The organism is Streptomyces sp. NPDC101237, from assembly GCF_044767465.1.
Lineage (GTDB): Bacteria > Actinomycetota > Actinomycetes > Streptomycetales > Streptomycetaceae > Streptomyces > Streptomyces gramineus.
Genome location: NZ_JBIWNY010000013.1, coordinates 114,859 through 169,373, shown reverse-complemented (window position 1 = coordinate 169,373; position 54,515 = coordinate 114,859). Strand labels below are relative to the sequence as shown.

55 protein-coding genes and 1 pseudogene are annotated in these 54,515 nt (G+C 73.0%); 35 read left to right on the top strand and 21 right to left on the bottom strand.

Going from position 1 to position 54,515, the window contains the following annotated elements:
- The first annotated feature begins 92 nt into the window (after window positions 1-92).
- From ACIRQ9_RS21595 to ACIRQ9_RS21575, 5 genes are all read left to right on the top strand, one after another.
- Window positions 93-2,387 carry a peptidoglycan binding domain-containing protein gene (locus tag ACIRQ9_RS21595; protein WP_404175565.1) on the top strand — a complete coding sequence of 765 codons (2,295 nt, stop codon included), beginning with the start codon at window positions 93-95 and terminating at the stop codon, window positions 2,385-2,387.
- 142 nt (window positions 2,388-2,529) lie between these two features.
- Complete coding sequence (locus ACIRQ9_RS21590; RefSeq protein ID WP_404175562.1) at window positions 2,530-3,465, top strand: ABC transporter ATP-binding protein; 936 nt, start codon at window positions 2,530-2,532, stop codon at window positions 3,463-3,465.
- Window positions 3,462-4,202: an ABC transporter permease gene (locus ACIRQ9_RS21585; RefSeq protein ID WP_404175559.1), complete on the top strand. Its 741-nt coding sequence runs from the start codon at window positions 3,462-3,464 to the stop codon at window positions 4,200-4,202. The genes ACIRQ9_RS21590 and ACIRQ9_RS21585 overlap by 4 nt, the downstream gene beginning before the upstream one ends.
- Window positions 4,199-5,407 carry a sensor histidine kinase gene (locus ACIRQ9_RS21580; RefSeq protein ID WP_404175556.1) on the top strand — a complete coding sequence of 403 codons (1,209 nt, stop codon included), beginning with the start codon at window positions 4,199-4,201 and terminating at the stop codon, window positions 5,405-5,407. Before ACIRQ9_RS21585 ends, ACIRQ9_RS21580 begins: the two co-directional genes overlap by 4 nt.
- Window positions 5,404-6,018, top strand: coding sequence for a DNA-binding response regulator (locus tag ACIRQ9_RS21575; protein ID WP_404175553.1), 615 nt, complete (start codon window positions 5,404-5,406; stop codon window positions 6,016-6,018). The genes ACIRQ9_RS21580 and ACIRQ9_RS21575 overlap by 4 nt, the downstream gene beginning before the upstream one ends.
- Before the next feature lie 40 nt (window positions 6,019-6,058).
- Here the strand turns inward: ACIRQ9_RS21575 and ACIRQ9_RS21570 are convergent, their stop codons facing one another.
- Entirely contained in the window at window positions 6,059-6,946 is an 888-nt protein-coding gene (locus tag ACIRQ9_RS21570) for a tetratricopeptide repeat protein (RefSeq protein ID WP_404175550.1), read from the bottom strand.
- 43 nt (window positions 6,947-6,989) lie between these two features.
- Window positions 6,990-7,994, bottom strand: coding sequence for a GNAT family N-acetyltransferase (locus ACIRQ9_RS21565; protein ID WP_404175794.1), 1,005 nt, complete (start codon window positions 7,992-7,994; stop codon window positions 6,990-6,992).
- Window positions 7,995-8,134: 140 nt separating this feature from the next.
- Between ACIRQ9_RS21565 and fdxA the strand changes: the two genes are divergently transcribed.
- Window positions 8,135-8,455 carry a ferredoxin gene (gene fdxA / locus ACIRQ9_RS21560; protein ID WP_007495984.1) on the top strand — a complete coding sequence of 107 codons (321 nt, stop codon included), beginning with the start codon at window positions 8,135-8,137 and terminating at the stop codon, window positions 8,453-8,455.
- A 138-nt stretch (window positions 8,456-8,593) separates the two neighbouring features.
- Window positions 8,594-9,733, top strand: coding sequence for a bifunctional succinyldiaminopimelate transaminase/glutamate-prephenate aminotransferase (locus tag ACIRQ9_RS21555; RefSeq protein WP_404175791.1), 1,140 nt, complete (start codon window positions 8,594-8,596; stop codon window positions 9,731-9,733).
- 73 nt (window positions 9,734-9,806) lie between these two features.
- Here ACIRQ9_RS21555 and ACIRQ9_RS21550 read toward each other — a convergent pair whose 3' ends face one another.
- Both ACIRQ9_RS21550 and ACIRQ9_RS21545 read right to left on the bottom strand, forming a co-directional pair.
- Window positions 9,807-10,304 (bottom strand): ATP-binding protein, encoded by a 498-nt coding sequence (locus ACIRQ9_RS21550; protein ID WP_404175546.1) that lies wholly within the window; start codon window positions 10,302-10,304, stop codon window positions 9,807-9,809.
- Window positions 10,305-10,586: 282 nt separating this feature from the next.
- Window positions 10,587-11,534, bottom strand: coding sequence for a heavy metal transporter (locus ACIRQ9_RS21545; protein WP_404175543.1), 948 nt, complete (start codon window positions 11,532-11,534; stop codon window positions 10,587-10,589).
- Between the two features lie 148 nt (window positions 11,535-11,682).
- On the opposite strand from ACIRQ9_RS21545, the gene dapE reads away from it, so the two are divergent.
- Window positions 11,683-12,762, top strand: a complete 1,080-nt coding sequence (gene dapE / locus ACIRQ9_RS21540) for a succinyl-diaminopimelate desuccinylase (protein ID WP_404175540.1) — start codon at window positions 11,683-11,685, stop codon at window positions 12,760-12,762.
- A gap of 104 nt (window positions 12,763-12,866) precedes the next feature.
- Complete coding sequence (locus ACIRQ9_RS21535; RefSeq protein WP_404175537.1) at window positions 12,867-13,625, top strand: TIGR00730 family Rossman fold protein; 759 nt, start codon at window positions 12,867-12,869, stop codon at window positions 13,623-13,625.
- A gap of 57 nt (window positions 13,626-13,682) precedes the next feature.
- Here ACIRQ9_RS21535 and folP read toward each other — a convergent pair whose 3' ends face one another.
- Window positions 13,683-14,543 (bottom strand): dihydropteroate synthase, encoded by an 861-nt coding sequence (gene folP / locus ACIRQ9_RS21530; protein WP_404175534.1) that lies wholly within the window; start codon window positions 14,541-14,543, stop codon window positions 13,683-13,685.
- A 165-nt stretch (window positions 14,544-14,708) separates the two neighbouring features.
- Between folP and ACIRQ9_RS21525 the strand changes: the two genes are divergently transcribed.
- The gene (locus ACIRQ9_RS21525; RefSeq protein WP_404175531.1) at window positions 14,709-15,068 is read left to right on the top strand and encodes a DivIVA domain-containing protein; all 360 of its coding nucleotides are present in this window, start codon (window positions 14,709-14,711) and stop codon (window positions 15,066-15,068) included.
- A 77-nt stretch (window positions 15,069-15,145) separates the two neighbouring features.
- Window positions 15,146-15,715 carry a DNA-3-methyladenine glycosylase I gene (locus tag ACIRQ9_RS21520; RefSeq protein WP_404175788.1) on the top strand — a complete coding sequence of 190 codons (570 nt, stop codon included), beginning with the start codon at window positions 15,146-15,148 and terminating at the stop codon, window positions 15,713-15,715.
- 52 nt (window positions 15,716-15,767) lie between these two features.
- Here ACIRQ9_RS21520 and ACIRQ9_RS21515 read toward each other — a convergent pair whose 3' ends face one another.
- Complete coding sequence (locus tag ACIRQ9_RS21515; protein ID WP_404175528.1) at window positions 15,768-16,571, bottom strand: enoyl-CoA hydratase/isomerase family protein; 804 nt, start codon at window positions 16,569-16,571, stop codon at window positions 15,768-15,770.
- 379 nt (window positions 16,572-16,950) lie between these two features.
- Between ACIRQ9_RS21515 and ACIRQ9_RS21510 the strand changes: the two genes are divergently transcribed.
- Window positions 16,951-17,118 (top strand): DUF3117 domain-containing protein, encoded by a 168-nt coding sequence (locus tag ACIRQ9_RS21510; RefSeq protein WP_004950282.1) that lies wholly within the window; start codon window positions 16,951-16,953, stop codon window positions 17,116-17,118.
- A gap of 87 nt (window positions 17,119-17,205) precedes the next feature.
- Here the strand turns inward: ACIRQ9_RS21510 and ACIRQ9_RS21505 are convergent, their stop codons facing one another.
- The gene (locus ACIRQ9_RS21505) at window positions 17,206-17,904 is read right to left on the bottom strand and encodes an O-methyltransferase (RefSeq protein WP_404175785.1); all 699 of its coding nucleotides are present in this window, start codon (window positions 17,902-17,904) and stop codon (window positions 17,206-17,208) included.
- Between the two features lie 235 nt (window positions 17,905-18,139).
- Between ACIRQ9_RS21505 and sigE the strand changes: the two genes are divergently transcribed.
- The 4 genes from sigE to ACIRQ9_RS21485 all read left to right on the top strand — a co-directional run bounded on the left by sigE (window position 18,140) and on the right by ACIRQ9_RS21485 (window position 21,367).
- Entirely contained in the window at window positions 18,140-18,856 is a 717-nt protein-coding gene (sigE, locus tag ACIRQ9_RS21500; protein ID WP_404175525.1) for an RNA polymerase sigma factor SigE, read from the top strand.
- Window positions 18,853-19,803 carry an anti-sigma factor gene (locus tag ACIRQ9_RS21495; protein WP_404175522.1) on the top strand — a complete coding sequence of 317 codons (951 nt, stop codon included), beginning with the start codon at window positions 18,853-18,855 and terminating at the stop codon, window positions 19,801-19,803. Before sigE ends, ACIRQ9_RS21495 begins: the two co-directional genes overlap by 4 nt.
- Window positions 19,804-20,024: 221 nt before the next feature.
- Complete coding sequence (locus tag ACIRQ9_RS21490) at window positions 20,025-20,471, top strand: sec-independent translocase (protein WP_404175519.1); 447 nt, start codon at window positions 20,025-20,027, stop codon at window positions 20,469-20,471.
- 224 nt (window positions 20,472-20,695) lie between these two features.
- Window positions 20,696-21,367, top strand: a complete 672-nt coding sequence (locus tag ACIRQ9_RS21485; RefSeq protein ID WP_404175516.1) for a hypothetical protein — start codon at window positions 20,696-20,698, stop codon at window positions 21,365-21,367.
- Between the two features lie 117 nt (window positions 21,368-21,484).
- Here ACIRQ9_RS21485 and ACIRQ9_RS21480 read toward each other — a convergent pair whose 3' ends face one another.
- Genes ACIRQ9_RS21480 through ACIRQ9_RS21470 form a run of 3 tightly spaced genes read right to left on the bottom strand, consistent with a single transcriptional unit; the run spans window position 21,485 to window position 24,549 of the window.
- Complete coding sequence (locus ACIRQ9_RS21480; RefSeq protein ID WP_404175513.1) at window positions 21,485-22,618, bottom strand: Mrp/NBP35 family ATP-binding protein; 1,134 nt, start codon at window positions 22,616-22,618, stop codon at window positions 21,485-21,487.
- A 43-nt stretch (window positions 22,619-22,661) separates the two neighbouring features.
- Complete coding sequence (locus ACIRQ9_RS21475; RefSeq protein WP_404175510.1) at window positions 22,662-23,258, bottom strand: DUF1003 domain-containing protein; 597 nt, start codon at window positions 23,256-23,258, stop codon at window positions 22,662-22,664.
- On the bottom strand, window positions 23,248-24,549 hold the full coding sequence (locus ACIRQ9_RS21470; RefSeq protein WP_404175507.1) for a magnesium transporter MgtE N-terminal domain-containing protein: 1,302 nt from the start codon (window positions 24,547-24,549) through the stop codon (window positions 23,248-23,250). The genes ACIRQ9_RS21475 and ACIRQ9_RS21470 overlap by 11 nt, the downstream gene beginning before the upstream one ends.
- 199 nt (window positions 24,550-24,748) lie before the next feature.
- On the opposite strand from ACIRQ9_RS21470, the gene ACIRQ9_RS21465 reads away from it, so the two are divergent.
- A complete protein-coding gene (locus ACIRQ9_RS21465; protein ID WP_404175504.1) occupies window positions 24,749-25,480 on the top strand; it encodes a hypothetical protein in 732 nt (243 codons plus the stop codon).
- A gap of 19 nt (window positions 25,481-25,499) precedes the next feature.
- Here ACIRQ9_RS21465 and ACIRQ9_RS21460 read toward each other — a convergent pair whose 3' ends face one another.
- The gene (locus tag ACIRQ9_RS21460; protein WP_404175501.1) at window positions 25,500-26,012 is read right to left on the bottom strand and encodes a hypothetical protein; all 513 of its coding nucleotides are present in this window, start codon (window positions 26,010-26,012) and stop codon (window positions 25,500-25,502) included.
- A 9-nt stretch (window positions 26,013-26,021) separates the two neighbouring features.
- Window positions 26,022-27,152 carry a magnesium and cobalt transport protein CorA gene (locus ACIRQ9_RS21455; protein WP_404175498.1) on the bottom strand — a complete coding sequence of 377 codons (1,131 nt, stop codon included), beginning with the start codon at window positions 27,150-27,152 and terminating at the stop codon, window positions 26,022-26,024.
- Window positions 27,153-27,637: 485 nt separating this feature from the next.
- On the opposite strand from ACIRQ9_RS21455, the gene ACIRQ9_RS21450 reads away from it, so the two are divergent.
- On the top strand, window positions 27,638-28,234 hold the full coding sequence (locus ACIRQ9_RS21450) for a suppressor of fused domain protein (RefSeq protein WP_404175495.1): 597 nt from the start codon (window positions 27,638-27,640) through the stop codon (window positions 28,232-28,234).
- A gap of 43 nt (window positions 28,235-28,277) precedes the next feature.
- On the opposite strand, the pseudogene ACIRQ9_RS21445 reads toward ACIRQ9_RS21450, so the two are convergent.
- Window positions 28,278-28,667, bottom strand: a pseudogene (locus ACIRQ9_RS21445) (MFS transporter); the annotation flags it as partial.
- Complete coding sequence (locus ACIRQ9_RS21440) at window positions 28,637-28,810, bottom strand: hypothetical protein (protein ID WP_404175806.1); 174 nt, start codon at window positions 28,808-28,810, stop codon at window positions 28,637-28,639. The gene ACIRQ9_RS21440 and the pseudogene ACIRQ9_RS21445, both read right to left, overlap by 31 nt.
- A gap of 182 nt (window positions 28,811-28,992) precedes the next feature.
- Here ACIRQ9_RS21440 and ACIRQ9_RS21435 point away from each other — a divergent pair, with 182 nt between their 5' ends.
- The 3 genes from ACIRQ9_RS21435 (at window position 28,993) to ACIRQ9_RS21425 (ending at window position 31,464) form a co-directional block, all read left to right on the top strand.
- The gene (locus ACIRQ9_RS21435) at window positions 28,993-29,634 is read left to right on the top strand and encodes a DUF6758 family protein (protein ID WP_404175492.1); all 642 of its coding nucleotides are present in this window, start codon (window positions 28,993-28,995) and stop codon (window positions 29,632-29,634) included.
- Between the two features lie 228 nt (window positions 29,635-29,862).
- Window positions 29,863-30,720: a PHP domain-containing protein gene (locus tag ACIRQ9_RS21430; RefSeq protein WP_404175490.1), complete on the top strand. Its 858-nt coding sequence runs from the start codon at window positions 29,863-29,865 to the stop codon at window positions 30,718-30,720.
- 138 nt (window positions 30,721-30,858) lie between these two features.
- Complete coding sequence (locus tag ACIRQ9_RS21425) at window positions 30,859-31,464, top strand: MarC family protein (protein WP_404175487.1); 606 nt, start codon at window positions 30,859-30,861, stop codon at window positions 31,462-31,464.
- Between the two features lie 124 nt (window positions 31,465-31,588).
- On the opposite strand, the gene ACIRQ9_RS21420 is transcribed toward ACIRQ9_RS21425, so the two are convergent.
- Entirely contained in the window at window positions 31,589-31,741 is a 153-nt protein-coding gene (locus ACIRQ9_RS21420) for a hypothetical protein (RefSeq protein ID WP_351321575.1), read from the bottom strand.
- Between the two features lie 170 nt (window positions 31,742-31,911).
- Between ACIRQ9_RS21420 and ACIRQ9_RS21415 the strand changes: the two genes are divergently transcribed.
- Window positions 31,912-32,805 carry an NYN domain-containing protein gene (locus ACIRQ9_RS21415; protein ID WP_404175484.1) on the top strand — a complete coding sequence of 298 codons (894 nt, stop codon included), beginning with the start codon at window positions 31,912-31,914 and terminating at the stop codon, window positions 32,803-32,805.
- A gap of 183 nt (window positions 32,806-32,988) precedes the next feature.
- Here the strand turns inward: ACIRQ9_RS21415 and ACIRQ9_RS21410 are convergent, their stop codons facing one another.
- Both ACIRQ9_RS21410 and ACIRQ9_RS21405 read right to left on the bottom strand, forming a co-directional pair.
- Window positions 32,989-33,885 (bottom strand): alpha/beta fold hydrolase, encoded by an 897-nt coding sequence (locus ACIRQ9_RS21410; RefSeq protein ID WP_404175481.1) that lies wholly within the window; start codon window positions 33,883-33,885, stop codon window positions 32,989-32,991.
- Window positions 33,886-33,982: 97 nt separating this feature from the next.
- Window positions 33,983-36,397 carry a DEAD/DEAH box helicase gene (locus tag ACIRQ9_RS21405; protein WP_404175478.1) on the bottom strand — a complete coding sequence of 805 codons (2,415 nt, stop codon included), beginning with the start codon at window positions 36,395-36,397 and terminating at the stop codon, window positions 33,983-33,985.
- A 550-nt stretch (window positions 36,398-36,947) separates the two neighbouring features.
- On the opposite strand from ACIRQ9_RS21405, the gene ACIRQ9_RS21400 reads away from it, so the two are divergent.
- Window positions 36,948-37,694, top strand: a complete 747-nt coding sequence (locus tag ACIRQ9_RS21400; protein ID WP_404175475.1) for a ferritin-like fold-containing protein — start codon at window positions 36,948-36,950, stop codon at window positions 37,692-37,694.
- Window positions 37,695-37,776: 82 nt separating this feature from the next.
- On the opposite strand, the gene ACIRQ9_RS21395 is transcribed toward ACIRQ9_RS21400, so the two are convergent.
- From ACIRQ9_RS21395 to ACIRQ9_RS21380, 4 genes are all read right to left on the bottom strand, one after another.
- Window positions 37,777-38,052: a hypothetical protein gene (locus ACIRQ9_RS21395; RefSeq protein ID WP_404175472.1), complete on the bottom strand. Its 276-nt coding sequence runs from the start codon at window positions 38,050-38,052 to the stop codon at window positions 37,777-37,779.
- A gap of 174 nt (window positions 38,053-38,226) precedes the next feature.
- Window positions 38,227-38,454: a DUF3107 domain-containing protein gene (locus tag ACIRQ9_RS21390; protein WP_046730492.1), complete on the bottom strand. Its 228-nt coding sequence runs from the start codon at window positions 38,452-38,454 to the stop codon at window positions 38,227-38,229.
- Window positions 38,455-38,606: 152 nt separating this feature from the next.
- Window positions 38,607-39,248 carry a TetR/AcrR family transcriptional regulator gene (locus tag ACIRQ9_RS21385; protein ID WP_351321585.1) on the bottom strand — a complete coding sequence of 214 codons (642 nt, stop codon included), beginning with the start codon at window positions 39,246-39,248 and terminating at the stop codon, window positions 38,607-38,609.
- A 167-nt stretch (window positions 39,249-39,415) separates the two neighbouring features.
- Window positions 39,416-39,646, bottom strand: coding sequence for a hypothetical protein (locus ACIRQ9_RS21380; protein ID WP_404175467.1), 231 nt, complete (start codon window positions 39,644-39,646; stop codon window positions 39,416-39,418).
- A gap of 253 nt (window positions 39,647-39,899) precedes the next feature.
- On the opposite strand from ACIRQ9_RS21380, the gene ACIRQ9_RS21375 reads away from it, so the two are divergent.
- The 12 genes from ACIRQ9_RS21375 to moeZ all read left to right on the top strand — a co-directional run bounded on the left by ACIRQ9_RS21375 (window position 39,900) and on the right by moeZ (window position 54,398).
- On the top strand, window positions 39,900-40,892 hold the full coding sequence (locus ACIRQ9_RS21375; protein WP_404175464.1) for an alpha/beta fold hydrolase: 993 nt from the start codon (window positions 39,900-39,902) through the stop codon (window positions 40,890-40,892).
- A gap of 7 nt (window positions 40,893-40,899) precedes the next feature.
- Complete coding sequence (locus ACIRQ9_RS21370; RefSeq protein WP_404175461.1) at window positions 40,900-42,297, top strand: DUF3152 domain-containing protein; 1,398 nt, start codon at window positions 40,900-40,902, stop codon at window positions 42,295-42,297.
- Window positions 42,298-42,353: 56 nt separating this feature from the next.
- Window positions 42,354-42,446 (top strand): Ms4533A family Cys-rich leader peptide, encoded by a 93-nt coding sequence (locus tag ACIRQ9_RS21365; protein ID WP_351321593.1) that lies wholly within the window; start codon window positions 42,354-42,356, stop codon window positions 42,444-42,446.
- Between the two features lie 166 nt (window positions 42,447-42,612).
- On the top strand, window positions 42,613-44,331 hold the full coding sequence (locus ACIRQ9_RS21360; RefSeq protein WP_404175457.1) for an ABC transporter substrate-binding protein: 1,719 nt from the start codon (window positions 42,613-42,615) through the stop codon (window positions 44,329-44,331).
- 4 nt (window positions 44,332-44,335) lie between these two features.
- Window positions 44,336-45,373: an ABC transporter permease gene (locus ACIRQ9_RS21355; protein WP_404175454.1), complete on the top strand. Its 1,038-nt coding sequence runs from the start codon at window positions 44,336-44,338 to the stop codon at window positions 45,371-45,373.
- Entirely contained in the window at window positions 45,370-46,368 is a 999-nt protein-coding gene (locus tag ACIRQ9_RS21350; RefSeq protein ID WP_404175451.1) for an ABC transporter permease, read from the top strand. The genes ACIRQ9_RS21355 and ACIRQ9_RS21350 overlap by 4 nt, the downstream gene beginning before the upstream one ends.
- Window positions 46,365-47,957, top strand: coding sequence for a dipeptide ABC transporter ATP-binding protein (locus ACIRQ9_RS21345; RefSeq protein ID WP_404175448.1), 1,593 nt, complete (start codon window positions 46,365-46,367; stop codon window positions 47,955-47,957). The genes ACIRQ9_RS21350 and ACIRQ9_RS21345 overlap by 4 nt, the downstream gene beginning before the upstream one ends.
- A gap of 268 nt (window positions 47,958-48,225) precedes the next feature.
- Window positions 48,226-49,968, top strand: coding sequence for a glycosyltransferase (locus tag ACIRQ9_RS21340; RefSeq protein ID WP_404175445.1), 1,743 nt, complete (start codon window positions 48,226-48,228; stop codon window positions 49,966-49,968).
- Entirely contained in the window at window positions 49,965-51,281 is a 1,317-nt protein-coding gene (locus tag ACIRQ9_RS21335; protein ID WP_404175442.1) for a hypothetical protein, read from the top strand. Before ACIRQ9_RS21340 ends, ACIRQ9_RS21335 begins: the two co-directional genes overlap by 4 nt.
- Window positions 51,282-51,459: 178 nt before the next feature.
- Entirely contained in the window at window positions 51,460-52,419 is a 960-nt protein-coding gene (locus tag ACIRQ9_RS21330) for an NAD-dependent epimerase/dehydratase family protein (RefSeq protein ID WP_404175439.1), read from the top strand.
- Window positions 52,407-53,156, top strand: coding sequence for a spherulation-specific family 4 protein (locus ACIRQ9_RS21325; protein ID WP_404175436.1), 750 nt, complete (start codon window positions 52,407-52,409; stop codon window positions 53,154-53,156). The genes ACIRQ9_RS21330 and ACIRQ9_RS21325 overlap by 13 nt, the downstream gene beginning before the upstream one ends.
- Window positions 53,157-53,219: 63 nt before the next feature.
- Complete coding sequence (gene moeZ, locus ACIRQ9_RS21320) at window positions 53,220-54,398, top strand: adenylyltransferase/sulfurtransferase MoeZ (protein ID WP_404175433.1); 1,179 nt, start codon at window positions 53,220-53,222, stop codon at window positions 54,396-54,398.
- Window positions 54,399-54,515 lie beyond the last annotated feature (117 nt).

Here is a 54,515-nt window from a genome sequence, read left to right as displayed (position 1 = left end):
AAGCGCCAGAAGTGGCCAGTATGGTGGTGCGCGCCGCCGAGCCGCCCGAAGCGAGGTCGAACGGGCGGCGGAGCCAACCGGGAGAACCTGCCTTGAGTCGTGAAACTGACACTCCTTCCTCCGGGCCCGACGGGCACGGGGGAGCCGCTTACCCCTCGGGCACGCCGCCGTACGGGACCCCCATGGCTTCCGACGACGCGACGGGCGCCGGCCGATCGGCCGCGCAGCCGGAGGAACGAAAGACCGAGACCACGCTGACGACCCGGATCCGGATCAACATCCCGGGATCCCGGCCGATTCCGCCGGTGGTCGTCCGCACCCCCGTCACCGACGCCGACAGCGGCGCCGGCGAGGAGACGGGCACGCACGCGCAGCCGACGGGCGCCGCCATGTCCGCCGGCACCGTCGAGCCGCCCGCCGAGACCGCGCCGACCGCGCCCGGCACCGGCGAGAAGCAGAGCGACTGGTTCGCGCCGCGCAAGTCCGGTCCCGCCAAGGGCGGTCCGCGGGCAGGTGCCGCCAACGGCGCGGGTGCGCCCGGCGGTTCGCCGGCCGCACCGCCCACCGGCCCGGCCGCCCCGGCCGGCCCCGGCACCCCCGGTGCCGCGCGGGCGAACGGCGGCCGTCCCGGCGGTGTCGTCGGCTCGATGAGCGTGCCCGGCACGTCCCGGCCCGGCTCCACCAACGGTGCCGGGCTGCCCACGGGCGCGACCGGCGGCCCGGTGGCCCCCGGCCACGGCGGCGGCACCGGCTCCTTCGACGTGACCGAGGCGCTCGCCGCGGGCCCGCTCGGCGGCCCCCGTGGCGGCGCGAGCGGCCCCGGCGAGCCCCGACGGGACGAACTGCCCTACTTCTCCGAGAACGGCGGCCAGAACGGCGCCCAGACCGGTTCCGGCACGCCCGGCGGCGGTCCGGCCGGTCCCGGCGGCCCGAGCGGCTTCAACGGCACCGGCAGGCCCGGCGGTCCCGGCGGCCCGCAGGGCCCCGCGGGCCCCACCGGCGGCCCGGTCACCGGTGACGGCCCGTTCATTCCTCCGGTCGCCGGCGGCGCACCCCCGGCCGGCGGCGAACCGTTCGGCGCGCCGGGCGGCCCGGCCGGTCCCGGCACCCGCCCGGGCGGCCCCGCGGGCCGTTCCGCGCAGGCCGGACCCGGCGTGCGCACCGCCCCCGCCGGTTCCGGTCTCGGCCCCGGCGGCGGCCTGAGCGACGACACCGCGATCCTCACCCCGCAGAAGCCCGCCCCCGAACCGGGCACGCCCGGCTACGGATCCCCGGCGGACAACGTCTCCGGACACACCGTCACCAGCGGCATCCCGGTCGTGCCGCCGGGCATGAACTCCCCGTTCGCTCCGGGCGACGGACCGCAGCCGCACACGCCGCCGAAGCTGCCCACGCCGGTCTCGCCGCCGCCGGCCCAGTCCAAGGCCAAGGCCAAGGCGAAGAAGAAGCGCGGCAAACTGCCGCTGCTCGTCGGCGTCGTGGTGGTCGCGGGTCTCGGTGCCTACGGCGCCGGGCTCCTGATGAACCACTCCGACGTGCCCAAGGGCACCACGGTGCTCGGCGTCGACATCGGCGGCGGCACCCGGGACGACGCCGTCAAGAAGCTCACCGACGCGTTCGGCGCGCGGGTGAACAAGCCGCTGAAGCTGTCGGTCGGCGGCAAGGCCGTCGCCCTGCCGCCGTCCCAGGCGGGTCTGCAGTTCGACATGCAGGCCACCGTCGACGCGGCCGCCACGAGCGACTACAACCCGGTCTCCGTGATCGGCTCCCTGTTCGGGCAGAAGCGGGTCGTCGAGCCGAGCATGCCCACCGACGAGGAGAAGCTGCAGGCCGCCCTCAAGGGCCTCGGCAGCGGCTCGGGTTCGGCCACCGAGGGCACGATCGAGTTCACCGGCGGCAAGGCCGTCGCGGTCTACGGCAAGGCCGGCAAGGGCATCGACGCGGCCGCCTCCACGAAGGCCGTCGAGCAGGCGTACGAGTCGATGGTGGAGACGGGCACCGCCTCCGCGGTCACCGTCCCGACGGCCACCGTGCAGCCGACGGTCTCCAACGCCGAGGTCGACCGCGAGATGAAGGACTTCGCGGTGCCGGCGATGTCGGCCAACGTCATCGTGCGCACGGACGCGCTGCACAGCATCCCGTTCGGCGCGGTGTCGCTGCCGAAGATCCTCGGATTCAAGGCCGTCGGCGGCAAGCTGGTCGAGACGTACGACCTCGACGCCCTCAAGAAGGCGTACGGCGCCACCTTCGACGGCGTGCTGATCACCCGCGGCACCGGGCAGAAGACCGCCGTCACCCCGCAGGACGTGGCCTCCGCGCTGCGCAAGGCACTGGTCGGCAAGACCACGGCCGAGCGCGTCGGGGTCATCGAGACGAACCCGAACTGAGTCCGGCTCGCGACAAGGGGCGCCCGGTGCACACCGGGCGCCCCTTTCCTCGTGTGTCACGCCGGGCGGATGACATCTGTCATACGGCACTGTGGACGGTCGGCACTGCTCCCGAACCCGCTCCGGCCGTCAGCATGGAGACATGACGACGACAGCGGCGACCACCGCCACCGACACCCCGGTGGTGGTCGGGTTCGACCAGGTGAGCAAGACGTACGGGAAGGTGCGGGCCGTCGACGGCCTCACGCTGCGGCTGCACCCGGGGGAGACCGTGGCCCTGCTCGGGCCGAACGGCGCGGGCAAGTCGACCACGCTCGATCTGCTGCTCGGCCTCAAGCAGGCCGACACCGGCGCGGTGACCGTGTTCGGCACGAACCCGCGTGAGGCCATCGTCGCCGGCCGGGTGGGCGCGATGCTGCAGAGCGGCGGCCTGATGGACGAGGTCACGGTCGCCGAACTCGTGCAGCTCGCCTGCCGGCTGCACCCCAAGCCCTACGAGGTGAGCGACGTCCTCGCCCGCGCGGGCATCACGCAGATCGCCGACCGCAAGGTCAACAAGCTCTCCGGCGGCCAGTCCCAGCGCGTCCGGTTCGCGCTCGCGACCGCCGGCGACAGCGACCTGATCGTCCTGGACGAGCCGACCACCGGCATGGACGTCTCGGCCCGCCAGGCCTTCTGGGCCACCATGCGCGACCAGGCCGACCAGGGCCGCACCGTCCTGTTCGCCACCCACTACCTCGAAGAGGCCGACGCGATCGCCGACCGGGTGCTGGTGCTGCACCGCGGGCGGCTGCTGGCCGACGGGACCGCCGCCGAGATCAAGGCGAAGGCGGGCGCCCGGCGGATCTCCTTCGACCTGGAGGGCGGGATCGACGAGGCGCCGCTGCGGGCGCTGCCGTTCCTGACGGCCGTCGACATCTCCGGCCAGACGATCCGCATCCAGTCGACCGACGCCGACGCCACCGTCCACGCGCTCTACGGCCTCGGCCTCTACCCGCACCACCTCGAAGTCGCCGGGCTCGGTCTTGAGCAGGCCTTCGTCGCCATCACGGAGGCCGAGGAGGCCAAGGAGTCATGAACGCGCTGATCAGGCTGGAGCTCGCGCGGGCCCTGCGCAACCGCAAGTTCCTGTTCTTCTCGGTGATCTACCCGTCGATCATCTTCCTGCTGGTCGCCGGCCAGGGCGACACCAGCCAAACCGTCGACGGCACCGGACTCTCGGTGGCGGCCTACGTCATGGTCTCCATGGCCTCCTTCGGCGCCCTGACCGCCGTCCTGATGGGCAACAGCGAGCGCATCGCCAAGGAGCGGGAGAGCGGCTGGGTGCGGCAGCTGCGGCTGACCACCCTGCCCGGCCGCGGCTACGTCCTCGCCAAGACCGCCAGCGCCGCCGTGGTGAGCCTGCCGTCCATCGTGGTCGTCTTCGTGATCGCCGCGACCGTGAAGGACGTACGGCTGGACGCCTGGCAGTGGCTCGCGCTCACCGGCGCCATCTGGGCCGGCAGCCTGGTCTTCGCCGCGCTCGGCGTGGCCATCGGCTACCTGGCCTCCGGGGACGCGGTCCGCCCGATCACGATGATCACCTACTTCGGCCTGTCGATCCTCGGCGGCCTGTGGTGGCCCTCCTCGTCCTTCCCGACCTGGCTCCAGGACATCGCGAAGTGGCTGCCCACGCACGCGTACGCTGCCCTGGGACGGGCCATCGAGCAGAGCCAGGCCCCGAAAACCCAGGACATCGCCATCCTCGTCGTCTTCTTCGCCCTGTTCGTCGGCGGCGCGGCCTGGCTGTACCGGAAGGACACGCTGAAGGCGTGAGCACGACGACGCAAGGCCCCTGGCCCGACGAGCAGACGCGCGGGGACCGGCTGGTGCGCATCGGCCAGCCGCCCCGCACCCGGGGCGAGGCGGCGCGCAAGATGGTGTGGGTCCTGCCGTGGCTGATCTACCTCGCCTCCCCGGCGGAGGACCTGGCCTCCGGTGACCACGGCACCGCGGCCACGGCGGCCGGCTGGGCGGGCCTCACGGCTTTCGCCAGCATCTACCTGGCCATCGTCTTCCGCTCGATGGGCCGGCCCTTCCGGGGCTGGATCGTCGACGCCGCGATCGCCGTCGAGGGGGCGCTCGCGATCGCCCTCGCCTTCGGCCTCGGCGGCTCCTGGTTCGGTCTGTTCGTGTACGTCTCCGTGATGTGCGGAGTGACCTTCCCGCTGCGGATCGCCTACTGGACGATCCCGCTGAACACCGCGGCCATGATGCTGGCCGGCTGGTACCACCACGACCTGGACGAGGCCTGGGGCCTGTTCCTGGTGGTGCTCCTGATCGGCTACTCCATGATCGGTGTACGGCAACTGGTCGCCACCACCATCGAGTTGCGCAAGGCCCGCGCCACCGTCGCCCAACTGGCCGCGAACGAGGAGCGGTTGCGTCTCGCCCGGGACCTGCACGACCTGCTGGGCCACTCGCTCTCCCTCATCACCCTGAAGAGCGAGCTGGCGGGACGGATGCTTCCCGGCCACCCCGACAAGGCGGCCCAGCAGGTCGCCGACATCGAACAGGTCAGCCGGCAGGCCCTGGTGGACGTCCGGGAGGCCGTCACCGGCTACCGGCGGCCCCGGCTGGCCGCCGAACTCGCGGGCGCCCAGGTGGCCCTGACCGCCGCCGCCGTCACCGCGGAGGTGCCGGCCGAGCCGGACCTCACCGGAGTGCCGGAGGAGGGCGAGACGGCCCTGGCGTGGGCGCTGCGCGAGGCGGTCACCAACGTCGTCCGGCACAGCGGCGCGAGCGCCTGCACGGTGGAGGTGCTGCGGCGTCAGACCCTGGACGGCCCGGTCCTCGAACTCTCCGTCGAGGACAACGGCTCGGGCGGCTCCGGCACGGGGCCGGGCAACGGGCTGACCGGGCTCACCGAGCGTCTCGAGAAGGCCGGCGGCACGCTGGAGGCGGGCGGCGTGAAGCGGGGTTTCCGGCTGGTCGCCCGGGTCCCGCTCGGCACCGGAGGGGCCGTAGGATCCGGGACATGAGCAGCACGATCAAGGTCCTCCTCGCCGAGGACCAGTCGATGGTCCGTGAGGCGCTCGCCGCCCTGCTGGGTCTGGAGGACGACATCGAGGTCGTGGCACAGGTCGCGCGCGGCGACGAGGTGGTGGCGGCCGCACGGCAGCACGCGGTCGACGTCGCCCTGCTCGACATCGAGATGCCGGGCTGCACGGGCATCGAGGCGGCGGCCCGGCTCCACAAGGCGCTGCCGGCCGTGAAGCTGGTCGTGCTGACCACCTTCGGGCGGCCCGGCTACCTGCGCAGCGCGATGGAGGCGGGCGCCGACGCGTTCCTGGTCAAGGACGCCCCCGCCGCCCAGCTCGCCGCGGCGGTCCGCAAGGTCCTGGCGGGCGAGCGGGTCATCGATCCCACGCTGGCGGCGGCGGCCCTCGCGGAGGGCGCCAACCCGCTCACCGACCGCGAGCGGGAGGTGCTGCGCGCGGCCGCCGACGGCTCCACGAACGCCGAACTGGCCGCGGCCCTGCACCTTTCGCAGGGGACCGTGCGGAACTACCTCTCGACGGCCATCCAGAAGCTGGCGGTGCGCAACCGGGCGGAGGCGGTCCGGATCGCGCGGGAGAAGGGCTGGCTGTAGCGGATCCGCGGGTCCGCGCCGAAGGGGCCCGCGCCGTCGCTCAGTTCAGCCGGGCGCGGGCCGCCCGTGCCTCGCCCCGCACCTTCTCCGCCGCGCTCTCGTCGACCGCGTCGATCAGCCCCGCGTACTCCTCCAGCTCGTCGGCGCCGTCGGTGAAGTCGCCGCGCTGCACCAGCAGCCGCGCCCGGTCGTAGCGCAGCCTGGCCGGGTGCGAGGGCATGAGCAGGGACAGGTCCACCGCCCACAGGCCCACGTCCGAGCGCTCGGGCCGGGCCGCCGCCCAGGCCCGCACGTTGTTGAGGATCCGGCGCAGGACGTCCAGCGGATCGGCCGGCTCCAGCATCTCCGGCTCCAGCGGCACCCCCGTCGCCCCCTCCACCAGCGTCCGCGCGTCCGCCCCGCTCAGCACCCGGCCGCCCGCGAACGGATCGGCCAGCACCTGCTCCTCGACCGGCCCGAACCCGACGACGAAGTGCCCCGGCAGCGCGACCCCGTGGACCGGTGCCCCGGCCCGCCGGGTCACCTCCAGCCAGACCACGGACAGCAGGATCGGCAGGCCGCGCCGCCGCCGCAGCACCTCGTGCAGCAGCGAGGACTCCAGCCGCCGGTAGTCCGAGGCGGTGCCGTGGAAGCCGGTCCGTTCGCCCAGCAGGCGGTGCGCCGCGGTGGCCCAGGCGAGCGGTCCGCCCGGCCGGTACGGCAGCTGCCCGGCCAGCCGGTCCAGTTCCATCTGCGCCGCGTCGAGGCCGGTCTCGTCCAGCGAGCCGTCGGCCGCCGCGCCCACCAGCAGGCACAGCGTCGCCAGGTCGGGCCGTTCGGACCGCACCTCCTCGGCGAACCGGCGGGCGATCTCGGCGGCCCGTTCCGGCGCCGGCGGTCGCAGCCGCGCACGCGGTGCCGGATCCGGATCTGGAACAGAGGGGTGCATAGCTGTTTCGTGCCCTTCCGGGACGTCCCGTACCGCGGCGGCCTCAGTGGCCGTCCGCTCCCGGCGCCCTGTAGTGGTGGTACGCGTGGTGCGCCCCGAACCCCAGCCCGGTGTACAGCGCCCGCGCTGCCGTGTTCTCCGTCTCCACCTGGAGCCAGGCCGCCGACGCGCCCTCCTCCAGCGCCCGCCGGGCCAGCGCGGCCATGACCTCGCGGGCCAGTCCCCGGCGCCGCAGCGCCGGATCCACCTCGACGGCGGCGAAACCGGCCCACCGGCCGTCCACCACCAGCCGCCCGATGGCCGCCGGGGCGCCCTCGCCGGGAACGGCCGCGAACCACACGGACGGCCCTCCGGTCAGCACCCGCAGCGCGACCTCGCTCACTCCCTTGCGCTGGTAGCGCGCCAGCCAGGCCTCGTCGGCCGAGCGGGAGAGCAGCACACCGGCGCCCTCGGCCCGGTCCGCCACCGGCGCCAGGCTCCCGGTCCACAGTTCGGCGCTCACCTCCCGCACCCAGCCGCGCCGCTCCAGCTCCGCGCCGAGGAGTTCCTGGGTGCCCTCGGCGCCGGTCGCGGTCTGCACGTACGCGGGCAGCCCCCGGTCGGCGTACCACCGCCGCACGGTGTCCAGGGCGGCGTCGAGCGGCAGTCCCGGGTCGCCCGCCGGCAGCACGCTGTTCGCCCGCCGGGTGAACCCCCGGGAGGCCCGCAGCTCCCACGCGCCGAGCAGTTCGCTCTCCAGCGGCGGCCAGCCGCGCGAGGCGACACGCGCGAGTTCGCGGTACGTCGTCGCCGGCCCCCGGCGGCGCGCCGGGGCGGCCGGCACCACCTTGGCGGCCATCAGCGCGGATGCCGATATCCGGACGATCTCTCCGTCCCGACGCGTGATCGTCAGCGTGCCGTCGTCGTCCCATGATGTGAGAACACCCACCGTGTCGGTGAACTTCTCCCCGGAGAGGCCATTTCCGGCCAAACGGCGCACGGAGACCCGTTTGCCCACGTCAGCAGCGGTGATACGGACCTCGAAGCGTCCTGCGGCCGAGATTTCCACTGGTCGGTTCACCCCTCCTGTTCGGATCATGCCCGAGAACGGAGATACTAGGGGCGGGCATCGACGACGCCGCGCTCCCGCGCGCCAGGCGGCGGAGCCTACCGAGGCCCGCCGGCGCCCAACCGAGGAGGAACGACAGCGTGACCTACGTCATCGCGCAGCCTTGTGTCGACGTGAAGGACAAGGCGTGCATCGAGGAGTGCCCGGTCGACTGCATCTACGAGGGCCAGCGGTCCTTGTACATCCATCCGGACGAATGCGTTGACTGTGGTGCCTGTGAGCCGGTCTGCCCGGTCGAGGCGATCTTCTACGAGGACGACACTCCGGAGGAGTGGAAGGACTACTACAAGGCCAACGTCGAGTTCTTCGACGAGCTCGGTTCCCCCGGCGGCGCCAGCAAGCTGGGCCTGATCGAGCGCGACCACCCCTTCGTCGCCGCGCTGCCCCCGCAGGCCGAGTAGCCGTACGGCGGCCCGCCGCACCACCGTGCCGCCTCGGTCCCGTACGGCCTGATCCCACCCGATCGGCGCCTGCGGGACCGAGGCGTTTGCCGTGCCGGTCGCAGGACCGGCCGTACCGAAGAAAGTGAGCCCGTGCCCGTGTCCGCAGTCTCCGACCGCCTGCCCACCTTCCCCTGGGACAAGCTGGAGCCGTACAAGAAGACGGCAGCGGCGCACCCGGACGGCATCGTCGACCTGTCCGTCGGCACTCCGGTGGACCCGGTCCCCGACCTGATCCAGAAGGCACTGACCGACGCGGCGGACTCGCCCGGCTATCCGACGGTCTGGGGCACCCCGGCGCTGCGCGACGCGATCACCGGCTGGGTGGAGCGCCGTCTGGGCGCCCGTGACGTCACCCACCGCCACGTCCTGCCGATCGTCGGCTCCAAGGAACTCGTCGCCTGGCTCCCCACCCAACTGGGCCTCGGCCCCGGCGACAAGGTCGCCTACCCGCGCCTGGCCTACCCCACGTACGAGGTCGGCGCCCGGCTGGCCCGCGCCGAGTACGAGGTCTACGAGGACCCGCGCGAGCTGGACCCGGCGAACCTGAAGCTCCTGTGGCTGAACTCGCCGTCCAACCCGACGGGCCGGGTCCTGTCCGTCTCCGAGCTGACGGAGATCGTGGCCTGGGCCCGCGCCCATGGCGTGCTGGTCTTCTCGGACGAGTGCTACCTCGAACTGGGCTGGGAGGCCGACCCGGTCTCGGTCCTGCACCCGGACGTGAACGGCGGCTCCTACGACGGCATCGTGGCCGTCCACTCCCTCTCCAAGCGGTCCAACCTGGCGGGCTACCGCGCGGCCTTCCTGGCCGGCGACCCGGCGGTGCTCGGCCCCCTCCTGGAGATCCGCAAGCACGGCGGCATGATGACCTCGGCGCCCACGCAGGCGGCGGTGGTGGCGGCCCTGTCCGACGACACCCACGTCCAGGAGCAGCGGGAGCGCTACGCGGCCCGCCGCACCCTTCTGCGCGAGGCGCTGGTGGCGCACGGCTTCCGTGTCGAGCACAGCGAGGCGAGCCTCTACCTGTGGTCGACACGGGACGAACCCTGCTGGCAGACGGTGGCCCACCTCGCCGAACTCGGCATCCTGGTCGCACCCGGCGACTTCTACGGCGAGGCGGGCGAGACCTTCGTGCGCGTGGCCCTGACGGCGACGGACGAGCGCGTCCGGGCGGCGGTGGCCCGGCTGTCCCAGGGACGGCCGGCCGCGGCGGTGCGCGGTTCCGCCGCGCGGGCGTGAGCGGGCGGCGACGGCAGACGAAGCGAAGGGCCCCGGGGCGAACCCCGGGGCCCTTCGCGCGCCGCGTCGGTGGTCAGCCGCCGATCGGCAGGCCCTTGACCGGCAGGCCGCCCTTGGCGAGGCCCTGTGCCGGCAGGCCGCCCTTGGTGAGGCCTTGCGCGGGCAGGCCGCCCTTGGTGAGGCCCTGCGTGGGCAGTCCGCCCTTGGTCGCCGTGGCCGCCGTCTCGCCGAGCAGGCCGCCCGCGGAGCCCGCCGCGTCACCGGCGGCGTGCTGCACCACCGGCGCCGCCACCTTGACGGCCTTGCCGCCGGTCCTGCCCGCGACCGGCAGCGCCGACTCGACCGTCCGGCCGCCGGTGTGGCCGACGGTCCCGGTCACGTTCTGCGCCGCGCTGTCGGCGGTGTTGCCGACGCTCGCTCCGTCCAGGGCGCTCAGGCCGCCCAGGTTCGGAGTGGCGGCCGGCAGGCTCGGGGCCGCGCCGGCGGAGCCGGCCGCACCGACCCCGGCGGCCGCTCCCGCTGCGACGAGCAGCGCGGCACGGGCGATCCGGCGGGTCAGGGGGAGAGACATGATGCTCCATTCGACGGGAGGGAACACGATCGCCGTGACTACCGCTCGAAGTCCGCGAAGGTTGCGGAGGCCCCAGGTAAAGAATTGATAACGCATCGCATTATCGGGTGTGGATAAAAACGGGCAAAGAGTGCCTGTGAGGGAACACCTTCCGGCGCCCGCAGAATCCTTACGTCCCCGTGCTGCCAACGGCGGGCGGGCAGGGCTGAGCGGCCGCGCGGAAACCCGGGTGTGCCGCGGCCGCGCAACGTCCCGGCCGACCCGCCGGAGGGAAACGCCGAACTACTGTCCGGTCACGATCCGCACCGAGCCGGCGGACTTCTCCGCTCCGCCCGTGCCCTGCGGACCGGGCGCCTGCTGCCACCGGCTGTCCGTGCTCCCGGCCGACCACTCCCGGCCCGCGTACGACACCCGCTGGATGTGCAGTGCCGAGGAGTTGGCCACCGCCCAGTGCGCGAGCTGCCAGCCGCGCTCGCTCTCGGTGCGCCCGGACTTGTCGGTCTTGCCGCCCTGCGGCACCGGAACGGTCACGGTCCGCCCGTGCGCCGTCGAGGTCACGCTCGGCATCGGGGTCGGCGAACTCGCGGACCCGCCGTTCACCTCCGCGCCGGCCTCCTCGACCGCGTCCCGCCCGAAGTCCCGCACCAGCGCGGTCCGGACCGCGTCCGGACCCGTCGCCGTCGCCTCCGTGACGGCCGCCGGACGCCCGTCGCAGGTCAGCGTGGCCGCCGCCTGCCCGGTCAGGGCCGCCGCGAGCAGCGTGGCGTCGGTCTCGTGCTTGGCGTACGCCTCCGGGAAGCCGCTGCGCTGCACGCGCTGCGCGGCCACCGTCAGCGGCAGGGTCTGGTAGTCGCGCACCTTGGCCAGGTGGGCGTAGAACATGCCGGCCGCGTACGCCGGGTCCAGGATCTGCCGCGCGGTGCCCCAGCCCTGCGAGGGCCGCTGCTGGAACAGGCCCAGCGAATCCCGGTCGCCGTGCTCGATGTTGCGCAGACCCGACTCCTGGATGGAGGTCGCCAGCGCGATGGCCACCGCCCGCTCGGGCATGCCGCGCCCGGTGCCGACCGCGGCGATCGTCGCCGCGTTCACCGCCTGCTCGGGCGTGAAATCGTACGACGCGCGGTCGCTTCGGCCCGAGACGACCTTGCAGCCCTCGGCGCCACCGCCGCCCGTGACGTACTGGACGACCAGGTACGCCGCGACGGCACACAGAATGACCAAGCCCGACACGAAACGCAGGGCACGGCGGCGACGCGTGGGGCGGGTGGGGGACGGCTCTGGCACGCGTACAACATACTGGAGAGTACGAGCGGCTCAACCCCCGGTCGCGAAGCCTGTGAAACCTCTCTCGGCGGAGCCGCGCGCTAGGGTCGGGGCCATGGCCGACACCTCCCTTGACCTCACGCTGGACGCGGCGGCGCTGACCGCGCGACTCGTCGACCTCCCCTCGGAGAGCGGCACCGAGAAGCCGCTCGCCGACGCGATCGAGGCCGCGCTGCGCGCCCTGCCGCACCTGACGGTCGACCGGTACGGCAACAACGTGATCGCCCGGACGGACCTCGGCCGCACCGAGCGCGTGATCCTGGCCGGCCACATCGACACCGTCCCGATCGCGGACAACGTGCCGTCCCGGCTGGACGAGGACGGCGTGCTGTGGGGCTGCGGCACCTGCGACATGAAGTCCGGCGTCGCCGTCCAGCTGCGCGTCGCGGCCACCGTCCCCGCCCCGAACCGCGACCTGACCTTCGTCTTCTACGACAACGAGGAGGTCGCCGCGCACCTCAACGGGCTCCGGCACGTCGCCGAGGCGCACCCCGAGTGGCTGGCGGGCGACTTCGCGGTCCTGCTGGAACCGTCCGACGGCGAGGTCGAGGGCGGCTGCCAGGGCACCCTGCGCGTCCTGCTGAGGACGACCGGCGAGCGGGCCCACTCCGCGCGCTCCTGGATGGGCTCCAACGCGATCCACGCGGCCGCCCCGGTCCTCGCCCGGCTCGCCGCCTACGAACCGCGCCGGCCGGTCATCGACGGCCTGGAGTACCGCGAGGGCCTCAACGCGGTCGGCATCTCGGGCGGGGTGGCCGGCAACGTCATTCCCGATGCGTGCGTGGTCACCGTCAATTTCCGCTACGCCCCGGACCGTTCCGAGGAGGAGGCGCTCGCGCACGTCCGCGAGGTCTTCGCCGGCTGCGGCGTCGAGGAGTTCGTCGTGGACGACCACAGCCCCGGCGCCCTGCCCGGCCTCTCGCACCCGGCCGCGGCGGCCTTCATCGAGGCCGTCGGCGGCACCCCGATGCCCAAGTTCGGCTGGACCGACGTCTCCCGCTTCTCCGCCCTCGGCATCCCGGCGGTCAACTACGGACCCGGCAATCCGCACTTGGCGCACAAGAAGGACGAAAGGGTCGAAACGGCCAAGATCCTGGCGGGCGAGGAGCGGCTGCGCGCCTGGCTGACCCGCTGAGCCACCCGGAGGCGCTGCGCACCGGACATGCCGACGTCCCGCGCCGGTAACCCGGGTGGATCTACGCTGGGGCGGATACACCTGCAAGCGGAGGGAGCGCACATATGGCTACCGGGAACCCCGAGGGGAAGAAGGTGCCGCCGGACGAGCAGCGCCTCGGACCGGTCCTCCGACGCCGCGGTCAGGTGACCGCGAGCACGACGGACCAGCGGCTGCTGGACGCGGGCGGCCCCTCCGACTGGGTCCACACGGACCCGTGGCGGGTGCTGCGCATCCAGTCGGAGTTCATCGAGGGCTTCGGCACGCTCGCCGAACTCCCGGCCGCGATCAGCGTGTTCGGCTCGGCGCGGACGCCGGAGGACTCGCCCGAGTACGACGCGGGCGTGCGGCTGGGCCGCGGCCTGGTCGAGGCCGGCTGGGCGGTCATCACCGGCGGCGGACCCGGCGCCATGGAGGCGGCCAACAAGGGCGCCCTGGAGGCGGGCGGCGTCTCGGTCGGTCTCGGCATCGAGCTGCCCTTCGAGCAGGGCCTGAACCCCTACGTCGACATCGGCCTGAACTTCCGCTACTTCTTCGTGCGGAAGATGATGTTCGTCAAGTACGCGCAGGGCTTCGTGGTGCTGCCCGGCGGCCTCGGCACCCTCGACGAACTCTTCGAGGCGCTCACCCTCGTCCAGACCCAGAAGGTGACCCGCTTCCCGATTGTGCTGTTCGGCAGCGCGTACTGGGGCGGCCTGGTGGACTGGCTCCGCAACACCCTGGTCGCCCAGGGCAAGGCGAGCGAGAAGGACCTGCTCCTGTTCCACGTGACCGACGACGTGGAGGAAGCGGTGGGCCTGGTCTCGAAGGAAGCGGCCCGCTGACACCGGCCGGACCGGCCCGCGCGCACGCGCGGGCCGGTCCGGCACGGCAGCGGGAGACTAGGCCAGGCCCCGCCGGGCCACCGCCGGCGGGCGGTGCCCCGCGATCGACGCGACCATGTCGAGCACCTGACGGGTCTCCGCCACCTCGTGCACGCGGTACACCTGCGCGCCCAGCCACGCCGACACCGCCGTCGTCGCCAGCGTGCCGATCACGCGCTCCTTCACCGGCCGGTCCAGGGTCTCGCCCACGAAGTCCTTGTTGGACAGGGAGACCAGCACCGGCCACCCGGTCGCGACCATCTCGTCCAGCCGCCGCGTCGCCTCCAGGCTGTGCCGCGTGTTCTTCCCGAAGTCGTGCCCGGGGTCGATCATCACCGACTCCCGCGGCACCCCGAGTGCCACGGCCCGTTCGGCCAGCCCCAGGGTCACCCGCAGCACGTCCGCCATCACGTCGTCGTAGGCCACCCGGTGCGGTCGGGTCCGCGGCCGCGCCCCGCCCGCGTGCGTGCACACCAGCCCCACCCGGTACCGCGCGGCGACCTCCGCGAGCCCCGGGTCGACCCCGCCCCACGCGTCGTTGAGCACGTCCGCCCCGGCCTCGCAGGCGGCCTCGCCGACCGACGCCCGCCAGGTGTCCACGCTGATCACGACGTCCGGGAACCGCCGGCGCACCTCCGCGACGAACCCGACGATCCGCCGTGCCTCCTCCTCGGCCGTGACCTCCTCGCCCGGCCCGGCCTTCACGCCGCCGATGTCGACGATCGCGGCTCCCTCGGCGATCGCCCGCTCCACGCGCGCGAGCGCGGGCTCGTCGAGGAAGGTCGCCCCCTGGTCGTAGAAGGAGTCCGGTGTCCGGTTCACGATGGCCATGATCACCGGTTCGTGCGGCGCGAATTCCCGCTTGCCCAGCCTGAGCATCGCCTGTGACCTCTCGTAGTGAGTCCCTCGGTACGACCGCCTGCGCCGCCGGCTGTCAGACTCGCATGGCACGATCGGACACAGACACGTTCGTCACCGAGCACACTAAGCGCACTCGGCACCACGAGTACGCACGGAGCTTCACCGAGCCTGGGGGCCACCGCGATGGTTATGTTCCTGTTCCTGGTCGTCGCGCTCGCGGTCGTGGTCGCCGCGGTCACCCTCGCCGTGGTGAGCGGCGGGGAGAACGCCCCGCTGACCGAGGTGGCGCCCGAGCGTCTCCAGGACCCGCTGCCCCCGGACCGCCCGGTCGACCGCGCCGACGTGGAGAGCCTGCGCTTCCCGCTCGCCCCCCGCGGCTACCGGATGGCCGACGTCGACGACGCGCTCAGCCGCCTCGGCGCCGAACTCGCCGAGCGCGACGCCCGGATCGCCGATCTGGAGTCCACGCTGGCCGGCGCCCGGGCCACGCCGCACCCCGGGCACACCTCGCTGGACAAGCCCGAGCCGGAGGACCGGCCGTGACGGACCCGACGGACCCGGCCGCCCCGGCCGGTGCGACCGGACCCGCGGGACCGGCGGGCCCGGCCGCGGGAGCGGCCGTGGCCGGACCGGACGGCAGGCTCCGCTGCCCCTGGGCCCTGTCCACCGAGGACTACGTGGCGTACCACGACGAGGAGTGGGGCCGCCCGGTCCACGGCGACGACGCCCTGTACGAACGCCTCAGCCTGGAGGCCTTCCAGTCGGGCCTGTCCTGGATCACCATCCTGCGCCGCCGCCCCGGCTTCCGGGCCGCCTTCGCCGGCTTCCGCATCGAGAAGGTCGCCGCCTTCACCGGCGAGGACCGGGAACGGCTGCTGGCCGACCCCGGCATCATCCGCAACCGTGCCAAGGTCGACGCCACGATGGCCAACGCGAAGGTGCTGGCGGACTGGGCGCCGGGCGAACTGGACGAGCTGATCTGGTCGTTCGCCCCGGAGCCGGGCGCGTACCCGGTGCCCAGCAGCACCGCCGACGTCCCGGCGGTGACCGCCGAGTCGACGGCCCTGTCCAAGACCCTGAAGAAGCGGGGCCTGCGCTTCGTCGGCCCGACGACGGCGTACGCCCTGATGCAGGCGTGCGGCCTGGTCGACGACCACCTCGAAGCGTGCTCCAGCAGAGGCGCCCGATAGCGGCGCCGCGGGGCGGAACCGCACGGCACGCGCCCGCGGCTCCCGCGGATCGTCACCGCCCCAGGTACTTCGGCTTCTCCTTGTTCACGAACGCCTGCACGGCGATCCCGTGGTCCTCGGAGGCGCCGGCCCGCGCCTGCAGCTCGTCCTCCTTGTCGAGGGTCTCGTCCAGGGAGTGCGTGAGCCCGTAGGCGACGGCTTCCTTCAGCGCCGCGTACGCCGTCGTCGGGCCCTCGGCGAGCTTCCGCGCGATCTTCTCGCCCTCCGCCCGCAGCTCGGCGGACGGTACGACCTTGTTCGCGATGCCCAGTTCGTACGCCTCCTGCGCGCCGATGCTCCGCGGGAACAGCAGCAGGTCGGACGCCCGGCCCGGTCCCACCACCCGCGGCAGCGTCCACGAGACCCCGGAGTCCGCGGTCAGCGCGACCCCGGCGAACGACGTGTTGAACGCGGCGGTGTCGGCGACCACGCGGTAGTCCGCGGCCAGCGCGAACCCGAGGCCGGCACCGGCGGCGACGCCGTTCACCGCGGCCACCACCGGCTTCGGCGCCCCGGCCAGCGCCCGGACGATCGGGTTGTAGTGCTCCCGGACCGTCGTCATCGTCTGCCCCGCGCCCGTCTCCCGGTCCGACGCGAGCAGCGTGATGTGTTCCTTGAGGTCCTGGCCCACGCAGAACGCCCGGTCCCCGGCGGCGGTCAGCAGGATCGCGCGTACGGCCGGGTCGGCGGCCGCTTCCCGCGCGACCTCGCGGAGCGCCACCTTCGTCGCGATGTTCAGCGCGTTCATCGCCTCGGGGCGGTTCAGCGTGATCGTCGCGAGTCCGTCGCTCACCTCGTAGAGCACGGTGTCGGTCATGGTGCGTCCCCTCCGTCGTCTGCGTCGTCGCGGCCCGCGTACCGCTCGGTACGCGGGCGTCCGAAGGACAGCATGGCGGAGATCGTCGACCGGGGACCGGACCCGTCGTGTGACCTGCGTCAAAGAAAAATGGAGCCGACTCGGTCGGCGTAAGGACGCGGGGTGGCGCAGTATCGCAGTCACATCGCCGAATTGGGTGGTTTTGCTCGCGCGCGTTGCCCAAGCGATGCCGACTGATGTTGGTCATCGGGTCCTGAGATGCGGGATAATGGCTTGGAAGCAATGTGTTCGATGCCGGTGCCGCGTGTCCCGCCAGGATCGCGCGTGCCCTCATGGGCCGTCGGCAGACGATGAGCTGTTTTCAGGAAGGGGAACCAGCATGGCGGCCATGAAGCCGCGGACGGGTGATGGCCCGCTCGAGGTGACCAAGGAGGGGCGGGGCATCGTCATGCGCGTTCCGCTCGAAGGCGGCGGTCGGCTCGTCGTCGAGCTGACCCCTGACGAGGCCGCGGCGCTCGCCGACGCTCTCAAGAACGTCGTCGTCTGAGGCGTCAGCGACCATACCCTTTCGGCCGCCCCGGCACCGTATGCGGTGCCGGGGCGCTGCCGTACCTCCGGTCCTTCCCCGGCGGGGTCAGCGCTTGACGGCGCAGAGCAGGCCGTCGCCCACCGGCAGCAGCGACGGCAGCAGCTCCGGGCTCTCCCGGACCGTGCGCAGCAGCTCGCGCAGCCGCAGCACCTCGGTAGGCTGCGGACCCGAGTCGACGGTGCGGCCGTTGGCGAAGACGCCCTCGAAGACCACCAGGCCGCCGGGCCGCAGCAGCCGCAACGATTCAGCGAGATAGTCGGAGTACTCCTGCCGGTCGCCGTCGCAGAAGACCAGGTCGTAGCCGGCGTCCGCGAGCCGGGGGAGCACGTCGAGAGCCCGGCCCGGGATGAAACGGGCCCGGTTGCTGGCGAAGCCGCAGGCGCGGAAGGCCTGCCGGGCGAACTGCTGGTGCTCCGGCTCCGGGTCGACGGTGGTCAGCACCCCGTCCGCGCGCATCCCGTGCAGCAGATGCATCCCCGACACCCCGCACCCGGTGCCGATCTCGGCGACGGCCTTGGCGTCCACGGAGGCGGCGAGCAGTCGCAGCGCGGCACCCGTACCGGGCGACACCGAGCGCAGCCCCGCGTCCCGGGCCCGGTCCCGGGCCCAGCGCAGTGCTTCGTCCTCGGCGACAAAGGCGTCGGCGAACGCCCAGCTCGTCTGCCGGTTGCCGGTAATGACCCTCTCCTGTCCCCGTGGTTGCCTGGGCGTGACTGTATCCGTTGGTGCCGGGAACCTGCTGATGGGACCAGGCGTTTGGAAGGGTGGAAGACAGGGCGGGGGGACACGAATGGATCACGACGAGGAGACGGTGGCCGAGCAGCCGCAGGTGCGGACGGACGAGCCGTACGAGCCGAGATCAAATTCTCGTAAAACCGCTTATCCGGTGCTAACGGGCGAGGTGGCTATGGTAGGGGCTCCACTGGACACCACCAGAGCCGACAGGGGAGGTGCGGCCGTACCCGGGGATCGGGGAGGAGTGCTGCGGCGCTTCCTCGGATCGGCGGGCAGGCCGAAATCCGTGAACGACACCGCTGCTGATCCCAGCCACGCCGATGCGCTCGCACCGGGCGAGGACCGGACCGCGACCTTCTCCACCGACGCGGACGGGCAGGCATGGACTCCGCCCACGTGGGAGGAGATCGTCAGCACGCACAGCGGCCGCGTCTACCGCCTGGCCTACCGTCTGACCGGCAACCAGCACGACGCCGAGGACCTCACCCAGGAGGTCTTCGTCCGCGTCTTCCGCTCCCTGTCGACCTACTCGCCCGGCACCTTCGAGGGCTGGCTGCACCGCATCACGACCAACCTCTTCCTCGACATGGTCCGGCGCAAGCAGCGCATCCGCTTCGACGCCCTCGGCGACGACGCGGCCGAGCGCCTGCCCAGCCGCGAGCCCACCCCGTCCCAGGCCTTCAACGACGCGCACTTCGACGCCGACGTGCAGCAGGCCCTGGACACCCTCGCGCCCGAGTTCCGCGCCGCCGTCGTCCTGTGCGACATCGAGGGCCTGTCGTACGAGGAGATCGCCGCGACCCTCGGCGTCAAGCTCGGCACGGTCCGCTCCCGGATCCACCGCGGCCGTTCCCAGCTGCGCAAGGCCCTCGCGCACCGCTCCCCGGAGGCCCGCAGGGCCGGGCGCCGCTCCTTCGTTCCCCGTGTTCCCGCACTGGGGGGAGGGGGCGCGTCCGCGTGAGTGGTTCACGACCCAACCCCGCCGAGCCGCAGCTCGCCGAACAGCACCTGGGAGACCGGCTCTCCGCACTGGTGGACGGAGAACTCGGCCACGAGTCGCGTGAGCGCGTCCTGGCCCACCTGGCCACCTGTGCCAGGTGCAAGGCCGAGGCGGACGCCCAGCGCGCCCTGAAGAGCGTCTTCGCGGAGGCAGCCCCGCCCCCGCCCTCCGAGAGCTTCCTGGCCCGCCTCCAGGGGCTGCCCGGGGGCGGTGACGGCGACGGTTCGCCGTTCGGCGGCACGGGCCTGCCGGGACGCCGGTCCGACGGCGGGGTCTTCGGCCTCGGCCAGGAGGACCGCTTCGAGTTCGGCTACGTCCCGGCCCGTCCGCACGACTCGGCCGTGACCGCGGGCCGGGGCTTCCGGATCCATCCCGTCGGCCGCCCGGACGCCGACCGCTCCGCCTCGCGCGGCATGCGGTTCGCGTTCGTCGCCGCCGGCGCGGTCTCGCTGGCCGCCGTGGCGCTCGGCGGGGTCACCGCGGGACTGCCCGGCTCCCCGGCCGCCGACGCCCGCGGCGGCAGCGGCGGCGGCAGCGTCGCCCCGGCCGGTTCGGCGGGCGCGGGCACCGCGGGCGCCGCCGACGCGCAGCGCCGCCGCTCGTTCACCCCGCTGCTGTCCTCCGGCGTGCCGGCGGGCTCCGCCGCCACCGCGGCGCCCACCTCGGTCTCCGCGCCTTTGCTGCCCGGAGTGCCCGCACCGGGCGCCGGCGAGAAGACGCTCCGGGAGCTGACCGCGCCCGTGCTGGCCGGCGCGGCCGCCGTCTCCCCGCTGATACGGCCGCTGACCGCCGATCCGCCGGCCGCCCTCACCTGGAGGACCGGCACCCCGGAGGCGACGGGCGCCGCGCTGCTCGCCGCGCCCGTCACCGACACGGCCTCCGCTCCGCCCTCCCGCGCGGCCCGCTGACCACCGCCGGGCAGGAACTGACGGAAACGTCACAGGCCGGACCGCAATCGTGCCCGGACTAGGCAAACAACCTGGAAAACCGGTCGTACACGCACAGGTGGACACCTCGGGACGGTACCGGTCGGACAGGTACGCCGGGTACCGTGGACCCGGCCCGGACCACGGAAGACCGCAACAGCGACCGGGGGGCCGAGGACCGAGGACATCGCAAGGAGCTTCAGGTGTTCAATGACATAGGACCACTAGAGCTGGCGACCATCGTCGTGCTCGCCGTGCTCGTCTTCGGTCCCGACAAGCTCCCGAAGGTCATCCAGGACGTGATGCGGACCATCCGCAAGATCCGGGAGTTCTCGGAGAGCGCCAAGGCGGACATCCGCCAGGAGCTGGGACCGGAGTTCAAGGACTTCGAGTTCGAGGACCTCAACCCCAAGAACTTCGTCCGCAAGCACCTGGACAGCGAGGAGCTGGGTCTCAAGGAGATCCGCAACGGCTTCGACCTGAAGAAGGAGATGGCCGAGGTCACGGACGCGGTGCACGGACGCGAGTCGGACTCCTCCTCGTCCGCGGGCGCGGGCGGCGGTTCGACCGGTGGCCGTGTCGACATGTCCAAGAAGCCGGAGGACCCGGGCAAGGACGACCGTCCGCCGTTCGACGCGGACGCCACCTGAGCCGTACGGCCCCCTCGCCCGCGTGGCGTACGTGACGCGTTTCATACCGTGAGGGCGCCGTTCGAGGCCTGATCCCGCCGCCCGCGCGACCCACGCGACGGGCGGTTTCGCTGCTGGTCCCGGCGGTGTGGCTATGCTGCCGAGTTGTTGTGCGGACCGGACGAGTGCGCCCGAAGGGGGGCGGGCCGCCCCGGACCGACGAGAACTAGGAGGCGTCCGGGCAGATGGAGACGACAAGTCGGGTGGGCGAACAGACGCCGGCCGCGGAGAACGGACAGCAGGTCCTCTCCGCCCGGCGCACGGTCGACGGCTACCTGCAGGCGCCCTTCCCCTGGTACGGCCTCGACGAGGCGTTCACGGGGCCGCGCTGGCTGATGCAGGTGGGCGTGGCGGCCGACGGCGCCGTGGAGCACGGGTCGATCGGGCACGGGGATGAGCCGTCGGTGCGCAACGAGCACCTGGCCGCGTCCGTCGGTGAGCCCAGGGAGAAGTTCGCGGTGGTCGTGACCGTCGCGGCCAATCCGTCGCGCAGGAGCGCCGACGGGACGGGACTGCTGGAGGCCACGTCGGTCTCCTCGGCCGCCTGGCTGGCCGGGGTCGGGCTGCTCTCGTTCACCTGGCCGGGCCAGATGGACCACAGCCTGCGGGACGACTGGCTGGACCAGCAGACCGAGACGGCGTGGGAGCTGGCCGACGAGCTGAACGGGCCGGAGTGGTCCACGCTGTCGCTGCCGGTGGACGGGGTGGCCACGCCCTTCCACTACCGGGAGTCGGAGTTCGGCTGGGTGCTCGCCGGGTCGACGGAGGCGGGGGTGCACCTCGGGGCGTACGGGCGCGGGATGTCCGCCTACGGGCTCGGGTTCGCCGTGGTCAAGGACATCGCCGAGTACGCGTGAGAGCCGCGTACGCATGAGAAAAGGGGCGCCGGTGGTTCGTGGCGCCCCTTCGCCGTGCCGGGCCTGGATCGCGCGGGGGGACGGCGTCCGCGCCGTTCCCCTCCGCTCCGTGCCGTCCTAGAACTTGTTGCGCGGGGTGATGCCCAGGGACAGGCCCGACAGGCCCCGCTGGCGTCCGCCGAGCTTGCCCGCGATGCCGCGCAGCGCCGCGCCCGCCGGGCTCTCCGGGTCGGTCAGCACGACCGGCCTGCCCTCGTCGCCGCCCTCGCGCAGGCGGACGTCGATCGGGATGCTGCCGAGCACCGGGACGTTGGCGCCCGTCGTGCGGGTGAGGCCGTCGGCGACGGTCTGGCCGCCGCCGGTGCCGAAGACGTCGACCATCTCGCCGCAGTGCGGGCACGGCAGGCCGGACATGTTCTCGACCACGCCGACGATCTTCTGGTGGGTCTGGACCGCGATGGAGCCCGCCCGCTCGGCGACCTCCGCGGCCGCCTGCTGAGGCGTCGTCACGACCAGGATCTCGGCGTTCGGGACCAGCTGGGCGACCGAGATGGCGATGTCGCCGGTGCCGGGCGGCAGGTCCAGCAGCAGCACGTCGAGGTCGCCCCAGTACACGTCCGCGAGGAACTGCTGGAGGGCGCGGTGCAGCATCGGGCCGCGCCAGACCACTGGGGCGTTGCCCGGGGTGAACATGCCGATCGAGATGACCTTCACGCCGTTCGCCGACGGCGGCATGATCATGTTCTCGACCTGGGTGGGACGGCCGTCCGCGCCGAGCATGCGCGGCACCGAGTGGCCGTAGATGTCGGCGTCGACGACGCCGACCTTCAGACCGTCGGCGGCCATCGCGGCGGCGAGGTTGACCGTCACCGAGGACTTGCCGACACCGCCCTTGCCGGAGGCGACCGCGTAGACACGGGTGAGGCTGCCCGGCTTGGCGAAGGGCACCTCGCGCTCGGTCTGGCCGCCGCGCAGCGCCGAGGCCAGCTCCTTGCGCTGCTCGTCGCTCATCACGTCCAGGGTCACGTCGACCCGGGTGACGCCGTCGACCCGGGAGACCGCGTCGGTGACGCGCTGGGTGATCGTGTCCCGCATGGGGCAGCCGGAGACCGTCAGGTACACGGTGACCGCGACCGTGCCGTCCTCCCCGACCTCCACCGATTTGACCATCCCCAGTTCGGTGATGGGTCGGTTGATCTCGGGGTCGTTCACCGTCGCCAGTGCCTCGCGCACCGCGTCTTCGCTAGCCATAAGGACGATGGTACGGCGACCCGCACGGCCCCTATAACGCCCCTCACCGGTCTTCTACGTCACGCCCCGCCGACCGTTCTGCCGGGAATACGCCGTGCGCGCCGTGCCCGGTCCGCCGCTCGTCCATGTCCCTCAGCAGGTCCTGGAGCTCGGAGCGGATCCAGTCCCTGGTCGCCACCTCGCCCAGGCCCATGCGCAGTGCGGCGATCTCCCGGGTCAGGTACTCGGTGTCGGCGATGGACCGCTCGTTCTGCTTGCGGTCCTGTTCGAGGTTGACCCGGTCGCGGTCGTCCTGCCGGTTCTGCGCGAGCAGGATCAGCGGGGCCGCGTAGGAGGCCTGGAGGGACAGGGCCAGGGTCAGGAAGATGAACGGGTACTGGTCGAACCGCAGTCCTCCGGGTGCCGAGACGTTCCACAGCACCCAGACGATGATCACGACCGTCATCCAGACGATGAACCGTCCGGTGCCCAGGAAGCGCGCGATGCGCTCGGAGAGCCGGCCGAAGGCCTCCGGGTCCCACTCGGGCACGATCCGCCGCCTGGGCGCCCGCGGCAGGTCCAGACGGACCCCGCGCGGCCGGGGGGCCGCGGTGGCGCCCGACGGTGTGCGCTCCCGGGCGCCCTCGCGGTCAGGCGCCATGGGCCCCCGCCTCCTTCTCCGGCGCCGGTTCGTCCGCGTCCAGGTGGAACTCGGTCTCCCGCCAGTCGTCGGGCAGCATGTGGTCCAGGACGTCGTCCACGGTCACCGCGCCCAGCAGCGACCCCGTCTCGTCGACCACGGGCGCCGCGACCATGTCGTACGTGGCGAAGAACCCGGCGATGATCGGCAGCGTGGCCTCGGGGTCGAGCGGCTGCAGGTCGTCGTCCAGGAGCGAGCTGACCAGGGTGTACGGCGGGTCGCGCAGCAGCCGCTGGAAGTGGACGGCGCCCAGGTACTTGCCGGTCGGTGTCTCGTCGGGCGGCCGGCAGACGTAGACCTGGGCGGCGAGGGCCGGGGACAGGTCGGGGTTGCGGATCCGGGCGAGCGCGTCGGCGACGGTGGAGTCGGGCCGCATCACGATCGGCTCGGTCGTCATCAGTCCGCCGGCCGTGTGCTCCTCGTACGACATCAGCCGCCGCATCTCGGCCGCGTCCGCCGGCTGCATCAGGCTCAGCAGCCGTTCCTTGTCCTCCTCGGGCAGGTCGGCGAGCAGGTCGGCCGCGTCGTCCGGGTCCATGGCCTCCAGGACGTCCGCCGCCCGTTCCTCCTTCAGCTTGCCGAGGATCTCGATCTGGTCGTCCTCGGGAAGCTCTTCGAGCACGTCGGCCAGGCGGTCGTCGTCCAGGGCGGCGGCCACCTCGGCGCGGCGCTTGGCGGGCAGGTGGTGCAGCACGTTGGCGAGGTCGGCGGGGCGCAGCTGCTCGAAGGTGGCGAGCAGGCTTTCCGCGCCCTGGCCGTGCTCCTCCAGGGAGAAGCCGGTGACCTGCGACCACTCGACGGTCAGCGACTCTCCTCGGGTGCGCCGGAAGGTGCCGGTGCGGCCCTTGCGGACGAAGACGCGGTCGACCTCCCACTCCCGGCGGGCCGGCCGCTGCTGGGCGCCCAGGTCCAGGACGGTGACCTCCTCGCCGGTGTCCACCAGCCGGACCCGGCGGTCGAGGAGTTCACCGAAGACCAGGCGTTCGGTGGGCCGCTGCTCGAAGCGGCGGACGTTGAGCACGCCGGTGGTGATGACCTGGCCGGACTCGATGCTCGTGACCCGGGTCATGGGCAGGAAGATGCGGCGCCGGGTGGAGAGTTCGACGACCAGGCCGAGCAGCCGCGGGGGCTTGCGGCCGACGCGCAGGATGACGACGAGGTCCCTGACGCGTCCCACCTGGTCGCCGTTGGGGTCGAAGACGGCGATGCCGGCGAGGTGCGAGACGAAGATCCTGGGAGTCCCGCCTGCCATGGTTGCGCCTCCTTCTCCCGCCGACGTTCCGGTTGGCCGCTTTCCTGTCTCTTTCGCCTGCTCGGTGGGGTTCAGGCTAGCCCGTACCGATCGGATACGCCCTGGTGGGCGGTCCGGACGGACTGGCTCCGCCGGGCGGCCGGGGCACCGGTACGCTGCGGTACGCCGTGCCGGACCCGTCAGAAAGGTGGCCCCGTCGGTGACCGCGATTGCTCCGGGCCCAGGCCGTACCCGCCGCGCCGCACTGGTGACCGCGATGTGCGCGCTGGCCCTCCTCACCGGGTGCAGCGAGGATCCGGACGCGGGCACGAACGGAGTGGGCAAGCTGGCCCCGGACGTCATCCAGTCCAAGACCCGCGCGGCGGCCGCCGCGGTGGCGACGGTGCGGATGGCGGGGACGGTGGTCACCAGCGGCCGCACGTACGAACTGGACATGCGGCTGAACGCGGACGGCGGCACCGGCTCGGTCACCTCCAAGGGCTCGACCTTCCATCTGCTGCGGGTGGGCCGGACGCTGTACCTCCAGGCCGACGCGGACTTCTGGAACCACGCCGACGGCAGTGACACCAGCGCGGGCGGCACGCTGGACGGCAAGTACGTGAAGGTGCCGCAGGGCGACCCGTCGTACAAGAAGTTCAGCGGCTTCACGGACAAGAACCTGCTGCTGTCCGGCCTGCTGACCCTGCACGGTTCGCTCTCGACCGCCGGCCACCACGAGCAGGCGGGCACCCCGACCATCCGCATCGCGGGCGACGGCGGTTCCGGCGGCACGCTGGACGTCTCGCTGAAGGGCAAGCCGTATCCGCTGCGCCTGGAGCGCGCCGGCGGAGCGGGCACCCTCACCTTCACCGACTGGGGTCAGTCCTTCGGCGTCACCGAGCCGGAGAAGGGCGACACGGTCGACTACGGCAAGCAGCTGCCGACGTCGTGACGGCGGCGCGGCGAGGCGGCTACTTGGGCTTTCCGCGGCGCGCGAGGAGCTTCGGCAGGGCCGCCGGGACCGGGTTCCTGGTCGTGGCCGGGGTCGGCAGCGGCGGCGCCGCCAGGCTGCCGGTCGGCAGCGGCCGCGTCGCTCCCGTCGGGCGCAGCAGCAGCACCCGGCACTCCCGCGCCCAGCGGTCCGTCATGGCCTCGCCGTCGGGTGCGTTGAGGCGCTTGCCCTTCAGCTCCGCCACCGCCGCGTCCCACGCGGGCGAGCCGGCGGACAGTTCCGTCACCGCCGCCGTCCAGACGACCAGCAGGCCGCCCTTGTCCTTGCTGCGGACGGTCACCTCGGCCGAGGTGCCGTCGGCCAGTCCGGTCAGCGGCTGCTCGCTCCCGTCGCCGACCAGGCAGACGGCTCCGTCGGCCCAGGCGTGCCACACCGCGCGCGCGGCCGCCTCCCCGGCGCCGCGGACCCAGATGAGGCCGGACTTCTTGGTGGCCTCCTCGACGAGGGCCCGGTCGAGCAGCTGACGTGTCATGCGCCCAGCCTAGAGCCAGCCGTTGCGCTTCAGGGTGCGGTGGATGCCGAGGCAGATGACCATCGTGATGCCCATGATCACCGGGTAGCCGTACCGCCAGTGCGTCTCGGGCATGTACGTGAAGTTCATGCCGTACACGCCGCACACCATGGTCGGTACGGCGATGATGGCGGCCCAGGACGTGATCTTCCGCATGTCCTCGTTCTGCGCCACGGACGCCTGGGCGAGGTTGGCCTGGAGGATGGAGTTGAGGAGTTCGTCGAAGCCGACGACCTGCTCCTGGACGCGGGCGAGATGGTCCGCGACGTCCCGGAAGTACTTCTGGATGTCGGGGTCGACCAGCCGCATCGGGCGCTCGCTCAGCAGCTGCATGGGGCGCAGCAGCGGCGACACCGCGCGCTTGAACTCCAGCACCTCGCGCTTGAGTTGGTAGATGCGCGCGGAGTCCACACCGCGCGAGACCCCGCCCCGGCGGCCGGGCGTGAAGACCTCGGTCTCCACCTCGTCGATGTCGTCCTGTACGGCGTCGGCGACCGCGATGTACCCGTCGACGACGTGGTCGGCGATGGCGTGCAGCACGGCCGAGGGGCCCTTGGCCAGCAGCTCGGGGTCGTCCTGGAGGCGGTGGCGCAGCGCCCGCAGCGAGCCCTGTCCGCCGTGCCGGACGGTGATGAAGAAGTCCCGGCCGGTGAAGCACATGACCTCGCCGGTCTCCACGACCTCGCTGTTGGCGGTGAGCTGGTCGTGCTCGACGTAGTGGATGGTCTTGAAGACGGTGAACAGCGAGTCGTCGTAGCGCTCCAGCTTGGGGCGCTGGTGGGCCTGGACGGCGTCCTCCACGGCCAGCGGGTGCAGCCCGAACTCACTGGCGATGCCCGCGAATTCGGCCTCCGTCGGCTCGTGCAGGCCGATCCACACGAACCCGCCGTCGCGGCGCACCTGGCGCATCGCCTCCTGCGGGGTCAGCGGGCGCGGCGTCTCCATGCGCGCGCCGTCCCGGTAGACCGCGCAGTCGACGACGGCCGACGGCGTGGCGGGGTCGCGGGTGGTGTCGTACGCGCCGGTCTCGACGCGCAGGCTCTTGTGCTGGGAAGGGCGGGTCGGGCGGACCACGGCACGGAGGTCGCGGATCATCGACATGGGCAGGCTCCTTCGCGACAAGCAGCGGAAGACCGCGGCGAACGGGTGGAACTACCCGGAATGGGGACGTCCTGACTGCGGATGTTTGGCACGTCCACAAAGCGGGGAGCACCGCACCGTTGCGGTGGCGACTTCGCTACTGATTCGGATCAGACGAACGGATCCAGACAGATCCGAACGGACCGGTCAAAGGGATCGGGAAAGCGAAAACGCAGTGCTCTTCCGAACGACAACGCGAACGTGAAGGCGGCAGCCGACCAGGAGACGAAATCAGCAGGCGGAAGAGCGAGTGGTACTGCACGGGTGACTTCGATCCATGACAGCCCCACCTCCTCCAGCCGGTCCCTCGTAAGGGAGTTCTCGTGGCGTCGGGGCCTGACCGCGACGCTCTGCGTGCTGCCCCGAACCGTCGCGGCCAGAGTAGCAGCAGCCCTTGGTGTCAAGGCGCTGCTTTGCCCGGTACTGACGAGTTCTATGCTCACGGCATGGCTGAAGTTCTTCCTCTGGTCGAGGCCCGGTTGACCACCGCGCTGGGCGAACCGGACGCGCGCGCGGCGGTCACCTTCCTCGGTACGGACCGCATCGAGGTGCTCCGTTTCCAGGAGGATCTGCAGGGCGAGCACGTCCTGCGCTACGCCACGCTCGGCATGTCGGCGCACCCCATGACCGACCCCACCGCGACGCTCGCCGACCCCGTCGAGGGACCGCGCGCCGAACTGGTCCTGTCGGTCCGCGCCGGACTGGCCGACACCGACAAGGTGCTGCGCGCGCTCGCCGTCCTGGCCGCGTCCCCGCAGGTGGAGGGTCTGGTCGTCGCGCCCGGCGCGTCCCTGGACGTCGGCGGCCCGCTCTGGCCCGACGCGCCCTTCACCTCGGTCCTGGTCGGCGAGCCGGGCGGTCTCGTCGAGGATCTGGTGCTGGACGCGCCGCTCGACCCCGTACGGTTCCTGCCGCTGCTGCCGATGACCCCGAACGAGGCGGCCTGGAAACGCGTCCACGGCGCCCAGGCGCTCCAGGAGCGCTGGCTGGCCGGCGGCACGGACCTCAGGGATCCGCACCGCCGTTCCGTCCCGTTGGACTGACCGACCGGGGTGAGCAAGCTCACCAAGAGGCCGTCAGGACCGGTCAGTTGGCGAAGACGGCGACGCCGTCCTCGGCGGCGTGCGACGGCCGCGCCCGCTCCGCCTCGTGCGTGAGCGCCCGCCGCCGTACGAGGACCGCGGCCGCGCCCGGCACGGTGGTGACCGCGGCCACCACGAACGGGACGTGGACGTCGGTCCACTCCTCGATCTTCGGCGCGAAGTAGGGCGCCGCAGCGGCGGCGAACCAGCGGACGAAGGTGGAGCCCGCGCTCGCCACCGGACGCGGCGCGTCCGACACCCCGAGGGCCAGTTCGGTGGAGACGGTGTTGTTCACGCGGATGAACGCGCCGGACGGGATCGTGCAGACGATCGCGGTGGTGTGGCCGCCGTGGCCGAGCACCGTCACGTCGGCGGCGGGCAGCACTCCAGGCCCTTGGCTGTCGAGGGCGGGATCGGGTCCACGAGTCCGATGCCCATGAAGGCGACGACGGACGCGCCCGCCGTCGCCCACACGGCCTTCGCCTGCCGCAGGATGCCGCCCGCTCCCGTCTCGAACGGGTCTGCCGGCTCCGTCACGCGCTTCCTTCGTCGCTCTCGTCCGGTCGCCGCCGCGACCGCGGATGCAGTTGGCTTTTGCACCCAGTAGGTTAGGGTAACTAATTAATGCGAGTTACATCTAACTCCGTCCGGTGACCGCTTCCGCCCGGACGGGTGATCGTCCTTGACGTGGGGGATCCGGGGTAGGACCGTGGGGCCCTATGAGGGGCGAACCCAGTTGCCCGAAGTGTGGTGGCCGGGTCAGGGCTCCCGGTCTCTTCGCCGACACCTGGCAGTGCGATGCGCACGGGACCGTGCATCCGGTACAGCCCGTGATCCCGCCCAGCGTCGAGGCCCTCGGTGTCGTGGTGCACCGCACCCAGGTGCCGGTGTGGATGCCCTGGCCGCTGCCGGTCGGCTGGCTGTTCACGGGCGTGGCCTGTGCCGGTGACGACCGCAGCGGCGGCCGCGCGACCGCCGTCGCCTGCTCCGGACCCGCGCCGCTCGGCGGCATAGGGGAGATGATCCTGGTCGCCGAGGAGCTGGGAGTCGGTCTCGGCGCGCGGTACGCGGGCATCGACGGACCGGACCCCGGGCCGACGATGGACGTGGAGAAACCGCCGCAGGCGAAGGTGCTCGCCTCCGGCCGGCCGACGCCGCTGTGGCACGTGTCGGGAGCGCCGGCCGACCGGGCGGTCTTCGCGGGCGAGGCCCGCGGGATGTGGCTCTGGGCGGTGGTCTGGCCCGAGCAGACCGGGCTGCTGATGTACGACGAGCTGGTGCTGACGGACCTGCGGGACGCGGGCGCCGAGGTCGACCTGGTCCCGTGCGGCGCGCTGTCGCCGCGCCTGCTGGAGCCGTAGGGGCCTTGTTCCCCGGCGAACAAGGCGTCGACCTGCCGGGGTCCGACCTGCCGGGGTCCGACCTGCCGGGGTCCGGCCCGCCGGACGGGCGTTCGCGCGCGGTGGCCGGAGGGCGTCCGTGAGCTGCTTGTACGGGGCGCCGGCGGTGTTCGGGTGTGACAGGGCATCCGGCGTCGGCCGTTATCCTTGACGCGTCCCTCCCGTCCCGTCCCGCCTGGAGTCCGCGTCGTGCGCATCGATCTGCACTGCCACTCCACCGCGTCCGACGGTACGGACAGCCCGGCCGAGCTGGTGCGCAACGCCGCCGCCGCCGGACTGGACGTCGTCGCGCTCACCGATCACGACACCACCCGTGGCCACGCGCAGGCGATCGCCGCGCTGCCCGAGGACCTCACGCTGGTCACCGGGGCGGAGCTGTCCTGCCGGCTCGACGGCGTCTCCCTGCACATGCTCGCCTACCTCTTCGACCCCGAGGAGCCCGATCTGCTCGCCGAGCGCGAGCTGGTCCGGGACGACCGGGTGCCGCGGGCCCAGGGCATGGTCGCCAAGCTGAACGAGCTGGGCGTGCCGGTCACCTGGGAGCAGGTGCGGCGGATCGCCGGCGACGGTTCCGTGGGCCGGCCGCACGTCGCCTCCGCGCTCGTCGAGGCCGGTGTCGTGCCGACCGTCGGCGACGCCTTCACGCAGGAGTGGCTGGCCGACGGCGGCCGGGCCTTCGTGGGGAAGCACGAGACCGACCCCTTCACCGCGATCCGGCTGGTCAAGCAGGCCGGCGGGGTGTGCGTGTTCGCGCATCCGGCGGCCGCCAAGCGCGGGCGCACCGTGCCCGAGCAGGCGATCGCCGAGATGGCCGCGGCCGGCCTCGACGGCATCGAGGTCGACCACATGGACCACGACGCCGAGACCCGGGCCCGGCTGCGCGGGCTGGCCGCGGAGCTGGGGCTGCTGGTCACCGGCTCCTCGGACTACCACGGCAGCCGCAAGACGGTGGCGCTGGGCGAGTACACGACCGACCCCGAGGTGTACGGGGAGATCACCCGCCGGGCCACCGGCGCGTTCCCCGTCCCGGGGACCGGCGGACGCTGAGGCCCGCCTTCCTCCTGAACTCTCCGCGCGCCGTGCCGTGCCCGCCCGGTCGCCGGGCCGTGCCCGCCCGCGCGCGGTGACTCCCACCGGCCTGCGGCACGACCGCACGCAGCGCCGCCCTACGCACAAGGCTCACGCATGTTCGACGTCGCCGTCTTCGGCTCCCTCTTCCTGACCCTGTTCGTCATCATGGATCCCCCCGGGATCACCCCGATCTTCCTGGCCCTCACCTCCGGCCGGCCCGCCAAGGTGCAGCGCCGGATGGCCTTCCAGGCCGTCTGCGTGGCGGGCGGCGTGATCACCGTCTTCGGGCTCCTCGGCCACCAGATCCTCGACTACCTGCACGTCTCCGTGCCCGCGCTGATGATCGCGGGCGGGCTGCTGCTCCTGCTGATCGCGCTCGACCTGCTCACCGGCAAGAACGACGAGCCGAAGCAGACCAAGGACGTCAACGTGGCGCTGGTGCCGCTGGGCATGCCGCTGCTGGCCGGGCCCGGCGCGATCGTGTCCGTCATCCTCGCGGTGCAGAAGGCGGACAGCTTCTCCTCGCAGGTCTCCGTGTGGGCCGCGATCCTCGCGATCCACGTCGTGCTGTGGTTCGTGATGCGCTATTCGCTGCTGATCATCCGGGTCATCAAGGACGGCGGCGTGGTCCTGGTGACGCGGCTCGCGGGCATGATGCTCTCCGCGATCGCCGTGCAGCAGATCATCAACGGGGTCAGCCAGGTGATCAAGGGCGCGTAGCCGCACCGGGGGCGGAACGCGGAAACCCCCGCACGGCGTCGAGCCGTACGGGGGTTTCCGAAGACTGTGCGGTGCTCCGCGCGTCGGTGAGTCGTCGTCCGTCGTCGCGTCTCGTCGTGTCGTGTTACGCAGTCTGGTTCTCGGCCGGTCGGATCCACAGGCGCTGCCCGACCGCGGCGGCCTGCTGGACGATCCTGTTGACGGAGGCGGCGTCCACGACGGTGCAGTCCACGGTGGTTCCGTCGACTTCGTCCAGTCGCCTGATTTCGAAGCGCATGAGCCTCTCCCTTCGTCGCGTGTTCCTTCCAGTCAACGACTTGCGTGTTACAAACATTCCCTACGCTAAAGAAAACTTTCGAACGCCTAATTACCGACCGGTAAGAGTCCTTCGGGAGACTGACCGGGACCGGTTGTGTTCGCAGCGTGACCGCCGGGACAATGGAGGCGATGAACGACGACCTCGCCGCCCTCAAGACCCGCATCGATCACACGAACGAGCTGCTCACCCGCATGCTCGCCGAAGTGGCGAAGACGCCGTCGACGCACGCGATCTTCGTCGACGCGGGCTACCTCTACGCGGCCACGGGCCGGCTCGTCGCCGGGACGGAGGACCGCCGCGCCTTCGACCTCGACGCGGAAGGGCTCATCGAGGCGCTCATCGACAAGGCGCGCCAGATCTTCGCCGACAGCCGCCTGCTGCGCGTCTACTGGTACGACGGCGCCCGCCGCCGCATCCACACCGCCGAGCAGCAGACCATCGCCGAGCTGCCCGACGTCAAGGTCCGGCTCGGCAACCTCAACGCCAACAACCAGCAGAAGGGCGTCGACTCCCTGATCCGTACGGACCTGGAGTCGCTCGCCCGGCACCGCGCCATCAGCGACGCGGCCCTGCTCGGCGGCGACGAGGACCTGGTCTCCGCGGTCGAGGCGGCCCAGGGCTACGGCGCCCGGGTCCACCTGTGGGGCATCGAGGCGCCGGAGGGCCGCAACCAGGCCGAGCCGCTGCTCTGGGAGGTCGACAGCCAGCGCACCCTTGACCTGGAGTTCTTCAAGCCGTACGTGGCCCGGCGCACCGCGCACGCCTACGAGGCGGGCGGCGCGAGGCCCACCCGGGAGGACGTCCGGTTCGTCGGTGCGCAGATCGCCGCGAAGTGGCTGTCCTCCCGTGGCAGCGGGGCACTCGTCGAGCTGCTGCCCGGCCATCCCTATCTGCCGGGCCCGGTCGACCAGGACCTGCTGGTCGAGGCCGAGGGCCTGCTCCAGTACTCCCTGCGCGGCCAGGCGGACCTGCGCCGGGCCCTGCGGGACGGCTTCTGGGAGCACCTCCAGACGCAGTACTAGCCCGGCGGACGGGTCGTACGGCGTCACCGGCCGCCGGCGCGGTACCGGCCGTCGTGCGCGGTACCGGCCGTCGTGCGCGGTACCGGCCGTCGTGCGCGGTACCGGCCACGGGGTGCGGCGCGACACCGGCCGCCGGCGCGACACCAGCCGTCGTGCGCGGTACCGGCCACGGGGTGCGGTGCGCTAGCCGGCGGCCGGCCGCCGGTCGTCGGTGCCGTCCCAGAAGTCGGCGATCGCCGCGGCGGTCGGGGCCGGACGGTCGGTGTTGGGGGAGTGCTCGGCACCCTCGACGACCGTCCGGTGCGCGCGCAGTCGCAGCGCCATGTCGTCCAGCAGCGGCAACGGCCAGGTGTCGTCCCGCGCCCCCGACAGCACGTGGAACGGCAGCGGCACCGTGGCGAGTTCCTCGACACGGTCCGGTTCGGTGCACAACTGGCGCCCGGCGGCCAGGAGTTGGGCAGGCTTGTTGCCCAGCCAGCGGCGCCGCAGATCCTCCTGGTCCGCCAGGCCGTCCTCGTCCAGCTCCGTCAGCTCCTCCGGCGCCTCCATGGCCCGCATGGCCTGCCACACCTCCGCCATCGGCAGCACCGCCAGCGCGTCCCGCAGCAGCTTCACCCGCTGCTGCTGCGGCACGGAGATCTGCGCCGGGCCCGAGGACATCAGCGTCAGCGAGCGGAAGGGCGTGTGGTCGAGCAGGACGGCCGCGCGCGCGATCTGGCCGCCGAGGGAGTGCCCCAGCAGGTGCACGGGCCCGCCGTCGCCGACCGCGGCCGCCTGCGCGAGCACGTCACGTGCCAACTCCTCCTGGGCGTAGGCCGACTCGTCGTCGGCAGGACCGTCCGACTCGAACTGGCCGCGTCCGTCGACGGCGACGGTCCGGTAGCCGCGCACGCCCAGTGCCTCGTGGAGGAAGGTGAAGTCCTCCTTGCTGCCGGTGTAGCCGGGCAGCAGCAGCGCGGTCCCCCTGGGCTCCGCCCCGGAGGCCGCGGGAGCGTCGACGACGGCGAACTCGCCGCGTGCGGTGGCGAGCGCGTACGCGCGGGCACCGGCGGGCGGGACGAAGGTGCGAGGCCTGCTCATGGAGAGAGGTTATCCGGCGCCCTTGGGCCGCGCGCCGGACCGGGAACGCCGAACGGCCCGGCCCACACGGGGTGGGCCGGGCCGTTCGGTGAGGTGCTCAGGCCTCGGGGGCCGCGGTGGCGGCCTTCCGGGTCCTGCGGGCCTTCGGCTTCGCCTCCGCCTCGACGGCGTCGGCCGTGCCGGCCGCCTCGACGGACTCGGCCGCCTTGCGGGTGGTACGGCGCTTCGGCTTGGCCTCAGGCTCCTCGCTGGCCTGCGCCGGGATGCCCGCGGCGGCTGCCGTCTTGCGGGTGCGGCGCGGCTTGGCCGGCTCGGTCTCGGCCGTGGCCTCGGTCGCCGCCGGGGCGGCGGCCGCGGTCTTGCGGGTGCGGCGGGGCTTGGCCTCGGCGGCCTCCGCGGTGTCGACGGCCGCTTCGGCGGCGGCCGCCGTCTTGCGGGTGCGGCGCGGCTGGGCCTCGGCGGTGTCCGCCACCGTCTCGGCGGCGGCGGTCTTCCGGGTGCGGCGGGGCTTGGCCTCGGCGGCCTCCGCGGTGTCGACGGCCGCTTCCGCGGCGGCGGCTGCCGTCTTGCGGGTCCGGCGCGGCTTGGCCGGCTCGGTCTCGGCCGTGGCCTCGGTCGCCGCCGGGGCGGTGGCCGCGGTCTTGCGGGTCCGGCGCGGCTTGGCCTCGGTGGCTTCCGCGGTGTCGACGGCCGTTTCCGCGGCGGCGGCTGCCGTCTTGCGGGTGCGGCGCGGCTTCGGCTCCTCCGTGACCACGGGCTCGGCCGCGGTCACGGCTGCCTCCGCCGGCTCGGCGGCCTTGCGGGTGCGTCGGCGGACCGGCGTCACCGGGGCCTCGACGGGCTCGGCGGCCCGGACGGGCTCGGCGGTCTGCGGCGCGGACTCCGTGACCTGGGCGACCTCGGCGACCGGCGTCACCGTGGCCTCCGCGGCCTTGCGGGTACGGCGGCGACGCGGCTGCTCAGGAGCGACGGACTCCACCACCGCCTCGACGATCTCCACGACCGCCTCGGGCGTCACGGTCTGCGGCGCGGCGGCCGCCACCGGCTCGCCCGACGCCCCGCCCCGCGTACGGCGACGGCGGCGCGGGGTGCGGACACCAGCGGGCTCCGACGCCGTGACGGACTCGGCGACGGTCTGCGCGGACTCGGCGGACGGCGTCGGGGACGGCGTACCTGCCGCCTCGTCCAGAGCCGTGCCCGAGCGGGTGCGACGACGGCGGCGCGGGCTGCGGGCCGGACGCTCCCGCTCCTCCGAGCGGGCCTCCGAGCGAGCCTCGACACGGTCGCCCCGGCCACCACGACCGCGGCCACCGCGGCCGCCGGTCTCGCCGAGGTCCTCCACCTCTTCCGCGTCGAGCCCGGCGCGGGTGCGCTCCGCACGCGGCAGGACACCCTTGGTGCCCGCCGGGATCTTCAGCTCCTCGAAGAAGTGCGGGGAGGTCGAGTACGTCTCCACCGGCTCGTGGAAGCCGAGCTCAAGCGCCTTGTTGATGAGCTGCCAGCGCGGGATGTCGTCCCAGTCGACGAAGGTGATCGCCGTACCCGAGTTGCCCGCGCGGCCGGTACGGCCGACCCGGTGCAGGAAGGTCTTCTCGTCCTCGGGGGACTGGTAGTTGATGACGTGGGTGACGCCCTCGACGTCGATGCCGCGCGCGGCGACGTCGGTGCAGACCAGGACGTCCACCTTGCCGTTGCGGAACGCGCGGAGCGCCTGCTCGCGGGCGCCCTGGCCCAGGTCGCCGTGGACGGCGCCGGAGGCGAAGCCGCGGCGCTGGAGCTGCTCGGCGATGTCGGCGGCGGTGCGCTTGGTCCGGCAGAAGATCATCGCCAGTCCGCGGCCCTCGGCCTGGAGGATCCGGGCGATCATCTCCGGCTTGTCCATGGAGTGCGCGCGGTAGACGAACTGCGCGATGTTCGCGACCGTCGCGCCCGTGTCGTCCGGCGCGGCGGCGCGGATGTGGGTGGGCTGGCTCATGTACCGGCGCGCGAGGCCGATGACCGCGCCCGGCATGGTCGCCGAGAACAGCATGGTCTGGCGCTTGGCCGGAAGCATGCTGATGATCTTCTCGACGTCGGGCAGGAAGCCCAGGTCGAGCATCTCGTCGGCCTCGTCCAGGACGAGCGACTTGATGTGCTTCAGGTTCAGCTTCTTCTGGCCCGCGAGGTCGAGGAGCCGGCCCGGGGTGCCGACGACCACGTCGACGCCCTTCTTCAGGGCCTCGACCTGCGGTTCGTAGGCCCGGCCGCCGTAGATGGCGAGGACGCGGACGTTACGGACCTTGCCGGCGGTGAGCAGGTCGTTGGTGACCTGGGTGCACAGCTCGCGCGTGGGCACGACGACGAGCGCCTGCGGGGCGTCGGTGAGGGCCTCGGGGGCGGCGCGGCCCGCCTCCACGTCGGCGGGAACGGTCACGCGGTCCAGGAGCGGCAGACCGAAGCCGAGGGTCTTGCCCGTGCCGGTCTTGGCCTGGCCGATGACATCGGTGCCGGACAGGGCGACCGGGAGTGTCATCTCCTGGATGGGGAAGGGGTTGATGATGCCGACGGCTTCCAGGGCCTCGGCGGTCTCGGGAAGGATCCCGAGTTCTCGAAACGTCGTAGTCAGGGTGCTGCCTCTTCTGTGTATCGCGGTCCGAGGCGAGCGCGGGGGTCTGTGACGGACCGTGCCGGGGGACGTCGGCTGCCGTACGGGCGGGCCGTGTGGGGCACGCCGTATGACACGGGACCTCTGCCGACGCTCTAGCGCTCGTACCGCTGAGGGTGTCCCTCCGGTCGTCGTACGCGATGTGCCGTACACGCCGGGAGGGCTGTCGGGTCGGAGCCGATCGGGCCACCGACCGGGCATCCTCATACGTGCGGCCTGTCGAGGTACGTCCGAATGCGTTGGCGTACCAGCAGGCGCATTACCACCATACCCCGGAATCGTGCACATGTGATGGCCGATTTGGTCACGTCGTGGTAGTCACAGTGGCTGACCAGCGGCTTCCCGCTGACTTGTCCGGGACTTGCGGGGGCTTTCCTCGGGGTTCCCGGGGGTTCCCGGAGGCGGCGGGCGGGCTATTGTGCGCTTCATGACGAGCTCTGACAAGCCTGAGACCGCCTCCGCCGAACCGACCGGTGTCGCCGCCCAGGACTGGGCGCGGGCGGCCGCCGACCCGCAGTACCGTGCCGCGGTCGTGGACCTGCTCGGCGCCCTCGCGTACGGCGAGCTCGCGGCGTTCGAGCGTCTCGCGGAGGACGCCAAGCTGGCGCCCTCGCTGGCGGACAAGGCCGAGCTGGCGAAGATGGCGTCCTCGGAGTTCCAGCACTTCGAGCGCCTGCGGAACCGGCTGACGGAGATCGGCGAGGACGCCGCCCAGGCGATGGAGCCTTTCGTCGCGGCCCTGGACGGCTTCCACCGCCAGACGGCACCCTCGGACTGGCTGGAGGGCCTGGTCAAGGCGTACGTGGGCGACTCGATCGCCAGTGACTTCTACCGCGAGGTCGCGGCCCGTCTGGACGCGGACACCCGCGAGCTGGTGCTGGCCGTGCTGGACGACACCGGGCACGCCGGTTTCGCCGTGGACCGGGTGCGGGCGGCCATCGACGCCGACCCGCGGGTCGGGGGCCGGCTGGCGCTGTGGGCACGGCGGCTGATGGGCGAGGCGCTGTCGCAGTCCCAGCGCGTGGTCGCCGACCGGGACGCGCTGTCGACCATGCTGGTGGGCGGGGTGGCCGACGGGTTCGACCTCGCCGAGGTGGGGCGGATGTTCTCGCGGATCACCGAGGCCCACACCAAGCGGATGGCGGCGCTGGGGCTGGCCGCCTAGTCCTGGCACGCGGCCGCGGCCGCAGGCGACCGGTCGCGCGACCTTCCGTGCCGGCTGGTCCCTGTGGCGGCGGCGCTCGGCGCTACGCCGCCGGGATCGATCGTCGGCGCAGGTGGCGGCCGGCCGGGCGGAGCAGCAGCGACAGGGACGCCGCCGCGACGATAGCGGCGCCCAGCAGGCTCACCACCACCGTGCCGGGACCGAGCGCGCTGTGCGTGACGAAGTCGCCGAAGAGGGCGCCTGCGACTCCCGTGCAGAACACCAGCGGACGGGCCGGAAGACGATGGGACAGACGGCTGGCCGCGGCCCACGACAGGGCCACGCCGAGCAGTGCGGATCCAACGACTTCCAGCATCATCACGAGGGTCCCTCCCACGGCCGGCCTGCGCTTCACGGTCGTAGGCGGTCATACCCGTGACCTGCGGAATGCAATCCTCCCCTGTGGGTGACTTGTGCGCCGGATGCGGGGGGCGGACACGACGAAGGGGCCCGGCGGACATGCGTCCGCCGGGCCCCTTCGCGCTGCTGTTGGCTAGACCGCGCTGAAGCCCACCTTGCGCACCGTCGGCTCGCCGAGCTCGATGTACGCCAGGCGGTCCGTCGGGACCAGCACCTTGCGGCCGCGCTCGTCCTCAAGGGACAGCACCTGCGACTTACCGGCCAGGGCGTCGGCGACGAGGCGCTCGACCTCCTCGGCGTTCAGCCCGCTCTCCAGCACGATCTCGCGGGGCGCGTGCTGCACGCCGATCTTGACCTCCACGGCTATGTCCCTCCGACGGTCAGTGAAGTGCGCGACCTTCCGCGCCGTACGCAGCACACATTAGCCCGGTGAGGGGACGGACACGCTGTGGGCGGGCACGCCAGGAGCGAACACCGAACGGGAATGCCGCTGCCCGCGCGAGCCGCGACGTCTCAGTGGTGGTCGATGCCGTGCAGCGGGAACCCGGCGATGCCCCGCCAGGCCAGCGACGCCAGCAGCTGCACCGCCTGGTCGCGCGGCACGCTGCGGTCGCTGTGCAGCCAGGAGCGCGCCACCACCTGGGCGAGGCCGCCGAGGCCGGAGGCCAGCAGCATCGACTCGGCACGCGACAGGCCGGTGTCCTCCGCGATCACCTCGCAGATCGCCTCGGCGCACTCGGTGGTGACCTTGTCGACGCGCTCCCGCACCGCGGGCTCGTTGGTCAGGTCGGACTCGAACACGAGCCGGAAGGCGCCGCCGTCGTCCTCGACGTACGCGAAGTAGGCGTCCATGGTCGCCCGCACGCGCTGCTTGTTGTCGGTCGTCGAGGCGAGCGCGCCGCGGACCGCGTGGATCAGCGCGTCGCAGTGCTGGTCCAGCAGGGCCAGGTAGAGGTCGAGCTTGCCGGGGAAGTGCTGGTAGAGCACCGGCTTGCTGACACCCGCGCGCTCGGCGATGTCGTCCATCGCCGCCGCGTGGTACCCCTGCGCGACGAAGACTTCCTGGGCGGCGCCCAGCAACTGGTTCCGACGGGCACGGCGCGGCAGGCGCGTGCCCCGCGGGCGCGCCGCCTCTGTCTGCTCGATGGCTGTCACGCCGCCTCCCAAAATCGTCCACGTGCGGATTACGCCGCCCGGCCATCGTACTTTTCGGTAACCGTGCTGTGCGTGGTGCGAGCGCAGAATTTCACGTACCGGACGGCGGCGAAAGCCGCACCGGGAAACGCGGACGGGCCTGGCGGGTCCGCCGGGGCCCCGCGCGCTCAGCGGTAGTCGTCCTCGTCGAGGGCGACCACCCGCGCCTGTTCGATCAGATCGGCCTCGTTCGCACGGCCCTCGGCCACTTCGGTGAGCGGGTCGTCCTGGGACGGCGCGATGTCCGTCTGCTGTTCCGCCGCGTCGCCCTCCGGTGCCTCGACGTCGATCTCCGGCGCGTCTTGCGCCTCGGGCAGCAGGTCGTCGAGCACGTCGGGGTCGGTGGGTTCATAGGCCATGGTGGGCTCCCTTCCTTCGAATGTCCCCGGCACGAGCAGGGCGGCCAGGAACGGGTGCCCTCTTATCGAGCGTAGGAGACACCGGATGCGGACGCTATGCAGTCGACGGCGGTCCGCGGGGCCGGCGTCCCGCCGGGCGCCGGGGCCCGGGACGGCAGGCCGGACGCGCCGAGTGCCCAGCCGCGGCTCGCCGGTACCGTTCTGTGACGGCGAACACACGAATCACGGTGTGATCGTCTCGTAACATTGGCGCATGTCTTCGACCGAGCTGCCGTCCGTGCCGCCGACCAGCGTGCTCCCCGAGGCGGCGGCCGTCAGGATCGCCGAGGGCGAGCGGCTGCGGTCGGTGGGGCTGCCCGGAGTCACCCTTTCCATCCGGTCCAGGCCGCCCGCGCGCGCGGGTCTGCCGCCCGCGCTGTACGTCCACGGACTGGGCGGCTCCTCGCAGAACTGGTCGGACCTGATGCAGCGGCTGGAAGACGTCGTGGACGGCGAGGCGGTCGACCTGCCCGGCTTCGGCGACTCCCCGCCACCGGACGACGGCGACTACTCGGTCACCGGGCACGCGCGCGCGGTCATCCGCTACCTGGACGCGTTCGGCCGCGGTCCGGTCCACCTCTTCGGCAACTCGCTCGGCGGCGCGGTCAGCACCCGGGTCGCGGCCGTCCGCCCCGACCTGGTCCGCACGCTGACGCTCGTCTCACCGGCCCTGCCCGAACTGCGCGTGCAGCGCACGGCCGTGCCGACGGTGGTGCTCGGCCTGCCCGGCGTCGCCGGACTGCTCACCCGCACGACCGGCAAGTGGACCGCCGAACAGCGGGTCCGGGGCGTGCTGGCCCTCTGCTACGGCGACCCGGGCCGGGTCTCGCCCGAGGCGTTCGAGCACGCGGTGCAGGAACTGGAACGACGGCTGCGGCTGCCGTACTTCTGGGACGCGATGGCGCGGTCCGCGCGCGGGATCGTCAACGCCTACACGCTGGGCGGCCAGCACGGGCTCTGGCGGCAGGCCGAGCGCGTCCTCGCCCCGACCCTGCTGATCTACGGCGGCCGCGACCAGCTGGTCGGCTACCGCATGGCCCCGAAGGCCGCCCGCACCTTCCGCAACGCCCGGCTGCTGTCCATGCCGGACGCCGGGCACGTGGCGATGATGGAGTACCCGGAGACGGTGGCCGGGGCGTTCCGCGAACTCCTCGCGGACACCGACGGGTCGGGCGCCGGCGACGGCGCGCCGGGCGCGAGGGGCTGAGGACCGGGTGGGACGCCACAGCCGCCGCGGTCCGGCACCCAAGGGCGAGGCCGCGGACACCAGCGGCATAGAAGCGGCACGGAACACGGACCCGGGCACCTCCGGACGCGACGGCGCCGCCCGGGTGCCCCGCCCGGCGCGGGACCTTCCGCCCGGCTTCACGCGCCGCCCGGACGGCACGCCCCCGAAGGGCTCCCCGCGCCCGCCCGACGGCACCCCGGCGCACGGCGTGCCGCGCTTCGGCGACGGGACGCCCGCCCGCGGTGTGCCCCGGGTCCGGGGCGGCCATCCCGAACAGCGGGAGGCGGGCGGCGGCTGGGGCCGGGTGGGCGGAGCGTCCGGCGCCGCCGCCGGGCCGTCGGTACCGCGTCAGCGGCGGGACGGGCCCGGAGGCCCACGGCAGGACTACGTCGACGCCTTCACCGAGGACGTCGACGTCTTCACGCCGCTCACCGGCGTCCGCCGCGCGGGGCCGTCCGCACCCTCCGCCGGCCCGGCCGCCGCCCCGCACACCTCCGCGCTCGCCTCCGAGCCGTACGGCTCGGACGGCGACGACGGCGACCCGCCGTCCGCCGCCGACCCCGCGCAGCCCAAGGGCGGCAAGGGGCGCGCCCTCACCGGCGTCGCGGCCGCCGCCGTCACCACCGTGCTCGCCGTGATCGTCGCCGGGCAGGTGGCCGACGGCCGCGACGGCTCCGCGGGGTCCCGGGCGGCCGCCGGCGACACACGGACCACCGACGGCCCCGCCTCGCGCGGCAACGGCCGCACGACACCGTCCGTCTCCGCCTCGCCCCGCGTCGCCGCGCTCTCCTACGAGCGGGCGATGGGCGAGAAGTACCCGCTCGGCGCCAAGCTGACCGCGTCCGGGAAGTTCGACGCCGTGCCCGGCTCCGCCAAGGCGCCCGGCACGGGACGGAAGTACACCTACCGCGTCGACGTGGAGCGTGGACTGGGCCTGGACGGCGAGCTGTTCGCCGCGGCCGTGCAGAAGACGCTGAACGACGAGCGCAGCTGGGCCCACGACGGCGCCCGCACCTTCGCGCGGGTCTCCTCCGGCCGCCCCGACTTCGTGATCACCCTGGCCAGTCCGGGAACCACCGCCAAGTGGTGCGCGAAGTCCGGTCTGGACACGACCGTGGACAACGTGTCGTGCGACTCCGCCTCCACCGAACGCGTCATGATCAACGCCTACCGGTGGGCGCAGGGCAGCAGGACGTACGGTGACGAGATCCACGCCTACCGGCAGATGCTGATCAACCACGAGGTCGGCCACCGGCTCGGCTACGGCCACGTGACCTGCGACAAGGACGGCGAACTCGCGCCGGTCATGCAGCAGCAGACCAAGTTCCTCGACCACGACGGCATCCACTGTCTGCCCAACGCCTGGCCGTATCCCAAGAGTTGACAGGTGGCGCATAAGTCACATTGACATGGGCGGAAAGTTCATACATATTTCTGGGCATGTCGTCCCTTCACGCCTCCGCGCGCGCCGCCATCGAGCTGGCGCTCATCGGCGTGACCGCGCTCTGCGTGGCCGACATCCACTGTCGCTGACCTTCGCCCCCGGGCGTTCGCGTCGCGATCTCTCCTTTCCGCCGTGACCAGGTCACGGCTTTCTCGGCGACCTGACGCCCTGGGCGGACGTGTGCTCAGTTCCGTCTCACTCCTCGTCAATATGTCTCACCGATCGAGACACGCCTTCCGAGAGGTCGTCATTCCGATGCGTCAACCGTCCGCCATAACGCGCCGCATGGCCGTGGCATCCGTCAGCCTGGTCGTGGCAGCGGGCGCCGTCTCCTGCGGCCCGAAGGACAACGATGCCAAGGCCTCCGGTGGCGACTCCGCGCCCCACAAGGGCGGCACGCTCACGATCCTGAACTCCGACCCGCAGTCGGACTTCGACCCCGCCCGCCTGTACACCTCCGGCGGCGGCAACGTGCCCTCCCTGGTCTTCCGCACGCTCACCACCCGCAACCGCGCGAACGGCGCGGCCGGCGCCAAGGTCGTCCCCGACCTCGCCACCGACACCGGGCGCCCGAGCGAGAACGCGACCGTGTGGACGTACACCCTGAAGAAGGGCCTCAAGTACGAGGACGGGACGCCGATCACGTCCGCCGACATCAAGTACGGCATCGAGCGCTCCTTCGCCCCCGAACTCTCCGGCGGCGCGCCCTACCTGCGGGACTGGCTGGCGGGCGCGGCCGGCTACCAGGGGCCGTACAAGGACACCAAGGGCCTCTCGGCGATCGAGACGCCGGACAGCCGCACGATCGTCTTCCACCTGAACAAGCCCGAGGGCGAGTTCCCCTACCTGGCCACGCAGACGCAGTTCACGCCCGTCCCGAAGGCCAAGGACACCGGCACCAAGTACGAGGAGCACCCGGTCTCGTCCGGCCCCTACAAGGTCGTGAAGAACGAGAACGACGGTGAGCACCTGGTGCTGGAGCGGAACCCGAACTGGTCCACCGCCGTCGACGACCAGCGCAAGGCCTACCCGGACCGGATCGACGTGAAGTCCGGGCTCGACTCCTCGGTGATCAACCAGCGGCTGTCGGCGTCCCAGGGCACGGACGCCGCCGCGGTCACCACCGACACCAACCTCGGCCCGGCCGAGCTGGCCAAGGTCACCGGTGACAAGGAACTCGCCTCGCGCGTCGGCACCGGGCACTTCGGCTACACCAACTACATAGCCTTCAACCCGAAGGTCAAGCCGTTCGACAACGCCAAGGTGCGCCAGGCGATCTCGTACGCGATCGACCGCTCGTCCGTGGTCAACGCGGCGGGCGGCAGCGCGCTGGCCGAGGCCGCCACCACCTACCTGCCCGACCAGAAGTCCTTCGGCTACACGCCCTACGACCTCTTCCCGGCGGGCGCCACCGGCAACGCGGCCAAGGCCAAGGAACTGCTGAAGGAGGCGGGCTACCCGAAGGGCCTCACCGTCACGCTGACCCACGACAACGCCCAGAACTTCCGGACCAGCCCCGAGATCGCGACCGCCGTCCAGGACGCCCTCAAGAAGGCCGGGATCACGGTCAGGCTCCAGGGTCTGGAGGACAACAACTACTCCGACACGATCCACAGCGTGAAGACCGAGCCGGGCTTCTTCCTCGCCGCGTGGGGTGCCGACTGGCCCTCCGGCGGTCCCTTCCTCGCCCCGATCTTCGACGGCCGGCAGATCGTCAAGGACGGATCGAACTTCAACTCGGCTCAGCTCGACGACGCTTCGGTCAACTCCGAGATCGACGCGATCAACAAGCTGACCGACCTCGACGCGGCCGCGAAGCGGTGGGGCGCGCTGGACAAGAAGATCGGCGCGCAGGCCCTGACCGTGCCGCTGTTCCACCCGGTCTACAAGCGGCTGGTCGGCAAGGACATCAAGAACGTCGTGATCAGCGACTGGACCGGCGTCCTTGACATCTCCCAGGTCGCGGTGAAGTAACACCGTGAGCGAGGCACTTCTCGCCGCCCAGGCCCCCGAGGCGCCCGCCTCGGGGGCCTCGGGGGCTCTTCAGTTCTGGCGGCGGCTGCGCACCCGGCGCGCCGCCCTCGTCGCGGCCGCCGTCGTCGCACTGCTCGTCCTGGTCGCCCTCGCGGCGCCGCTGCTCACCGCCGTCGAGGGCCAGGACCCGACCACCTACCACCCGTCGCTCGTCGACTCCGCGCGTGGCGGCGTCCCGATCGGCTCCTTCGGCGGCGTCAGCGGCGACCACTGGCTCGGCGTCGAGCCGCAGACCGGGCGCGACCTGTTCGCACGGCTGGTGTACGGGGCCCGGGTCTCCCTGGGCGTCGCGCTGGCCGCGACCACCGTGCAGGTCGTCCTCGGTGTCGTCGTGGGCGTCACGGCCGCCCTCGGCAACCGCTGGGTCGACCAACTGCTCAGCCGCGTCACCGACATCATCGTCGCCATGCCGCTGATCATCATGGCGCTGGCGCTGCTGGCGGTCGTGCCCGCGAGCTTCCCGCGGCCGGTCCTGGTCTCGCTCATCATCGGGTTCGTCGCCTGGGGCACCATCGGCAAGATCAGCCGGGCCGCGACGCTCTCCCTGAAGAACCTCGACTACGTGGCCGCCGCGCGGCTCAGCGGCTGGAGCACCTGGCGGATCGCCCGCCGGGAACTCCTGCCCGGCCTCGCCGCGCCCGTCATCACCTACGCCGCGCTCATGGTGCCGGCCAACATCTCCATCGAGGCCTCGCTGTCCTTCCTCGGCGTCGGCGTGAAGCCCCCGACCCCGTCCTGGGGACAGATGCTGACCTCCGCCAACATCTGGTACCAGGCGGCCCCGCAGTACCTGCTGCTGCCGGCCGGCGCCCTCTTCGTGACCGTGCTCGCGCTCACCGTGCTCGGCGACGGCATCCGCACGGCCCTCGACCCGCGCTCGGCCTCCCGGCTGCGCGTCGGCACCGGGCGCAAGCAGGAGGCGAAGGCGGCCACCCCGGCGGAACCGGCGAAGGCGGCCACCGCGAAGGAGGCCCGGTCATGAGCGGCTTCGCCGGATTCGCGCTGCGCCGTGCCGTCGGCGCGGTGATCACCCTGCTGGCCATCTCGGTGATCGTCTACGTCGTCTTCTACGTCACCCCGGGCAACGTCGCGCAGATCACCTGCGGCCCGCGCTGCTCCCCTGAACAGGTGCACCAGGTCTCCCAGCAGCTCAGGCTCGACGACCCCCTGTACCTGCGGTACTGGCACTTCCTGTCGGGCGTCTTCGCCGGCCAGGACTTCTCGACCGGCACCTCCGTCGCGCACTGCTCGGCCCCCTGCCTCGGCCTCTCCTACCGGAACGATCAACAGGTCACCCAGATCATCCTGACCAAGCTGCCGGTCAGCCTGTCCCTGGTGATCGGCTCCATGGTGCTCTGGCTGATCCTCGGGGTCGGCACCGGCATCCTCTCCGCCTGGCGGCGCGGCCGGTTCACCGAACGCGCCCTGACCGGCCTCACCCTGGCGGGCATGTCGACGCCGGTCTTCGTGATCGGCCTCGTCCTGATGATCGTGGTCTGCGGCCAGCTGGAACTGCTGCCGTTCCCGGAGTACGTCCCCTTCTCGGACGACCCCGAGCAGTGGGCCTGGAACCTGCTGCTGCCGTGGTGCACCCTCGCGCTCGCCGAGGCGGCCTACTTCGCCCGCATGACCCGGGCGTCGATGCTGGAGACGCTCGCCGAGGACCACATCCGGACCTTCCGCGCCTACGGCGTCGGCGAACGGTCCGTCGTCGGCCGGCACGCCCTGCGCGGCGCCCTGGCGCCGATCATCGCCCTGAACGCCAACGACTTCGGCAGCGCGGTGGGCGGCGCCGTCCTCATCGAGACCCTCTTCGGCCTGCCCGGCATCGGCCAGGAACTCGTCCACGCGGTCACCGTGGTCGACCTGCCCGTCGTCGTCGGCATGGTCCTGGTCATCGGCTTCTTCGTGGTCCTCGCCAACGCCGTCGCGGACGTGCTGTACGCGGTGGCCGACCGACGGGTGGTACTGACGTGAGTCTCGTCCGAGTCACTGACCTGACCGTCGAGTTCGGCGACCTGCGGGCCGTCGACGGACTCTCCTTCGACCTGGCGGCGGGCGGCGCGCTCGCGCTGGTCGGCGAGTCCGGCTCCGGCAAGTCCACCGTCGCCTCGGCCCTGCTCGGGCTGCACCGCGGCACGGGCGCGCGGGTCGGCGGCGCGATCGAGGTCGCCGGCACCGACGTACAGGCGGCCTCCGAGGAGGAACTGCGCCGGCTGCGCGGCGCCCGGGCCGCGATGGTCTTCCAGGACCCGCTGTCCTCCCTCGACCCGTACTACGCGATCGGCGACCAGATCGCCGAGGTGTACCGCGTGCACACGCGCGTGTCGCGACGGGCCGCACGCGCGCGTGCCGTGGAGGTCCTGGACCGGGTGGGCATCCCGGACGCGCCGCGCAGGTCCCGGTCCCGTCCGCACGAGTTCAGCGGAGGCATGCGCCAGCGCGCGCTGATCGCCATGGCCCTGGCCTGCGAGCCCGGCCTGCTGATCGCCGACGAGCCCACCACCGCCCTCGACGTCACCGTGCAGGCCCAGATCCTCGACCTGCTGCACACGCTGCGCGAGGAGACCGGCATGGGCCTGCTGCTCGTCACGCACGACGTGGGCGTCGCCGCCGAGAGCGTCGACCGGGTGCTCGTCATGCGGCACGGACGCGTCGTCGAACAGGGCCCGGTCACCGCCGTGCTCGGGTCCCCCGCGCAGCCGTACACACGCGAACTGCTCTCCGCCGTCCCGCGCGTGGACGCGGTGCGCGCGCCCTCGCAGGCGCCCGGGGAGGTGGTGCTGGAGGCATCCGGGCTGCGGCGCGAGTTCGGCCGCGGCAAGGCGGCGTTCGCGGCCGTGGACGACGTGTCGCTGACCGTCCGCCGGGGTGAGACCCTCGGCGTCGTCGGCGAGAGCGGTAGCGGCAAGACGACGCTCGGCCGGATGCTGGTCGGGCTCCTCGAGCCGACGGCCGGCGAGATCCGGTACGAGGGACACGCGCGCGCGGGCGTGCGGACGGCCGTCCAGATGGTGTTCCAGGACCCGGTGTCGTCCCTCAACCCGCGGCGCAGCGTCGGCGAGTCGATAGCCGATCCGCTGCGCGCGCGTGGCGAACGGGACCAGGCCGGCATCCGGCGGCGGGTGATCGAACTGCTGGAGCGGGTGGGGCTCGAAGGGGCGCACTACGAGCGCTATCCGCACGAGTTCAGCGGTGGTCAGCGCCAGCGCGTGGGCATCGCGCGGGCGCTCGCGGCCGACCCGCGCGTCATCGTCTGCGACGAGCCGGTCTCCGCGCTGGACGTCACCACCCAGGCCCAGGTCGTCGCCCTGCTCGGCGAGCTGCAGCGGGAACTCGGCCTGGCGCTGGTCTTCGTCGCGCACGACCTCGCGGTGGTCCGGCAGGTCAGCGACCGGGTCGCGGTCATGCGCCACGGCCGCGTCGTGGAGGCCGGACCCGCCGACGAGGTCTACGACAACCCGCGGGACCCCTACACCCGGCAACTCCTGGCCGCCGTACCGGCCCTCGACCCGGAGGTGGCCGCCCGGCGCCGTACGGCCCGGCGGGAACTGGCCTCGGCGTGACGTTTCGGCAGCTCGCGCGGGCTCTCCCGAGGTGACGTTTCGCTGTCGTCCGATCTCTTAGCGCGACAGAACGCGTTCCGCACGGGAAAGTTACGACCGTTCACCCCTTTTGGTGGCGCGATGGACAACCGTCCATCGCGCCACCGCCTTGTCCGCATACGTTCGTCCCGCTGCGAGCCGCCGGAGCAACGGCGGCTCCCCATACGGGAGATCGATCGGGGGTGCACACGTGCGCATCGGAATGGTTACGGAGGGTGGTCATCCGTATGTGAGCGGTGACGCCAGACTCTGGTGCGACCGGCTCGTGCGCGGGCTCGGGCAGCACGAGTTCGACCTCTACGCGCTCAGTGGTGGCACGCGCCAGGAGGACGAGGGACGGCTGCCGCTGCCGCCGCACGTCCGTCGTGTGCGGACGGCCCCGCTGTGGACCGCCGAGCAGGACGGACCCGCGTACGGTCTGCGTGCGCGCCGGCGCTTCGTCGAGAGCTACGGGGAACTGGCGGCCGTCCTGTGCGCCGGTCCGGGCGTCGGCGGTCCTGCCGGTGCCGGATCCGACGGCGCACGGGACGCGGACGGAGCGGACGGCCCGGACGGCTCCGAAGCGGTCTCCGGTCTTATGGCGGACCGTTTCGGCAGCGCACTCTACGGACTCGCCGAACTCGCCCGCGACGAGGGCGGACTGGTCGGCGCACTCCGCTCCGACAGCGCGGTGCGCACGCTGGAGCGCGCCTGCCGGGCGCCCGGCGCACCCGCGGCGGCGCGCGCGGCGCGCGTGCCGGACCTGCTCGCCGTCGCCGCCCACCTCGAACGCGCCCTGCGCCCCCTCTCCCTGGACTGGTACGGCGACGACGGACTCGGCGCGGCCGACCTCTGCCACGCCACCGCCGGCGGCCCCGCCGCCCTGCCCGGCCTGCTCGCCCGGCACTTCGGCGACGTGCCGCTGCTGGTCACCGAGTACGGCGTGCCGCTGCGCGCGCACTACCTCGCCTCCGGCCCCGACGCGGCCACCCCGGCCGTACGCACCCTGCTCGCCGCCTTCCACGGGCGGCTCGCCGCCGAGATCTACGGCCGCGCCGCGATCATCACCCCGGGCAACGCGCACACCCGCCGCTGGCAGGAACGCTGCGGTGCCGACCGCTCCCGGATCCGCACCGTCCACCCGGGACTGGAGGCCGGCCGCTTCACCGAGGTCGGCGAGGCCCCGGACCGGGCCGACCCGGACACGCTCGTGTGGGTCGGCCGGACGGAGCCCGCCAAGGACCTGGTGTCGCTGCTGCACGCCTTCGCGGAGGTCCGCAAGGAGCAGCCCAGGGCGCGGCTGCGGGTCGTGGGCGCCCCCTCGGGACCGGAGGGCCGGGCCTACCTGCGCCACTGCAAGGCGCTCGCCGCCCAGCTCTTCCCGGACGAGGCGGACGGAGCCCACGCCGTCGGCGACAACCCCGTCGCCTTCGAGGAGATCGGCGGACCGGAGGCGCCGACCCTCGCCGACGCCTACGCGTCCGGATCGGTCGTCGTCCTCTCCAGCGTCGTCGAGGGCTTCCCGGTCGGCCTCGCGGAGGCCATGCTCTGCGCCCGCGCGACCGTGTCCACCGACGTCGGTGCCGTGGTGGAGGTCATCGGCGGCACCGGTCTCGTCGTCCCTCCGCGCAACCCGCGGGCGCTCGCGGAGGCGTGCGTGGCGCTGCTGCGCGACCCCGAGCGCCGTGAGCGCCTCGGAGCCGCCGCGCGTGCCCGGGCGCTCGAACTGTTCACCGTCGAGCAGAACATCACGGCATTTCACGGCATTTACCTGGAGATCGTCTCGCACTGCCCGGTGCGCCGGGTTGTCCTCGACGAGGCGGGCGAGCCGCTGCCGTTCGCCGCTCCGGCCGAGGCCCACGTACCCGGCCGCTGGACCCGCCCGACGGCCCGCGACGCGAGCCGCGGCGCCCCCGGCTGGGCGCTGGGCGTCTCGCCGAGACCGGCCCCGGCACGGGCCACCCCGATCGCGGCCCCGGAGGGCGCCCGGTGAACGGCGACGAGGGCGGCGCCGTGCACGGCGGACCGCGCGAGCTGGACCGGCTGGGCCGCCCCGGCGCGGCCGACGCCTGGGACGCGCGGTCGGAGGAATGGCTCCTGGACCCGACGGACGAAGGGCCGCACGGCCTGGGGCCACGGACCGGGTCCGGGCGGACGGCCGCGGTCGCGGCGCGGACCCGGACCGCCACGGCCGGCCGCGCACCCGCCCCGCGCCGAGGCGCCGCCGACCCCGTGAAGACCCTGCTGCACCGCCACCGCGCCCTGTGCGAGCAGGCCGTCGACCCGCTGGAGATCGCGGCCGGACTCGAAGCGCACGGTGTCACCGACCGCACCGCCGCCCGCTTCCGGCACCGTGACGTCTTCTCCCTCGCCGAGGAGCTGTACGCGCGCGTGCCCCGCGACGGCGACGCGGACCGGCACCCGCCCGCTCAGCCGCCGCCCGCACCCCGCGTCCGTGCCGACCGCATCCTGCTCTCCCTCCTGCCGGGCGCCGTCGGCGTGGCGACGGTGGCCGGCGTACGGCTCACCGAGGGCCGCCCGCGCCTCCTGACGGCGGCCGTCGGCCTGCTCGCCCTCGCCCTGGCCGTCCGCACGGCCCTGCGCCGCGGCCCCCTCGCCGCGCCCGCCCGCACCCGGCACCCCGCCACCGGCACCCGCGCGTGGACCTGCTGGCTCCTCGCCTACGCCCTCCTCGGCGACGGCCTCCTGCGTGCCGTCCTGGACGGCGGCCCCGACGGCCTGCCCACCGGCGCCGCGCACGGCCCCTGGCCGGTGACCACCGCGCCGGTCCTGGCCCTCGCCCTGGCCTTCGCCCCCACCGCCTGGAGCGTCCACCTCCTGACCGCCGCCGCCCGCCGCAGGCTCACGGCCAGCCGCGGCCTGGCGGAGTTCGCCGGTGCCGTGCGGCCGCTGCTGCTCGGCACGTTCGCCCTCTGCCTCGGCGTCCTCACCGCCCTGCTCGCCCTGTGCGCGGCCGTCCTGGACGAACCGGCCGGCTACCCGGAAGCCCTCACCCTCGGCGCCCTCCTCCTGCTCGCCCGCCTGCTTGCCGTCCACCACGCGCCGCAGGGCACCGTCCTCGCCCTCGCCGCCGCCGGCGAAGCGGCCGCCGTGGGCCTGGTCCTGGCCGGCCGGCTCCCCGGCTGCGCCTTCCTGGCGAGCCCCTTCGACGCCCTGGCCGGCGCCTGGGGCGCGGGCTGCGTCCCGGTGCTCGTCTGCGGCGCCGCGGCCCTGGCCCTGCTGGTCAGGGCGAGCCGCACCCTCACCCGGGCCGCGGCCCACGCGCCGCCGGGAGACCCGCGGTGAACCGAAACCCCCTCCTCTTCGCCCGCCCCGTGCCGCCGCGGCGGCAGGCGCCCGGCACCCCGCCGGAGAAAACCGCACCACCCCTTGAAGGAGACCGCCAGATGACCACCTCCCGACCCGGACCCGGAGCGTCCGGAACCACCGGAGTCGCCGGAGCGCACACCCCGGGAGCCACGCGATGAGGGTTCTGCTGATCGGAGCCAACGGATACCTCGGCCGCTTCGTCGCCGACCGGCTGCTCGCCGACCCGGCCGTCCAGCTCACCGCGCTCGGCCGCGGCGACGACGCCGACGTCCGCTTCGACCTCGCCACCGGAAGCCCCGGTGCCCTCACCCGCTTCCTCGACGCGGTCCACCCGGGCGTCATCGTGAACTGCGCCGGCGCCACCCGCGGCGGTGCCCGGGAACTCACCCGGCACAACACCGTCGCCGTCGCCACCATCTGCGAGGCCCTGCGCCGCAGCGGCTGCGGCGCCCGTCTGGTGCAGATCGGCTGCAGCGCGGAGTACGGCCCGAGCCAGCCCGGCTCCTCCACGGCCGAGGACGCCGTACCGCGCCCCGGCGGCCCGTACGGCGTCAGCAAGCTCGCCGCCACCGAACTGGTCCTCGGCTCCGGCCTGGACGCCGTCGTCCTGCGCGTCTTCTCGCCCGCCGGACCCGGCACCCCGGCCGGATCCCCGCTGGGCCGTCTCGCCGAGGCCATGCGCCGCGCCATGCAGTCGGGCGACGGCGAACTCAAGCTCGGCGGCCTCGGCGTACAGCGCGACTTCGTCGACGTGCGCGACGTCGCCCGCGCCGTCCACGCGGCCTCGCTCTCCGCCGCCCAGGGCGTCATCAACATCGGCTCCGGCCGCGCCGTCCGCCTCCGCGACGCCGCCGCCGTCCTCGCCCGGGTCGCCGGATACGGCGGCGCCCTGCACGAACTCGACGGCCCGCCCGGCCCGCTGCGCGGCCCCATCGGCCACCCCCGGCTGGACCCCGACCACACGGCCCCGGTCGCCTATCCGTACCCGGACGGCTGCGGCAGCTGGCAGCAGGCCGACGTGCGCTGCGCCCGCGACCGGCTCGGCTGGCGTCCCCGTATCAACCTCGAAGAGTCCCTCGCGGACATCTGGATGGAGGCGGCATGCCGCATCTGACCAGCGCCAGGACGGGCGCCGCGACCACCGGCGTCCGTCCCGCCTTCGGCATCCCGGGGTACGCCCACCCCCTCCTCGCCCCGGCGCAGTGGGCCGAACTCACCCGCCCGGGCACCCCCTTGCACTGGGTCGTCCTCAACGTGGCGAACGGCCCCGGCAGCCGCCCCGACCCGCACTGCCTCGAAGCCGCCGGCCGGCTCCGCAACGCGGGCGTCCGCGTCCTCGGCCGCCTCGACGCCACCTACGGCGCCCGTCCCCACGGCGACCTCGTCCAGGACGCCCGCCGCTACCGCGACTGGTACCGCGTCGACGGCTTCCTGCTGGAGCGCTGCCCCGGCGAACGCACGGCGCTCCCCGGAATCCGCCGCGCGGTCGCCACGCTCCGCACCATCGGTGACCGGCCCCACATCGTCCTCGGCCACGGCACCCACCCCCACCCGGGCTACGCGGAGAACGCCGACCAGCTGGTCACCTTCGCCGGTTCGTGGGGCGACTACCGCTGGTCCCACGTCGCCGAGTGGACCGCGGACTATCCGCCGGACCGCTTCTGCCACTTCGTGCACGGCGTGCCCCGCGGCCACCTCGACGAGGCTCTGCGCATCGCCCGCTGGCAGGGCGCCTCGACCATCTACTTCACCGACCGCACCGACCACGGCGGCCGCGTGGACCCCTGGGAGAACATGCCCGGCTACTGGGACGACATCGTCTCGCGGGTCGGGACGGGTGTCTCGGAATGAAGAAGGGCGTGGCAGTGTTACACGGAGAACAACTGTAGTGATTGACCGATCAACGGAGTCCCCGTGTCGCTGCCACCCCTGGTCGAGCCGGCTTCTGAGCTCACCGTAGACGAGGTCCGCAGGTACTCCCGCCACCTGATCATCCCGGACGTCGGGATGGCCGGGCAGAAGCGGCTGAAGAACGCCAAGGTGCTCTGTGTGGGCGCCGGCGGCCTGGGTTCGCCGGCGCTGATGTACCTCGCCGCGGCCGGTGTCGGCACCCTCGGCATCGTGGAGTTCGACGAGGTCGACGAGTCGAACCTGCAGCGCCAGATCATCCACAGTCAGGCCGACATCGGCCGCTCCAAGGCCGAGTCCGCCCGTGACTCCGTCCTCGGCATCAACCCGTACGTGAACGTGGTCCTGCACGAAGAGCGGCTCGAAGCCGAGAACGTGATGGACATCTTCAGCCAGTACGACCTGATCGTCGACGGCACGGACAACTTCGCCACCCGCTACCTGGTCAACGACGCCTGCGTGCTGCTCGACAAGCCGTACGTGTGGGGTTCGATCTACCGCTTCGACGGCCAGGCCTCCGTCTTCTGGTCCGAGCACGGTCCCTGCTACCGCTGCCTCTACCCCGAGCCCCCGCCGCCGGGCATGGTCCCCTCCTGCGCCGAGGGCGGCGTGCTGGGCGTGCTGTGCGCGTCCATCGGCTCCATCCAGGTCACCGAGGCCATCAAGCTCCTCACCGGCACCGGCGAGCCCCTCGTCGGCCGCCTGATGATCTACGACGCCCTGGAGATGCAGTACCGCCAGGTCAAGGTCCGCAAGGACCCGAACTGCGCGGTCTGCGGCGAGAACCCGACCGTCACCGAGCTCATCGACTACGAGGCCTTCTGCGGCGTCGTCTCCGAGGAGGCCCAGCAGGCGGCCGCCGGCTCGACGATCACTCCCAAGCAGCTCAAGGAGTGGATCGACGACGGCGAGAACATCGAGATCATCGACGTCCGCGAGCCGAACGAGTACGAGATCGTCTCCATCCCGGGCGCCAAGCTGATCCCGAAGAACGAGTTCCTCCTCGGCACCGCCCTGGAGGGCCTGCCCCAGGACAAGAAGATCGTCCTGCACTGCAAGACGGGTGTCCGCAGTGCGGAGGTCCTCGCGGTCCTGAAGTCCGCGGGCTTCGCGGACGCCGTGCACGTGGGCGGCGGCGTGATCGGCTGGGTCAACCAGATCGAGCCGGAGAAGCCGGTCTACTGACCCTGGTCCCGGCGGGCGGGGGGGGGCCGGGGGGGCCGGCCCCCCCCGCCCCCCCCCCCCCCAGAAGGCACAAAAACGCGGCCGCGGGGGCCGGGCCCCCCCCCCGGTGGGGGGGAC

What these genes read in the sequence shown, in the direction of transcription:
- ACIRQ9_RS21590 (WP_404175562.1), top strand. Translation starts at nt 2,530, where the DNA reads ATGACGACGACAGCGGCGACCACCGCCACCGACACCCCGGTGGTGGTC.
- ACIRQ9_RS21585 (WP_404175559.1), top strand. Translation starts at nt 3,462, where the DNA reads ATGAACGCGCTGATCAGGCTGGAGCTCGCGCGGGCCCTGCGCAACCGC.
- ACIRQ9_RS21575 (WP_404175553.1), top strand. Translation starts at nt 5,404, where the DNA reads ATGAGCAGCACGATCAAGGTCCTCCTCGCCGAGGACCAGTCGATGGTC.
- ACIRQ9_RS21570 (WP_404175550.1), bottom strand. Translation starts at nt 6,946, where the DNA reads ATGCACCCCTCTGTTCCAGATCCGGATCCGGCACCGCGTGCGCGGCTG.
- ACIRQ9_RS21550 (WP_404175546.1), bottom strand. Translation starts at nt 10,304, where the DNA reads ATGTCTCTCCCCCTGACCCGCCGGATCGCCCGTGCCGCGCTGCTCGTC.
- dapE (WP_404175540.1), top strand. Translation starts at nt 11,683, where the DNA reads ATGGCCGACACCTCCCTTGACCTCACGCTGGACGCGGCGGCGCTGACC.
- ACIRQ9_RS21535 (WP_404175537.1), top strand. Translation starts at nt 12,867, where the DNA reads ATGGCTACCGGGAACCCCGAGGGGAAGAAGGTGCCGCCGGACGAGCAG.
- folP (WP_404175534.1), bottom strand. Translation starts at nt 14,543, where the DNA reads ATGCTCAGGCTGGGCAAGCGGGAATTCGCGCCGCACGAACCGGTGATC.
- ACIRQ9_RS21525 (WP_404175531.1), top strand. Translation starts at nt 14,709, where the DNA reads ATGGTTATGTTCCTGTTCCTGGTCGTCGCGCTCGCGGTCGTGGTCGCC.
- ACIRQ9_RS21515 (WP_404175528.1), bottom strand. Translation starts at nt 16,571, where the DNA reads ATGACCGACACCGTGCTCTACGAGGTGAGCGACGGACTCGCGACGATC.
- ACIRQ9_RS21510 (WP_004950282.1), top strand. Translation starts at nt 16,951, where the DNA reads ATGGCGGCCATGAAGCCGCGGACGGGTGATGGCCCGCTCGAGGTGACC.
- ACIRQ9_RS21485 (WP_404175516.1), top strand. Translation starts at nt 20,696, where the DNA reads ATGGAGACGACAAGTCGGGTGGGCGAACAGACGCCGGCCGCGGAGAAC.
- ACIRQ9_RS21480 (WP_404175513.1), bottom strand. Translation starts at nt 22,618, where the DNA reads ATGGCTAGCGAAGACGCGGTGCGCGAGGCACTGGCGACGGTGAACGAC.
- ACIRQ9_RS21475 (WP_404175510.1), bottom strand. Translation starts at nt 23,258, where the DNA reads ATGGCGCCTGACCGCGAGGGCGCCCGGGAGCGCACACCGTCGGGCGCC.
- ACIRQ9_RS21470 (WP_404175507.1), bottom strand. Translation starts at nt 24,549, where the DNA reads ATGGCAGGCGGGACTCCCAGGATCTTCGTCTCGCACCTCGCCGGCATC.
- ACIRQ9_RS21460 (WP_404175501.1), bottom strand. Translation starts at nt 26,012, where the DNA reads ATGACACGTCAGCTGCTCGACCGGGCCCTCGTCGAGGAGGCCACCAAG.
- ACIRQ9_RS21455 (WP_404175498.1), bottom strand. Translation starts at nt 27,152, where the DNA reads ATGTCGATGATCCGCGACCTCCGTGCCGTGGTCCGCCCGACCCGCCCT.
- ACIRQ9_RS21450 (WP_404175495.1), top strand. Translation starts at nt 27,638, where the DNA reads ATGGCTGAAGTTCTTCCTCTGGTCGAGGCCCGGTTGACCACCGCGCTG.
- ACIRQ9_RS21435 (WP_404175492.1), top strand. Translation starts at nt 28,993, where the DNA reads ATGAGGGGCGAACCCAGTTGCCCGAAGTGTGGTGGCCGGGTCAGGGCT.
- ACIRQ9_RS21425 (WP_404175487.1), top strand. Translation starts at nt 30,859, where the DNA reads ATGTTCGACGTCGCCGTCTTCGGCTCCCTCTTCCTGACCCTGTTCGTC.
- ACIRQ9_RS21420 (WP_351321575.1), bottom strand. Translation starts at nt 31,741, where the DNA reads ATGCGCTTCGAAATCAGGCGACTGGACGAAGTCGACGGAACCACCGTG.
- ACIRQ9_RS21415 (WP_404175484.1), top strand. Translation starts at nt 31,912, where the DNA reads ATGAACGACGACCTCGCCGCCCTCAAGACCCGCATCGATCACACGAAC.
- ACIRQ9_RS21410 (WP_404175481.1), bottom strand. Translation starts at nt 33,885, where the DNA reads ATGAGCAGGCCTCGCACCTTCGTCCCGCCCGCCGGTGCCCGCGCGTAC.
- ACIRQ9_RS21405 (WP_404175478.1), bottom strand. Translation starts at nt 36,397, where the DNA reads ATGACACTCCCGGTCGCCCTGTCCGGCACCGATGTCATCGGCCAGGCC.
- ACIRQ9_RS21395 (WP_404175472.1), bottom strand. Translation starts at nt 38,052, where the DNA reads ATGATGCTGGAAGTCGTTGGATCCGCACTGCTCGGCGTGGCCCTGTCG.
- ACIRQ9_RS21380 (WP_404175467.1), bottom strand. Translation starts at nt 39,646, where the DNA reads ATGGCCTATGAACCCACCGACCCCGACGTGCTCGACGACCTGCTGCCC.
- ACIRQ9_RS21375 (WP_404175464.1), top strand. Translation starts at nt 39,900, where the DNA reads ATGTCTTCGACCGAGCTGCCGTCCGTGCCGCCGACCAGCGTGCTCCCC.
- ACIRQ9_RS21365 (WP_351321593.1), top strand. Translation starts at nt 42,354, where the DNA reads ATGTCGTCCCTTCACGCCTCCGCGCGCGCCGCCATCGAGCTGGCGCTC.
- ACIRQ9_RS21360 (WP_404175457.1), top strand. Translation starts at nt 42,613, where the DNA reads ATGCGTCAACCGTCCGCCATAACGCGCCGCATGGCCGTGGCATCCGTC.
- ACIRQ9_RS21350 (WP_404175451.1), top strand. Translation starts at nt 45,370, where the DNA reads ATGAGCGGCTTCGCCGGATTCGCGCTGCGCCGTGCCGTCGGCGCGGTG.
- ACIRQ9_RS21330 (WP_404175439.1), top strand. Translation starts at nt 51,460, where the DNA reads ATGAGGGTTCTGCTGATCGGAGCCAACGGATACCTCGGCCGCTTCGTC.
- ACIRQ9_RS21325 (WP_404175436.1), top strand. Translation starts at nt 52,407, where the DNA reads ATGCCGCATCTGACCAGCGCCAGGACGGGCGCCGCGACCACCGGCGTC.